Origin of the sequence: Trichococcus sp. (assembly GCF_049684335.1) — a bacterium.
Taxonomy (GTDB): domain Bacteria; phylum Bacillota; class Bacilli; order Lactobacillales; family Aerococcaceae; genus Trichococcus.
Genome location: NZ_JBAVFV010000012.1, coordinates 173,015 through 230,685, shown reverse-complemented (window position 1 = coordinate 230,685; position 57,671 = coordinate 173,015). Strand labels below are relative to the sequence as shown.

General features: G+C 48.6%; 56 protein-coding genes and 1 tRNA gene (2 of these 57 running past the window's edge). 45 read left to right on the top strand and 12 right to left on the bottom strand.

Going from position 1 to position 57,671, the window contains the following annotated elements; translation table 11 throughout:
* From rhaB to metF, 6 genes are all read left to right on the top strand, one after another.
* A protein-coding gene (gene rhaB / locus WBM30_RS03180; protein ID WP_424899334.1) for a rhamnulokinase crosses the window boundary here: on the top strand, positions 1-110 show its end. Its footprint begins 1,339 nt before the window's first position; the window shows 110 of its 1,449 coding nt (coding positions 1,340-1,449); its start codon lies off the left edge, out of view; its stop codon occupies positions 108-110.
* Positions 111-114: 4 nt separating this feature from the next.
* Positions 115-1,371 (top strand): L-rhamnose isomerase, encoded by a 1,257-nt coding sequence (locus WBM30_RS03175; RefSeq protein ID WP_424899333.1) that lies wholly within the window; start codon positions 115-117, stop codon positions 1,369-1,371.
* 10 nt (positions 1,372-1,381) lie between these two features.
* The gene (gene rhaD / locus WBM30_RS03170) at positions 1,382-2,206 is read left to right on the top strand and encodes a rhamnulose-1-phosphate aldolase (protein ID WP_424899420.1); all 825 of its coding nucleotides are present in this window, start codon (positions 1,382-1,384) and stop codon (positions 2,204-2,206) included.
* A gap of 25 nt (positions 2,207-2,231) precedes the next feature.
* Positions 2,232-3,389 (top strand): iron-containing alcohol dehydrogenase, encoded by a 1,158-nt coding sequence (locus WBM30_RS03165; protein WP_424899332.1) that lies wholly within the window; start codon positions 2,232-2,234, stop codon positions 3,387-3,389.
* A 539-nt stretch (positions 3,390-3,928) separates the two neighbouring features.
* Entirely contained in the window at positions 3,929-6,208 is a 2,280-nt protein-coding gene (gene metE / locus WBM30_RS03160; RefSeq protein ID WP_424899331.1) for a 5-methyltetrahydropteroyltriglutamate--homocysteine S-methyltransferase, read from the top strand.
* 18 nt (positions 6,209-6,226) lie between these two features.
* Positions 6,227-7,087, top strand: a complete 861-nt coding sequence (gene metF, locus WBM30_RS03155) for a methylenetetrahydrofolate reductase [NAD(P)H] (protein ID WP_424899330.1) — start codon at positions 6,227-6,229, stop codon at positions 7,085-7,087.
* Between the two features lie 338 nt (positions 7,088-7,425).
* Here metF and WBM30_RS03150 read toward each other — a convergent pair whose 3' ends face one another.
* The gene (locus WBM30_RS03150) at positions 7,426-8,709 is read right to left on the bottom strand and encodes a DEAD/DEAH box helicase (RefSeq protein ID WP_319996269.1); all 1,284 of its coding nucleotides are present in this window, start codon (positions 8,707-8,709) and stop codon (positions 7,426-7,428) included.
* Positions 8,710-9,113: 404 nt separating this feature from the next.
* Positions 9,114-9,971, bottom strand: coding sequence for a MurR/RpiR family transcriptional regulator (locus WBM30_RS03145; protein WP_424899329.1), 858 nt, complete (start codon positions 9,969-9,971; stop codon positions 9,114-9,116).
* 272 nt (positions 9,972-10,243) lie between these two features.
* Between WBM30_RS03145 and WBM30_RS03140 the strand changes: the two genes are divergently transcribed.
* From WBM30_RS03140 to WBM30_RS03125, 4 genes are all read left to right on the top strand, one after another.
* Positions 10,244-11,260, top strand: coding sequence for a Gfo/Idh/MocA family oxidoreductase (locus WBM30_RS03140; RefSeq protein WP_424899328.1), 1,017 nt, complete (start codon positions 10,244-10,246; stop codon positions 11,258-11,260).
* Between the two features lie 19 nt (positions 11,261-11,279).
* The gene (locus WBM30_RS03135; RefSeq protein WP_424899327.1) at positions 11,280-12,602 is read left to right on the top strand and encodes a PTS sugar transporter subunit IIC; all 1,323 of its coding nucleotides are present in this window, start codon (positions 11,280-11,282) and stop codon (positions 12,600-12,602) included.
* Positions 12,603-12,657: 55 nt separating this feature from the next.
* Positions 12,658-13,635 carry a Gfo/Idh/MocA family protein gene (locus tag WBM30_RS03130; protein WP_424899326.1) on the top strand — a complete coding sequence of 326 codons (978 nt, stop codon included), beginning with the start codon at positions 12,658-12,660 and terminating at the stop codon, positions 13,633-13,635.
* A gap of 68 nt (positions 13,636-13,703) precedes the next feature.
* Positions 13,704-14,150 carry a heme-binding protein gene (locus WBM30_RS03125; RefSeq protein ID WP_424899325.1) on the top strand — a complete coding sequence of 149 codons (447 nt, stop codon included), beginning with the start codon at positions 13,704-13,706 and terminating at the stop codon, positions 14,148-14,150.
* Between the two features lie 123 nt (positions 14,151-14,273).
* Here WBM30_RS03125 and WBM30_RS03120 read toward each other — a convergent pair whose 3' ends face one another.
* The gene (locus tag WBM30_RS03120) at positions 14,274-14,750 is read right to left on the bottom strand and encodes an RpiB/LacA/LacB family sugar-phosphate isomerase (RefSeq protein ID WP_107994698.1); all 477 of its coding nucleotides are present in this window, start codon (positions 14,748-14,750) and stop codon (positions 14,274-14,276) included.
* A 210-nt stretch (positions 14,751-14,960) separates the two neighbouring features.
* On the opposite strand from WBM30_RS03120, the gene WBM30_RS03115 reads away from it, so the two are divergent.
* The 12 genes from WBM30_RS03115 (at position 14,961) to WBM30_RS03060 (ending at position 25,742) form a co-directional block, all read left to right on the top strand.
* On the top strand, positions 14,961-15,221 hold the full coding sequence (locus tag WBM30_RS03115; RefSeq protein ID WP_424899324.1) for a hypothetical protein: 261 nt from the start codon (positions 14,961-14,963) through the stop codon (positions 15,219-15,221).
* Complete coding sequence (locus WBM30_RS03110) at positions 15,200-15,571, top strand: NAD(P)-dependent oxidoreductase (protein WP_424899323.1); 372 nt, start codon at positions 15,200-15,202, stop codon at positions 15,569-15,571. The genes WBM30_RS03115 and WBM30_RS03110 overlap by 22 nt, the downstream gene beginning before the upstream one ends.
* A 147-nt stretch (positions 15,572-15,718) precedes the next feature.
* Positions 15,719-16,459, top strand: coding sequence for a hypothetical protein (locus WBM30_RS03105; protein ID WP_424899322.1), 741 nt, complete (start codon positions 15,719-15,721; stop codon positions 16,457-16,459).
* 83 nt (positions 16,460-16,542) lie between these two features.
* Positions 16,543-17,355 carry a DeoR/GlpR family DNA-binding transcription regulator gene (locus tag WBM30_RS03100; protein ID WP_424899321.1) on the top strand — a complete coding sequence of 271 codons (813 nt, stop codon included), beginning with the start codon at positions 16,543-16,545 and terminating at the stop codon, positions 17,353-17,355.
* A gap of 321 nt (positions 17,356-17,676) precedes the next feature.
* Positions 17,677-18,741: an L-ascorbate 6-phosphate lactonase gene (gene ulaG / locus WBM30_RS03095; RefSeq protein ID WP_086628866.1), complete on the top strand. Its 1,065-nt coding sequence runs from the start codon at positions 17,677-17,679 to the stop codon at positions 18,739-18,741.
* Positions 18,742-18,768: 27 nt separating this feature from the next.
* On the top strand, positions 18,769-19,236 hold the full coding sequence (locus tag WBM30_RS03090; RefSeq protein ID WP_086987101.1) for a PTS sugar transporter subunit IIA: 468 nt from the start codon (positions 18,769-18,771) through the stop codon (positions 19,234-19,236).
* Positions 19,217-20,704, top strand: coding sequence for a PTS ascorbate transporter subunit IIC (locus WBM30_RS03085; protein WP_424899419.1), 1,488 nt, complete (start codon positions 19,217-19,219; stop codon positions 20,702-20,704). The genes WBM30_RS03090 and WBM30_RS03085 overlap by 20 nt, the downstream gene beginning before the upstream one ends.
* Positions 20,705-20,740: 36 nt before the next feature.
* Positions 20,741-21,028, top strand: coding sequence for a PTS sugar transporter subunit IIB (locus WBM30_RS03080; RefSeq protein ID WP_424899320.1), 288 nt, complete (start codon positions 20,741-20,743; stop codon positions 21,026-21,028).
* Positions 21,029-21,039: 11 nt separating this feature from the next.
* Entirely contained in the window at positions 21,040-21,768 is a 729-nt protein-coding gene (locus tag WBM30_RS03075; protein WP_424899319.1) for an L-ribulose-5-phosphate 4-epimerase, read from the top strand.
* Positions 21,743-22,585, top strand: a complete 843-nt coding sequence (locus WBM30_RS03070; RefSeq protein WP_424899318.1) for an L-ribulose-5-phosphate 3-epimerase — start codon at positions 21,743-21,745, stop codon at positions 22,583-22,585. The genes WBM30_RS03075 and WBM30_RS03070 overlap by 26 nt, the downstream gene beginning before the upstream one ends.
* A gap of 64 nt (positions 22,586-22,649) precedes the next feature.
* On the top strand, positions 22,650-24,662 hold the full coding sequence (gene tkt / locus WBM30_RS03065; RefSeq protein ID WP_424899317.1) for a transketolase: 2,013 nt from the start codon (positions 22,650-22,652) through the stop codon (positions 24,660-24,662).
* 48 nt (positions 24,663-24,710) lie between these two features.
* Positions 24,711-25,742, top strand: coding sequence for a hypothetical protein (locus WBM30_RS03060; RefSeq protein ID WP_424899316.1), 1,032 nt, complete (start codon positions 24,711-24,713; stop codon positions 25,740-25,742).
* Between the two features lie 284 nt (positions 25,743-26,026).
* Here the strand turns inward: WBM30_RS03060 and WBM30_RS03055 are convergent, their stop codons facing one another.
* Together WBM30_RS03055 and WBM30_RS03050 are read right to left on the bottom strand one after the other, a co-directional pair.
* Positions 26,027-26,440 carry a cupin domain-containing protein gene (locus WBM30_RS03055; RefSeq protein ID WP_424899315.1) on the bottom strand — a complete coding sequence of 138 codons (414 nt, stop codon included), beginning with the start codon at positions 26,438-26,440 and terminating at the stop codon, positions 26,027-26,029.
* A gap of 18 nt (positions 26,441-26,458) precedes the next feature.
* Positions 26,459-26,776 (bottom strand): carboxymuconolactone decarboxylase family protein, encoded by a 318-nt coding sequence (locus WBM30_RS03050; RefSeq protein ID WP_424899314.1) that lies wholly within the window; start codon positions 26,774-26,776, stop codon positions 26,459-26,461.
* Positions 26,777-27,079: 303 nt separating this feature from the next.
* Here WBM30_RS03050 and WBM30_RS03045 point away from each other — a divergent pair, with 303 nt between their 5' ends.
* From WBM30_RS03045 to WBM30_RS02985, 13 genes are all read left to right on the top strand, one after another.
* Positions 27,080-27,955: a DUF1295 domain-containing protein gene (locus WBM30_RS03045; protein ID WP_424899313.1), complete on the top strand. Its 876-nt coding sequence runs from the start codon at positions 27,080-27,082 to the stop codon at positions 27,953-27,955.
* A gap of 35 nt (positions 27,956-27,990) precedes the next feature.
* Positions 27,991-28,404, top strand: coding sequence for a MerR family transcriptional regulator (locus tag WBM30_RS03040; protein WP_424899312.1), 414 nt, complete (start codon positions 27,991-27,993; stop codon positions 28,402-28,404).
* 91 nt (positions 28,405-28,495) lie between these two features.
* Positions 28,496-29,359, top strand: a complete 864-nt coding sequence (locus tag WBM30_RS03035; RefSeq protein WP_424899311.1) for a DUF3737 family protein — start codon at positions 28,496-28,498, stop codon at positions 29,357-29,359.
* Entirely contained in the window at positions 29,343-30,518 is a 1,176-nt protein-coding gene (locus WBM30_RS03030; protein WP_424899310.1) for a MalY/PatB family protein, read from the top strand. Before WBM30_RS03035 ends, WBM30_RS03030 begins: the two co-directional genes overlap by 17 nt.
* 149 nt (positions 30,519-30,667) lie before the next feature.
* Positions 30,668-31,549 (top strand): LysR family transcriptional regulator, encoded by an 882-nt coding sequence (locus tag WBM30_RS03025; RefSeq protein ID WP_424899309.1) that lies wholly within the window; start codon positions 30,668-30,670, stop codon positions 31,547-31,549.
* Positions 31,550-31,659: 110 nt separating this feature from the next.
* Positions 31,660-32,463 carry an MBL fold metallo-hydrolase gene (locus WBM30_RS03020; RefSeq protein ID WP_424899308.1) on the top strand — a complete coding sequence of 268 codons (804 nt, stop codon included), beginning with the start codon at positions 31,660-31,662 and terminating at the stop codon, positions 32,461-32,463.
* 19 nt (positions 32,464-32,482) lie between these two features.
* Positions 32,483-33,463 (top strand): aldo/keto reductase, encoded by a 981-nt coding sequence (locus tag WBM30_RS03015; protein WP_424899307.1) that lies wholly within the window; start codon positions 32,483-32,485, stop codon positions 33,461-33,463.
* Between the two features lie 153 nt (positions 33,464-33,616).
* The gene (locus tag WBM30_RS03010; protein WP_424899306.1) at positions 33,617-33,898 is read left to right on the top strand and encodes a DUF1232 domain-containing protein; all 282 of its coding nucleotides are present in this window, start codon (positions 33,617-33,619) and stop codon (positions 33,896-33,898) included.
* A gap of 209 nt (positions 33,899-34,107) precedes the next feature.
* Positions 34,108-34,857, top strand: a complete 750-nt coding sequence (gene nfsA / locus WBM30_RS03005; RefSeq protein WP_424899305.1) for an oxygen-insensitive NADPH nitroreductase — start codon at positions 34,108-34,110, stop codon at positions 34,855-34,857.
* 402 nt (positions 34,858-35,259) lie between these two features.
* On the top strand, positions 35,260-35,391 hold the full coding sequence (locus tag WBM30_RS03000; RefSeq protein ID WP_255356057.1) for a hypothetical protein: 132 nt from the start codon (positions 35,260-35,262) through the stop codon (positions 35,389-35,391).
* 260 nt (positions 35,392-35,651) lie between these two features.
* On the top strand, positions 35,652-36,869 hold the full coding sequence (locus tag WBM30_RS02995) for a voltage-gated chloride channel family protein (protein ID WP_424899304.1): 1,218 nt from the start codon (positions 35,652-35,654) through the stop codon (positions 36,867-36,869).
* 412 nt (positions 36,870-37,281) lie between these two features.
* Complete coding sequence (locus WBM30_RS02990) at positions 37,282-37,653, top strand: VOC family protein (RefSeq protein WP_086628848.1); 372 nt, start codon at positions 37,282-37,284, stop codon at positions 37,651-37,653.
* A 90-nt stretch (positions 37,654-37,743) separates the two neighbouring features.
* On the top strand, positions 37,744-38,139 hold the full coding sequence (locus WBM30_RS02985; protein WP_424899303.1) for a VOC family protein: 396 nt from the start codon (positions 37,744-37,746) through the stop codon (positions 38,137-38,139).
* A 252-nt stretch (positions 38,140-38,391) separates the two neighbouring features.
* On the opposite strand, the gene WBM30_RS02980 is transcribed toward WBM30_RS02985, so the two are convergent.
* Both WBM30_RS02980 and WBM30_RS02975 read right to left on the bottom strand, forming a co-directional pair.
* Positions 38,392-38,928, bottom strand: coding sequence for an ECF transporter S component (locus WBM30_RS02980; RefSeq protein WP_424899302.1), 537 nt, complete (start codon positions 38,926-38,928; stop codon positions 38,392-38,394).
* A gap of 11 nt (positions 38,929-38,939) precedes the next feature.
* Entirely contained in the window at positions 38,940-40,091 is a 1,152-nt protein-coding gene (locus WBM30_RS02975; protein WP_424899301.1) for a pyridoxal-phosphate-dependent aminotransferase family protein, read from the bottom strand.
* A 304-nt stretch (positions 40,092-40,395) separates the two neighbouring features.
* Between WBM30_RS02975 and WBM30_RS02970 the strand changes: the two genes are divergently transcribed.
* Positions 40,396-41,109: a TraX family protein gene (locus tag WBM30_RS02970; RefSeq protein ID WP_424899300.1), complete on the top strand. Its 714-nt coding sequence runs from the start codon at positions 40,396-40,398 to the stop codon at positions 41,107-41,109.
* A gap of 17 nt (positions 41,110-41,126) precedes the next feature.
* Complete coding sequence (locus tag WBM30_RS02965) at positions 41,127-42,305, top strand: hypothetical protein (protein WP_424899299.1); 1,179 nt, start codon at positions 41,127-41,129, stop codon at positions 42,303-42,305.
* Between the two features lie 94 nt (positions 42,306-42,399).
* On the opposite strand, the gene WBM30_RS02960 is transcribed toward WBM30_RS02965, so the two are convergent.
* Positions 42,400-42,471, bottom strand: a tRNA-Val gene (locus WBM30_RS02960).
* Between the two features lie 164 nt (positions 42,472-42,635).
* Here WBM30_RS02960 and WBM30_RS02955 point away from each other — a divergent pair.
* Entirely contained in the window at positions 42,636-43,160 is a 525-nt protein-coding gene (locus WBM30_RS02955; RefSeq protein ID WP_424899298.1) for a DUF1456 family protein, read from the top strand.
* A 133-nt stretch (positions 43,161-43,293) separates the two neighbouring features.
* On the opposite strand, the gene WBM30_RS02950 is transcribed toward WBM30_RS02955, so the two are convergent.
* Entirely contained in the window at positions 43,294-44,253 is a 960-nt protein-coding gene (locus WBM30_RS02950; protein WP_424899297.1) for an RluA family pseudouridine synthase, read from the bottom strand.
* Positions 44,254-44,411: 158 nt separating this feature from the next.
* On the opposite strand from WBM30_RS02950, the gene WBM30_RS02945 reads away from it, so the two are divergent.
* Positions 44,412-46,865 carry an ATP-binding cassette domain-containing protein gene (locus tag WBM30_RS02945; RefSeq protein WP_424899296.1) on the top strand — a complete coding sequence of 818 codons (2,454 nt, stop codon included), beginning with the start codon at positions 44,412-44,414 and terminating at the stop codon, positions 46,863-46,865.
* Between the two features lie 340 nt (positions 46,866-47,205).
* Complete coding sequence (locus WBM30_RS02940) at positions 47,206-48,138, top strand: LysR family transcriptional regulator (protein ID WP_424899295.1); 933 nt, start codon at positions 47,206-47,208, stop codon at positions 48,136-48,138.
* A gap of 100 nt (positions 48,139-48,238) precedes the next feature.
* Here the strand turns inward: WBM30_RS02940 and WBM30_RS02935 are convergent, their stop codons facing one another.
* The 3 genes from WBM30_RS02935 to WBM30_RS02925 all read right to left on the bottom strand — a co-directional run bounded on the left by WBM30_RS02935 (position 48,239) and on the right by WBM30_RS02925 (position 52,509).
* Positions 48,239-49,345 carry a YncE family protein gene (locus WBM30_RS02935; RefSeq protein WP_424899294.1) on the bottom strand — a complete coding sequence of 369 codons (1,107 nt, stop codon included), beginning with the start codon at positions 49,343-49,345 and terminating at the stop codon, positions 48,239-48,241.
* A 101-nt stretch (positions 49,346-49,446) separates the two neighbouring features.
* The gene (locus WBM30_RS02930) at positions 49,447-51,795 is read right to left on the bottom strand and encodes an FtsX-like permease family protein (RefSeq protein WP_424899293.1); all 2,349 of its coding nucleotides are present in this window, start codon (positions 51,793-51,795) and stop codon (positions 49,447-49,449) included.
* A 15-nt stretch (positions 51,796-51,810) separates the two neighbouring features.
* Complete coding sequence (locus WBM30_RS02925; protein WP_424899292.1) at positions 51,811-52,509, bottom strand: ABC transporter ATP-binding protein; 699 nt, start codon at positions 52,507-52,509, stop codon at positions 51,811-51,813.
* A 249-nt stretch (positions 52,510-52,758) separates the two neighbouring features.
* On the opposite strand from WBM30_RS02925, the gene WBM30_RS02920 reads away from it, so the two are divergent.
* The 5 genes from WBM30_RS02920 to WBM30_RS02900 all read left to right on the top strand — a co-directional run.
* Positions 52,759-54,840 carry an HlyD family efflux transporter periplasmic adaptor subunit gene (locus tag WBM30_RS02920; protein WP_424899291.1) on the top strand — a complete coding sequence of 694 codons (2,082 nt, stop codon included), beginning with the start codon at positions 52,759-52,761 and terminating at the stop codon, positions 54,838-54,840.
* A 199-nt stretch (positions 54,841-55,039) separates the two neighbouring features.
* A complete protein-coding gene (locus WBM30_RS02915) occupies positions 55,040-55,540 on the top strand; it encodes a hypothetical protein (RefSeq protein ID WP_424899290.1) in 501 nt (166 codons plus the stop codon).
* 101 nt (positions 55,541-55,641) lie between these two features.
* On the top strand, positions 55,642-56,142 hold the full coding sequence (locus WBM30_RS02910; RefSeq protein WP_272161196.1) for a GNAT family N-acetyltransferase: 501 nt from the start codon (positions 55,642-55,644) through the stop codon (positions 56,140-56,142).
* A 106-nt stretch (positions 56,143-56,248) separates the two neighbouring features.
* Complete coding sequence (locus tag WBM30_RS02905; RefSeq protein ID WP_424899289.1) at positions 56,249-56,782, top strand: N-acetyltransferase family protein; 534 nt, start codon at positions 56,249-56,251, stop codon at positions 56,780-56,782.
* Positions 56,783-56,822: 40 nt separating this feature from the next.
* Positions 56,823-57,671: the 5' portion of a YibE/F family protein gene (locus WBM30_RS02900; RefSeq protein WP_424899288.1), read on the top strand. 273 nt of this gene lie beyond the right edge of the window; 849 of the gene's 1,122 nt are visible here — the first part of the coding sequence; it begins with the start codon at positions 56,823-56,825; its stop codon lies beyond the right edge, outside the window.

Sequence of the window (57,671 nt, the reverse complement as noted above, 5' to 3'; positions counted from 1 at the left end):
CGGAAGCCAGAAAATGGCTGAGAAGTCAGATCCATGTAGAAGAATACCCACCAAACCCGATTGCAGACCGGGAGCACTTAAAAAAATACGAAGAAAAGATTGGAGTATAGACAAATGACAAAACCTATTGAAGAAGCATACGCTTTAGCTAAACAGAAATATGCCGCCATCGGTGTGGATACAGATGCAGTACTTAAAAAATTAAGCCAAATCAAGGTTTCCTTGCAATGCTGGCAAGGGGACGACGTATTGGGATTCATGTTCCCTGATCAAGCCTTGACCGGCGGAATTTCCGTCAGCGGCAACTACCCGGGCAAAGCAACGACGCCAGCGCAACTGCGTGCCGATTTGGACAAAGCCTTGAGCTTGATCCCTGGTAATCATAAAGTGAATCTGCATGCCATCTACGTGGATACAGACGAAAAAATCGACTTGGATCAGATCGAACCGAAGCACTACGAAAAATGGGTGCAATGGGCAAAAGAAAAAGGTCTTGGACTGGACTTCAACCCTACTTGCTTCTCCCATCCGAAATCGACAGACGGCACGTTGTCCAGCAGCGACCCAGAAACACAAGCATTCTGGATCGAGCACGTGAAACGTAGCCGTAAAGTGGCCGCTTACTTTGGTGAAGAACTGAACCAACCTTGCGTGAACAACATCTGGATCCCGGACGGCTACAAAGACAACCCGATCGACAAAATGTCGCCGCGTGTACGCCTGCGCGATGCGTTAGATCAATGTTTGGAAGAAAAATTCGATGATGCGCACATGTTGGATGCAGTCGAAGGCAAACTATTCGGCATCGGTGCAGAAAGCTTCACGACCGGTTCCAACGATTTCTACCTGTCCTACGCTTTGACAAGGGATATCCTGTGGACAATCGACGCTGGACATTTCCATCCGACCGAGGATGTTTCCGATAAATTTACGGCTTTCCTGCCTTTCGGTAAAGGCTTGATGCTGCACGTGAGCCGTCCGATCCGTTGGGATTCCGATCACGTGGTCATCTTGGATGAAGCGACTACCCGCATCGGCGAAACATTGGTGCGCAACGACTTGTTGGACAAAACTTTCATCGGCATGGACTTCTTCGATGCAACAATCAACCGTGTCGCAGCCATGGTCATCGGCGCGCGCAGCACGTTGAAATCCTTGTTGTTAGGCATGTTGAGCCCAATCGATACATTGAAGGATGCCGAAAGCACGGGCGACTTCACAACCCGTTTGGCTGTCACGGAAGAAATGAAATCTTATCCATTCGGTGCTGTCTGGGAATTCTATTGCCAACAACAAAATGTTCCGGCTGGTACGGAATGGCTGACTGAAGTGAAAAACTACGAACAAAAAATTCTGACGGAACGCAAATAAGGGGGAAACCATCAAAATGAAAAACATTTTAGAAGCACCATTCATCAAAGAAGTCATGCTGTTGACGGACGTCATGTACAAATTCGGCTGGCACGAAAGAAACAGCGGCAACTTGTCCTACTTGCTGAAAGAAGAGGAACTTACGGAATATCTGGATCTGAACGAAGTGAAACGCAACATTCCGATCGCTTTCGACGGAAAAGCTTTGGCCGGGAAATATTTCCTGGTCACCGGAACAGGTAAATTCTTCAAAAACGTCATCCATGACCCGGCGGATGTCTTGGGAATCCTGAAAGTAACTGCGGAAGGCAACAGCGTAGACCTGTTATGGGGATACGAAAATGGAGCGGCTCCTACAAGCGAATTGCCTGCTCATTTTATGTCGCACATTTCGCGCTTGTCGGTCGATCCTGAAAACCGTGTCGTTTACCACTGTCACGCAACCAACTTGTTGGCGATGTCCTTCTCTTGCGAGTTGGACGAAAGAAGCTTCACGCGCATCCTTTGGAAAATGTGTACTGAGTCATTGGTCGTGTTCCCTGAAGGCGTGGGCATCCTGCCTTGGTTGATGCCTGGAACGAACGAAATCGGCGAAGCGACTGCTGAGAAGATGAAGGAATACCGTTTGATCGTATGGCCGCACCACGGTTTGTACGCAGCCGGAAAAGACTTGGAAGAGTGCTTCGGTTTGGTTGAAACGGCTGAAAAATCAGCGACTGTCTATACACTTGTACAATCGCAAGGCGGCATCAGACAGGAAATCACTGATGAGCAATTAAGCAATTTGGGCAAACGTTTCTCTGTAACGCCAAGAGCGGGCTACTTGAACATCTAATCTTATCAAAAGGGGATAATGCAAAATGGCAACTTTTTATGTACCAGCAACAAACCTTATCGGAATAGGCTGCATCAAGGAATTAGGCAGCAATGTGAAGGAACTCGGCTACAAGAAAGCCTTGTTCGTTACGGATAACTTCTTGGCCAAAAGCGAAATTATCGCCGTTGTCTTGGCGGAATTGGACAACGCGGCTATCGACTATGTGATCTATGCGGATGTCGATCCGAACCCGACTTGCAAAAACGTCAACGAAGGTGTGGCTATGGCCCAGGCTGAAAACTGCGACTTCATCATTTCCTTCGGCGGCGGCTCTCCCCAGGATGCAGCGAGTGCCATCAGCATCATCCTGACGAACGGCGGCAAACCGCAGGATTACGAAGGCGTGCACAAATCCGCTAAAGCCGGCTTGCCGGTTGTGGCGATCAACACGACTGCCGGAACATCCGCTGAAATCACAATCAACTACGTCATCACCGATGAAGACCGCAAAGTGAAAATGGTTATGGTCGACAAAAACAGCTTGGCGAAGATCTCCGTGAACGATCCTGAATTGATGCTGACGATGCCTAAATCATTGACTGCGGCGACCGGGATGGATGCTTTGACACATGCAATCGAATCGATGGTAACACCTGGCGCTTACCCTGTGACCGAAGTCTTGGCTGCCGGCGCAATCGAATTGATCCGTGAATACTTGCCGAAAGCTGTCGAAAACGGCACGGATCTAGATGCGCGCGATAAAATGGTCAATGCCATCTTCTTGGGCGGAATGGCATTCAACAATGCCGGTCTGGGCTATGTGCATTCGATGGCTCACCAATTGGGTGCCGTCTACCACTTGCCGCACGGCGTCTGCTGCGCGATGCTGTTGCCGATCGTGGAAGCCGAAAATGCCAAATTCGCGCCTGAACGTTTCCGCAAAGTAGCGAAAGCTTTAGGCTTGGCAGTAACGGCTGACGTATCCGATCAAGCCTGCGCGGATTACACGGTCGAAGAAATCAAACGCTTGTCCAAAGTCGTCGGCATTCCAACCTCATTGAATGAGCTGGGCATCAAGGAAGAAGCATTCGATTATGATTACCTGTCCAAAAATGCCATGATCGATGCCTGCGCACCAGGAAATCCGTTCACTCCGACATTGGAAGAAACGATTGCCATGTACAAAAAATTGTTCCAATAATCCAAACTTGAGCTAAAAACAACTTTTTCAAAAAAATTAGATAATCCGAATTTGTCCAAAACAAGATTGTCGACAATAAAGAAGAGCCGCCTCGATTTTTGAGGTGGCTCTTCTTTGCTGTGCCAAAAGCCGGTTATAGAGCTGGATGTCGGCTGTTGAGGATGCCATGAATATCGAACAGCCGACAGAAAATCGAACTCTCGGCTGTTCGTACCACGAAGCGCTCGGAAAAGCCGAAAAAATCCGAATTTCTCGACAGTTCGCGATGTGAAACGCTCGAAACAGCCGAAAAAACCTGGCTCAATTTCGACCAAACTGAATTGGCCCGCCTTCTATTATAGCTTAAGTCTATAGCTGTGTATATTTATTAAGTGTTATCCTATATCCGGTTTCCGTGGCATACTGGAGCAACCTTCTGATAGAAGCTGATCAGCAACTATCGGGACAGTTGCAAGACATCATGTTCGCAGTTTTCCCTGATGTCTGGGGAAGGGACTTGAAATAGCAGGAACCAAAAAAATGAAATGGAGGAATTCAAAATGAACAGTTCACTAATCGGTTTTCCAAGAGTAGGCAAAGGGCGCGAGTTAAAATTCGCATCCGAAAAATATTTCAGAAAAGAAATTTCAGTAGAAGAGTTGGAGAAAGTCGCAAAGGGTCTTAAGATAATGCACTGGAATCTGCAGCAAGCAGCCGGAATCAGCCATATCCCTTCGAATGATTTTTCATATTACGACAACTTGCTGGATGTGACTGTCTTGTTGAATGCTCTGCCCAACAGCTACAGACAGCTAGGCTTGAATGAACGCGACACTTATTTCGCGGCTGCTCGCGGCTATCAAGGCGAAGCCGGCGACGTCAAAGCGTTAGCGATGAAAAAATGGTTCAACACCAATTATCATTATTTGGTTCCTGAGCTGTCTGACGACACCGAAATCAAATTGGCGGGTGACAAGCCTTTCGCCGAGTATGAAGAAGCAAAAGAAATCGGCGTGCTGACCAAACCGGTCATCATCGGCGGATTCACTTTCCTGAAACTGGCCAAATATAAAGGCTCTAAAACAATAAATGATTTTGCCGACCAAGTGGCAGATGCCTATATCGCAATACTCGATCGGTTCAATGAGCAAGGCGTGGCGTGGGTGCAGTTCGATGAACCGAGTTTGGTCACTGATCTGTCCGATGAAGATTTGGCGTTATTTGCTTCCCTGTACGAAAAGGTGTTGGCGCATAAGGGCAACGTAAAAGTATTGCTGCAGACATACTTCGGGGATATCCGGGACAGCTACGAAGAAGTGATTGGACTCGATTTCGATGGCATAGGCCTTGACTTCCTTGAAGGCAAGCAGACCGTGGAACTTTTGGAAAGACATGGCTTTCCAGCTGATAAAACGTTGTTTGCCGGTGTCCTGAACGGAAAAAACATCTGGAAGAGCGACTACAAAAAGGTCATCGCGTTGGTCAAAGGGTTGGAAAAATACAGCAATGACATCGTCATCAGCACTTCCTGTTCGTTGCTGCATGTTCCCTACACGTTGGAAAATGAGACGAACTTGCCGGAGGAAGTTTCCCAGTATTTCGCTTTCGCGAAGGAAAGACTGCAGGAAATCAAAGAATTGACGGAATTGATCGGCACATCCGGACACTATGAAGAAAACGAAAACTATCTTGCGAATCAACAAGTCTTTTCAGCGGACCGGGTCTACGAAGACAAGCATGTGCAAGCGTCCGTGGCAAGCCTGACAGAAAGAGATTTTGTCAGAAATGTTCCAAGAAAAAAACGGAGAGCGATCCAAAAGGAAAAGCTTCAACTGGGTCTGTTGCCGACGACGACGATCGGTTCGTTCCCGCAGACGAGAGAAGTGAAGCAGAACCGCAGCAAATACCGCAAAGGCGACATCAGCAGAACCGAATACGATGAAAACATCAAAGGCTTCATCAAAGAATGCATCGATCTGCAGGAGGAACTGGGTTTGGATGTGCTGGTCCACGGCGAATCCGAGCGCAACGACATGGTTGAATTCTTCGGCGAAAACCTAGCTGGGTACGTATTTACCGAAAAAGCCTGGGTGCAGTCCTACGGAACAAGATGCGTCAAGCCGCCAATAATCTTCGGTGATATCCGACGCGAAAACCCAATCACCGTGTTCTATTCGGAATATGCACAGAGTCTTTCCAACAAACCGGTCAAAGGGATGCTCACGGGTCCAGTGACGATCTTGAATTGGTCGTTCCCGCGTGAAGACATTTCGCTGAGGGAGATGGCTTTCCAGATCGGTCTGGCGATCCGCGAAGAGGTTCAGGACTTGGAAGCGGCGGGCATCAAGATCATCCAGATCGATGAAGCGGCTTTGAAAGAGAAGTTACCGATCCGCAGGGAAGAATGGGCCAGCGAGTACCTTGATTGGGCCATTCCGGCATTCCGTCTTTGCCACAGCGGCGTGCGGCCGGAGACGCAGGTGCATACGCATATGTGCTACAGCGAATTCGAGGAAATCGTAAAGGATATCGACAACATGGACGCGGACGTCATTTCATTCGAAGCTTCCCGTTCCAAACTGACGATCATCGATGCCTTGAAGGCGAACCAATTCGAAACGGAAGTCGGACCTGGTGTTTATGACATCCACTCGCCGCGCGTGCCGAGTGTTGAAGAGATGGTGGCGGTATTGAAGAACGCGCTGACGAAGATAGACGAAGAAAACTTATGGATCAATCCGGATTGCGGACTGAAAACCAGAGGCATCAAAGAAACGAGAGAAAGCCTGGCCAATCTGGTTGCGGCGGCGCAAATCATCAAAGACGCAGTCTCGGTCTAAAAAAAGAGGTGAAAGCTGATGAAAATAGAATCCAAATTCCAAAAGAAAAAACCGGTGCTTTCCTTCGAAATCTTTCCGCCGAAGCGCGATAAAGCAATCCAGAACATCGATGAGACACTGGCGATCCTGAGCGAACTGAACCCTGATTTCATCAGCGTAACCTTTGGCGCCGGCGGAAGCCACACGAATAATCAGACTGTGGAATTGGCCAAACGGATCAAGCATCAATACGGGATCGATCCGTTGGTGCATCTAACTTGTCTGAATCATTCGAAATTCGAGATCTGCGAATTGTTGGAGGAACTGAAAGATGCCGACATCGATAGCATCCTTGCATTGCGCGGAGACGCAAACCCGGCAGTGGAAGCAAAAAAAGATTTCCGGTATGCCAGCGACCTTGTCAAATTCATCAGGCAGTACGGTGATTTTTCCATCAGCGGCGCCTGTTATCCGGAATGCCACACGGAATCCAAGAACAAAGTCGAGGATATCGCCCATCTGAAAAAGAAGGTGGACAGCGGGGTGCAGCATCTGATCTCCCAGCTCTTTTTCGACAATAATGCCTTCTATTCCTTCCAAGAGCATATCCAGATTGCGGGCATGCACGTACCGGTTGAGGCGGGCATCATGCCGGTCATCAACAAAGCTCAAATCGAAAGGATGGTGACGCTCTGCGGGGCCTCCTTGCCGGAAAAATTTTCCAGAGTGATGCACAAATACGAAGACAACAAAGAGGCTCTTTTCGATGCCGGTATGGCCTATGCGATCAATCAGATCGTCGATCTGCTGGCGCATGACGTGGACGGCATCCATATCTACACGATGAACAATCCAATCGTAGCAAAAAGGATCTGTGACGGCATCAAGAATCTGATTTGAATGAGAACTCTTTTGGGAGTTGCTCATCGGATTAGGGCAGCGGTAGCATGTGCGCTCCTCCGGCGAAGCCAACCTTGATCGGAGATGGTGATTTCCTCCGGTGAGCGCTCCTCTCAACGGAGTTGCGGTTCCCGGTAATAGCTTTCCTCCTGCGAGTGAATGTTGGCCGGAGCTGAGTGCGCGATTGCAGGATGTCCTCCGTCGAACGATAGCTCGTCGGAGGTGAGGGTTTTGCGCTTGCTTCAGCTCCGCCGAGGCATTTCATCCCGCCGCATTCATCAGATTTTTCAGAAAAAAAAGAGAGCTTCCGCCATTTCCGGCGGGAGCTCTTTTGTCGATCAATTACTTTGAGTATTTTTCTTAGTTTGTACACGCGGTCTTTGTGCGGCTTTTTGGCCGCCTCTTGGACCTTGCTGGTTTTTGACGCGAGTTCCGTTATTGCGGGCGGCAACCGGTTTTTTCGGCTGTGGTGCAGCTGCCTTAGTGCCTTCTTTCAACAGGAAAGGCTGATCTGTTACGACCGGAACTTTTCTCTGGATAAGTTTTTCGATGTCTCGCAACAAGGATGCTTCTGTTTCATCACAGAATGAGATAGCTTTTCCGCCGCGTCCTGCGCGTCCCGTCCGTCCGATACGGTGAACATAGGTTTCCGGAACTTCAGGCAGATCAAACAAGATGACATGCGAAAGCTCAGGCACATCGATACCACGGGCTGCGATATCTGTCGCTACAAGAACGCTGGTTTTTTTGGTCTTGAAGTTTTCCAAAGCACGCTGACGCGCAGTCTGGGATTTGTTGCCGTGGATCGCTTCAGCTGAAAGTCCAGCCTGCAAAAGCTTTTTGACGATTTTGTTGGCGCCGTGCTTCGTTCTTGAGAAGACAAGCGAGCGTTCCACTGTATCTTCCTTCAACAGGTGGATAAGCAAGTCAGTTTTGTCGGTCTTGGCTACAGGATAAACGCTTTGGTGGATGATTTCCACAGTCGACGAAACCGGAGTGACTTCCACTTTCACCGGATTTGACAAAATGGTCCCCGCAAGTTTTTCGATCTCAGTCGGCATAGTCGCTGAAAAGAACATGCTTTGACGTTTCTTAGGCAATTCGCGGATGATGCGGCGTACATCATGCAGCATCCCCATATCCAACATCATATCGGCTTCGTCCAAAACAAAGAAATCTACCTGGTTCAGTTTGATGTATCCTTGTCCGATAAGATCCAACAGTCTGCCTGGCGTCGCCACAAGGATATCTGTTCCGCGTTTCAGCGCGGTTGTCTGAGGATTCTGGGAAACACCGCCAAAAATGACTTGGATCTTCAATGGAAGGTATTTTGCGTAAATTTGGAAGCTTTCACCGATCTGTAGGGCAAGTTCACGGGTAGGGGCAAGGATCAGGGCTTTGATGTTACCTTTTCCAGCTGTTCCTGCTTCTGTTAGGTTCTGCAGAATCGGTAGGGCAAAAGCAGCGGTCTTACCGGTACCAGTTTGGGCGCAACCCAACAAATCCTTGTTGTTCATCAGATGCGGAATGGCATCTTCTTGGATGGGCGTAGCTTTCGTGTAGCCTGCCTCTTTCAGTGCGCGCAGCAGGTTTTGATTCAATTCTAGTTCTTTAAATAACAAATGGTTCTCCTTCAGCATGTTCTACATGCATTTGATTTTAGTGGGTTTGTTTCGGGTCAGGTCAGTTTGGGAAAGAGAGTGGGACTCCCGTTTGCCAAATTCCTCTCCGCGAAACGTTATATAGGTTCTCAGAGCAACAGCGTGACTGGCCTACTATATCACAAATGAAAGCAAAAGTCATAGCATTCCGCTTTTGGGTGGAATAATAAGGGAGCAAATAGGGCGCGAAAGAGTAGGTAAATCCGAAACAACCCGCCAAAATCAATTTGGCGGGCTGGCATCCAAAATATTCGTCAGAACTCCCCGCCAAACGCTCTTTGGAAGGTAATCCTAGGGTTGGATCGATCCGAAAGACCCGCCAACGAGCATTTGGCCGCGTAAATGCTGCTAGTCTGACAGGAGTCCTATAGCAGTTCCCATTTCTTCGCCGCTTCTGTTTTGCGCTTGAGGCTATTGAGATTTTTTGTGTATTCGCGCGCGTAGAGGATCGAAAACAACGTATTCAGTATGTACTCAAAGGATATCTGCGATGAGAAGGTACCGACTTTGAAGAAGTCGAACTCATCATAAGGCACCTCGATCACTAGGTCGTACAGCTTGCTCGTTGGTTGATCCGTATTTGCCGTCAGCAGGATGCAGGGGATCTTCATGGAATTCAGGTATCTTATGATTTTTCTGTGGGTTGCTGAATTGCCACCGTAGCTGATGAACATAGCACAATCGGCTTTGCCCATGCTCATGGCATTCCAGGCGGACTCCCCATATTCGTCGGCAATCACCAGATGTTTGTTGATTTTGATGAGTTTGTTCTGGTAGCTGCGGGCGCGGATCTGGGAATCGCCCGTCCCGAAAAGAAAGATCTTATCCGCCTTTTGCAGCAGATCAGCCGCTTTGTTCAGTTTGTCCTTTTCCAGTTTCACCAAGGTTTTTCTGATTGTTTCGATTGTCAGGTCGGCCATTTTTTTGGCGATGTCCATCGAACCGTCCATCGGCAGGAAAGGGAAGTTGGGATCGACGTTTGTCGGCGTATGTTTGCTGCTTTGGATTTCATGGATCAGCGCCACCTTGAAGCTCCGATAGCCTGAAAAGCCCAGTTTCTGGCTCAGCCGGATGATTGCTGAATGGGAAGTGAACGTATTTTCTGCAAGCTGCTGGATCACCATATCGGGCACATCATCCAAGTTTGTCAAAATATAATCAGCGATTCTATGCTCAGTGTCCGTAAAACTTTCTTTCAATTTCAATTTTTTCAGCAAACTCATCCTATTCCCTCCATATATAACGTATCCAGCAACGATTCGACCCACTTGTCCGATCCGGCATTTCCTTCAATATAAGCAATAAACCTGGAAAAGGCAACTGCGAACAGTGAATTTTAAAGGATATTCGCATGTGCGCTGAACATTATGTTCAGTGTTTTACAAGCAAAGCGAAGTTGCGTTGAACAGCAGGTCCCGTCTGACGTAAAAGCGTTTTCGTGGAGGTTGGTATTCCCTATAATGAGGCCATGCAAGAGAAATGGAGGAATTATTTTATGTTAACTATCGCTTATATCGGCGGCGGGAAAAGCGCCCACCGTTATCACATGCCATTTTCCCTGAAAAACGAAAACATCCGCATCAAGACGATTTTTTCTCCGGTACAAGACAATGCTTGGGAAAAAGTACCCGGTGTCCTTTACACAGAGAACATTGAGGATATCTGGAACGATGATGCAATCCAGTTGGTCGTAGTCTGCACACCATCGGCCTTCCACTATCAGTACGGCAAAATGGCCTTGGAAAAAGGCAAGAACGCGCTGGTTGAAAAACCGTTCACGAACACATCCGCAGAAGCCAAAGAACTGTTCGCCTTGGCGAAAGAAAAGAATCTCTTTATCCAATGCTACCAAAACCGCAGATTCGACTCGGATTTCCTGACGGTCCAAAAAGTGATCGAGAGTGGCGTTCTGGGGGATATTCTGGAAGTCGAAATGCACTACGACTACTTCAGACCGGAAATTCCGGAGTCGATCACAAGCTTTTCGAAGGTCAACAGCTACTTGTACGGTCACGGCTGCCATACAATCGACCAGGTCCTTTCCTACTTCGGCAATCCGGAACGGATCACGTACGATGTGAGACAGCTTTTGGGCAAAGGCCGCTTCAATGATTACTTCGATTTGGACCTCTTCTATCCGACCAAAAAAGTATCCGTCAAATCCAGCTACTTCCGCCTGAAGGAACGTCCTAGCTTCATTGTCACCGGCAAAAAGGGCTCATTCGTCAAGCAGACCAAAGACCGTCAAGAGGAGCATTTGAAAGTATTCCATATGCCGATAAATGCTGATTTCGGGATTGATTTGCCGGAACATTACGGTGTCCTCACTTATATGGATGACGCGGGCCGTTACCACGAAGAAAAAGTCGTTTCCGAAGTTGGGGACTATGGCCGGATCTATGCCGGCGTCTATGAGTCGATCGTGAACGGGAAAGAAAAAATCGTCAAAGATGAAGAGACCATCCGCCAAATTGAAATTCTTGAAGAAGGCATCAACACAATGCAGGAATAATTACAGGAGGTATTAAAAAATGGAAAACTTATTAAATGTCCTTGAGGAAAAATTGACTCCGATAGCAGTGAAACTGGAACAAAACCGCTACTTGAGCGCGGTGAAGAACAGCTTTATGGCAGCAATGCCGCTTTTGATCATCGGTTCCTTCTTTATCTTATTGGCATATCTACCGATTACAGCTTATACCGATTTCATGCTGAGTACGTTCGGGGATGATTGGCAACGGATGTTCACGATCCCGAATAACATTTCCATGGCCATGATGACCCTCTATGTTGTGATCGGGATAGGGAATGAATTAGCTAAATCTTACGGTTTGGACACTATGGCCGGCACCTTTGCGGCATTGGCATCCTTTTTCGTCGTCACACCGATGCACGCTTTCGCTGAGGAAGGCCTGGGAATCGGGATTCCGTTGGGGAACCTGGGTGCTGCCGGATTGTTCGTCGGAATTTTGATCTCGATCATCGCAATCGAAATCATGCGTTTTACCGAAAAAATGGGCTGGCAAATCAAAATGCCCGATTCGGTTCCGCAAAACGTATCGAAGTCCTTTTCATCCTTGATTCCGGTTGCGTTGGTCATCATTTTCTTCAACTTCGTGCGCATCGGCTTTGAGCAGACTAGCTATGGCGACGTACAGACGTTCATATTCAATAACCTGCAGACACCATTGACAGCTTTAGGCAGCACGTTACCTGCGACCATTGTAGTGCTTATCATTGAAGGTGTCCTCTGGTCATTCGGTTTGCATGGTTCAAATATCATCGGCAGCGTAATGCAACCGATCTGGTTGACGCTGACTGCCGAAAATGCTGCAGCAGTGGCAGCAGGACAGACCATCCCAAATATCGTAAACTATCAATTCTACAGCAATTTCGTCAAAGTCGGCGGCTCGGGTGCCACATTCGGTCTCTGCTTGTTGCTCTTATTCGCGGCCAAATCAAAGCAATTCAGAGCCTTGGGTAAATTGTCGATCGGACCGGAAATCTTTACGATCAATGAATCAATCATTTTCGGCATGCCGATCGTCCTGAACCCAATCATGATCGTGCCATTCCTATTGACGCCGCTCGTCTTGAGTACCGTTGCTTATTTCTCCATGAGTACGGGGCTCGTACCTTATACAAATGGTGTGAATATCCCATGGACCACTCCACCGGTCATTTCAGGCTTCCTGGTTTCGGGTTGGAGAGGTGCAGTGCTGAATATCGCGCAGATCGCTCTTTCGGCTGCAATCTACTTCCCATTCTTCAAAATTGCGGACAATTTGGCGGTCAAACAGGAACTGGAAAATGAGGAAGAGCAACAGCATCAAATGGAAGCTGTCGAGGCATAGAAATTCAATAAAAAATTAATTGGAATACAAAGAATCGAAAAAGGGGTCATACATTATGAAGCTTGCAATACTAGGATCAGGACAAATCGTCATGGATTTTCTGACGATGGCGAAGGACTTGCCGGATACGGAATTGGTCAGCATGTTCGGCATCGAAGCGGAACGCGCGAAAATGGAGGGCCTGGCAAACACATACGGCATCGGGAAAGTATATACGGACTACCAAGAAGTCCTGAACGATCCGGAGTGCGACACCATCTATGTGGGACTACCTAATCATCTGCACTACACATTCACGAAGCAAGCATTGGAGAACGGAAAACATGTGATCTGCGAAAAACCATTCACGATCAAGTCAGCTGAATTGATCGAACTGAAGGAACTGGCCGAAAGCAAAAAGCTGATCCTGGTCGAAGCGATCACGACAAGATACTTGTCCAACTATCTGGCGATCAAGGAGCAGATCCCTCAATTGGGGGATCTGAAGATAATCGAATGCAACTATTCCCAGTATTCTTCTCGATACGATGCCTTCAAAAACGGAGAAGTTTTGCCCGCCTTCAGTCCGAAAGCAGGCGGCGGCGCCTTGATGGACATCAATATCTACAATATCCATTTTGTCGTCGGGATTCTGGGGAAACCCGACTCGGTTAAATACCTTGCGAATGTCGAGCGAGGAATCGACACTTCCGGAATTCTGCTGTTGGATTACCCAGGTTGCAAAGTCGTCTGCATCGGCGCGAAGGATTCAGCAGCTCCGATAAGATCCATGATTCAGGGCGATAAAGGCTCCGTTGTACTGAATGGCCCGCCAAATCTCTGCGATTCTTTTGTGGTGAACCTAAACGGCCAGGAGAGCCAAGCAGTGGACAAAAAGGTACATCCGCACCGGATGTACGAAGAATTCTGCGAATTTGCGCGCATGATCAAAGCAAAAGATTTTGCGAAAGCCAAGGATATGCTTGAGCAAAGCCAAGTCGTGATGGAAATTGCCGAAGAAGCTCTGGCAGGAGCCGGAATCGTTCTGGGTTGATAGAATAAATAAAAGGATGGGGCTGTCTCGAAATGAGGCGGCCCCATTAATGGAAAGGTACATGCCTAATGGATAAAGTCGAGCTATTGAAACAGGAACAGACGCTGCAATTTGGGGCATTTACGCATGATATGGGCTTGGAAATCGCGCAGCGCATCATCAAAAAAGTCAAGGGACTAGCCGGAAAGCCTGTCGGCATACGGGTCGTTCACAACGATTTATTGATCCTGCATTATTTGATGGACGGCAGAAAAGAGAGCCCTTGGCTGAACCGGAAGGAAAAAACCGTGTTGGACAGCGGGCACAGTTCGCTCTATACCTACCTGTTTATGGATGAGGTGCCGGAATACAAGGAGTGGGAGAGCAGCGAAGAATACGCCATCTGCGGCGGAGGTTTCCCAATCATCGAAGGTGGACAGGTCACAGGTGTCATCTGCGTTTCCGGCTTGGAACATCTGGAGGACCACAGATTGATCGCCGAATCGATGGAGGAAGTGTTGACGGCGCACCAGTAAGACCATTGCTGACGGATTATATAATAAACAAGAAGACCGCACCAAATTGGAATCCATTTTGGCGCGGTCTATTTTTAATTAAACATTTTTTCTTTGAATAGCGGGAATTCAACTCGTCAATGACTAGTCTTGGATTTCATCCAATCTTTTCAGATGCTTTTCGGCAATCTTTTTCACTTTGTCGACGCGGTTGGTGTATCTTTCGATATCGCTGAGGTAATCGGTCGTCATCCAAGCCGTCACGATTTCAAGCGCCAATGCCGAACCAATGATTTTTCCGCCAAGGCAGAGGACATTCGTGTCGGAGTGGGAACGCGCCAGTTTCGCGCAGAAAGGATCCTGGCAGACCGCTGCATAGACGCCGTAGATTTTGTTGGCGATCATGGCACTGCCGTAACCGACGCCATCCACAAAGATACCGCGGTCGGCTTTTCCTTCCGCCACAGCCAGTGAGGCAGGGTAAACATAATCGGACAGGTCACAAGGTTCTTCGTTGTAAGGTCCGAAGTCGAGCACTTCATGGCCTTCCTTTTCAAGTAAAGCTTTGACTTCTTCTTTCAATGCGAAGCCGGCATGGTCGCTGGAAACGGCAATTTTCATTTAAATCCCTCCATTATCTGTCATTAATCAAAAGTATAAGCCAAATGGCGAGAGTAGTACAGACTGAGTTTACAGATCAAGGCACTGCGATAATTTGGGTAAAAGAACAATCTGCATTTAGAGCATTTTTTCATATGATTTTGATGTAGTTTTATAGATTGATTTTGATTATAGTGAGCGTATACTTATGAAGAACAGCAGGACCTGTCATTGAATCAGCTGTCAAAATTATTTTATACTGGAATAACTGCAGAGATGGTCGTTGAGGCCTACTGTTTATTGAAAAAAATGTCCGCAGCACGAGATGTTCGGGGAACCTTGCTGAAAGAAACGCCGCTTGAAGCTGAAATGAAAACCATGACGGCTGAACAGGTAACCGCTAAATTCCAAAATCAAGCGGCAATGGCCGGAAAACTGCTTGATTTTCATTTATCTGATGAGGATTTTTTGTGGACCATCAAATATTCATGAACCGGCATGCCCGCTATTTTGCCATGCCCACCCATTCGCATGAATTCCAGGAGCTGAATTACCTTCTGCAAGGGCAATGCACCCAGTGGATCGGCCATTCCATCATTGACAAGATCGGCGAGCTGGCCTTAACCAAGGCGTTGAAATCAGGCAAAATCTATGCGGCTGGCTTGGATGTCCTCTCGGAAGAACCGGCCACAAAAAATATCGAATTTTTCCAGTTGGATAATGTCAGAATCACGCAGCATATCGCATGGGGTTCGCAAGAAACAAACTTGCGCGCCATCGCGATCGCCTTGGATAATCTGGTCAATTACCTTCAGGATCAGCCGACTAGCGTCATCAGCTGAGTCCCAATGATGAATACTGAAAAAAGATCGAGTGCAGAAGCTCGGTCTTTTTTTGCTGTGGCGCCGTCTGCTGATATAATGGAACTGTAGAGAAATTCTTTACTGACGCGCCGGAATTTTTGTTCTGAACGGATGGGGGAATGTGACATGCAAGTCGATTGGGCCACTATGAGCGGCAACTATGCGAATTTTGCCGGGATACTTGCCGGGTTTGTGTTCAGCGGCATTTTCTTGCTGCTGGAGGACGAGAAAAGGGACGCATCCGAGGTCATCAGCATTCTTTTTGTCGGATTTTTTGGACTGGTGCTCACAGCCTTTTTATTTTCGAACATCAGTGGTATGGAAGCGGAGGCGCTTGATCAAAACCGAATACGGTTAGTGTCTTTTCATCTAGTGATAGCTAGCATCATCTTCTCGATTGCGATCATGCAAATGTTCCTCAGCCTTGTTTTCATCTTCATCCTATATCAACTGCCGACGCAGGTCATCAGCCTGGGCAAAACGATCTATTACGGATCGGCCCTTATCGCAACGATGTTCGTGATCAGAACAATCCCGGCTCTGTATACTGACGAGGCCATCTTGTCCGCGTTGCCCCGAAATCTGTATCTTGCGGTAGTTGTTACGGTGGTATTTACGTTTATCCTCAGCAAACTTTTCAGGAGAAAATTGGATGTCTTGTTTGAACGCTACTTCATCATGATCATAACCGCCACTTTCCTGTTCATGCTGCTGCTCGTTGTTCTTTACAACACACAGCTCCACCTGAAAGATATTCCCGTAATCGTCGATCAAGTTATTATGGGGATGTTCACGGTTAATATGATGATCAATAACTTCAGCATCAACCATGAATACCGTATGATGCAGTTGCAAGACAAGAAATGAACGTTTTATGTCCGTTTGATGATTTTTGTTTTGATTTTCCGATTGTTTCAAGTACAATATAAGAAAAGGATCGGGGTGAATACATGAAGTCAAGTCAAGGAATTGTATATAAGAGAAGACAGCATATCTTAAAGGCCCTTCAAGAAAAGAAAGTAGTGTTAGTGGAAGATTTGGCGAAGGAGCTGGACGTTTCAGAAATCACTGTCAGACGGGATCTACAGAGTTTTGACGACCAGCACCTCATCGAGCGTTTTTATGGAGGCGCCCGTCTGCTGGAGGGATCTTTTCAAAAAGAAGAGTATCCGGCAGTCAGGCCGCATCGTTCGAAAAAACAGGAAATTGCGAAGTTGGCTGCCACTCTGGTCAATGATCATGACATGATCTTCATCAATTCGGGATCGACTGCATTCCTCTTGCTCAACTACTTGTCGGATCGGAATGTCACCATCATAACGAACAACGGACGGGCAATCTTTCGGAATCCGTCCTCGAAAGCGGAAATTGTGCTGTCGGGCGGGGAAATATACGAAAAGAAAAAATCGCTCGTTGGGGATTTCGCCTTGTACACATTCTCGAAGGTGACCGCGAATATCTGTTTTCTGGGCGTGGGCGGTATCAACGAAAAAGGCATCACGACCTATGCCTTGCCGGAAACGGCAATCAACAGGCTAATCCTTGAGCGGACGAATGGGCCGCGCATCGTAGTGGCGGAAGGCAGCAAAGTGGGCCGGGAACAAAATTTCTCCACCGCCGACATCAGCCTCATCACGCATCTGGTCACTGATCGCTCTGCGGATAAAGAGGAAATAAAGAAGATTGAAGCTAAGGGCGTCAAGGTACTGTACGTTACCGAAGTCAACGTCAATGGCGAGAATGAAATCAGAATCGAAGAGTGAATATAATAGAATACAAATACGGCGACAAAACGCGACGGGAGGCTTCCGGCAGTGTTTTGTCGCTTTTTTTTATTGGAATCAGCATGCACGCCCTCATCGAAGCGATCATAAAGAAGGATCCGGCGTTTGAATCGTTCATAACCAATGAAACGATCATAAAAATAAGCTAAAGATTGTTTGTTTAGGACCTATTGCGGCTGAAAGCGTTTTATTGTATGATTACTTCATCGAAAGAAATGTTCATTATATGAACGTTTTAAGATCGGTGTACAAATAATAAGAAGAAGTGATCATAACGATTACGCAGAAGGAGAATGACGAATGGCTAATGTTAATGAGATTACAAAAGAATCTTGGGTATTGAGTACCTTTCCTGAATGGGGCACTTGGCTGAATGAAGAAATCGAAGACACAGTGGTTGCTGAAAATACATTCGCGATGTGGTGGCTAGGCTGTACAGGCATTTGGTTGAAATCACATGAATCGACAAACATCCTTTGTGACTTATGGTGCGGCACAGGTAAACAATCCCACGGCAGCGGCAAGATGAAGGACGGCCACCAAATGCAACGCATGAGCGGCGTTCAAAATATGCAGCCTAACCTGAGAGCTCAGCCTTTTGTCATTGATCCTTTCGCAGTGAAAAACGTGGATGCATTGGTCGTTACGCATATCCATTCCGATCATTTGGACATCAACACAGCAGCGGCTGTTCTGAAAAACTCGAGCGACGCGGTTAAATTCGTAGGACCGCAAGCGGTTGTGGATACTTGGATCGGCTGGGGAGTTCCTGAAGAGAAATGCGTAGTCGTGAAACCGGGAGACAGCGTCAAAATCAAAGACATCGAGATTGTCGCGCTTGAAGCATTCGACCGCACAGCATTGGTTACGGCTTCTGAAGGAGAAGTTTTAAGAGGGAAGATGCCACAGGACATGGATTTGATTGCAGTGAACTACTTGTTCAAAACTTCAGGAGGAAACTTGTATCATGCAGGCGATTCCCATTACTGCAACTATTTCGCAAAACACGGAAACGATCACCAAGTGGATGTCTGCTTAGGGGCATTCGGTGAAAACCCACGCGGAATCACCGACAAGGTCACTTCAGTGGACATGCTGAGAATGGCGGAATCTTTGAACGCGAAAGTAGTCATCCCGGTCCACTATGATATCTGGTCGAACTTCCAGGCGGATCCTAAAGAACTGATCGAGTTGTGGAAATTCAAAAAAGATCGTCTTCAATACGGATTCAAGCCATATATCTGGCAAGTCGGCGGCAAATTCGTCTATCCGAATGACAAAGACAAAATGGAGTTCAATTTCAACCGCGGATTTGACGATGTGTTCAGCGTCGAAAATGATTTGCCTTTCACTTCATTCCTATAAGAAAAAGCACCTAAGAGGAGAGATCATATGTTAGATGAAGTCATCAAAAATCAAAGGTATTCTTTCCACGAGGGATTCGATAGTTGGCAAGACAGCATCCGTGCTGCTTGTCAACCACTTATCGAAGAAGGCGCCATCGAGAGCGCTTATCCCGAGTATATCATCGAAAACGTCAACGAATTCGGACCTTACATCGTCATCGCGCCGGATATCTGTATCCCGCATGCGCAAGAAGGCAAGGGTGTAAATGAAACCGCTATCTGCTTTATGCGTACGAAAGTGCCGGTGAACTTCGGGCCGGCAGCCGAGTATGAGGCGCGCATCTTCTTCGTCCTGGCATCGACGGACAACGAGAAACACCTGGCGAACCTATCTACACTAGTGACATTGCTGTCTGATGAAAGTGTCGTGGATGCCTTTATACAAGCTAACTCAGTCGCGGATTTAGAAAAAATTATGGAAATCGAGGGTGAATATCTTGGAACTACTAATTAGTGTATGGACATTCTTTCAAGTTAATATCTTAACGCAACCTGCTTTTTTCCTTGGTATTATCGTATTCGTAGGCTATCTATTGCTGGGCAGACCCGTATATGATGCTCTTGCTGGATTCATCAAGGCAACTGTCGGTTATCTAGTACTGAATGTGGCCGCAGGTGGTTTGGTCGGAAATTTCCGCCCAATCCTGGCAGGCTTGAAAGAAAGATTCAACTTATCGGCAGTCGTAATCGATCCATATTTTGGACAAACAGCTGCACAACAAGCGATTGAAGGAGCCGGACGTTCGTTCAGCCTTATGGTTATCGTGTTACTTATCGCTTTCATGGTGAATATTGTTTTAGTCATTTTCCGTAAATATACTAAAGTCCGGACCGTGTTCATCACCGGCCATATCATGGTGCAACAATCCTCTACTGCTTTATGGCTAGTCTTGTTCGCTTTTCCTGAATTGCAGGATGCGGGCGTCATCATCATGTTGGGCCTTTTGTTGGGAACGTATTGGTCAGTATTCTCTAATCTGACCGTAGAAGCAACGCAAGATTTGACTGAAGGCGGCGGCTTTGCCATCGGGCATCAGCAAATGTTCGGTGTCTGGTTGACCGATAAATTTGCAGGGAAATTTAGCAAAAACAGCAAAAAATTAGAAGATGTCACGCTGCCTGGGTTCCTTTCCATCTTCAAAGAAAGCGTCGTTTCGACAAGCATTCTGATGTTCCTGTTCTTCGGCATCATCATGGGTATCCTCGGGAAAGATCTGATGATGACCATCGATGCTACTTATACAGGCGAACGTAACTACATATTCTACATCTTGGAAAAATCACTTTACTTCGCAGTTTATCTGCAAATTTTACAACTGGGTGTCCGTATGTTCGTATCAGAATTGACGGAATCCTTCCAAGGTATCTCCAACAAACTGTTGCCTGGTTCCATGCCGGCCATCGACTGCGCGGCAACTTATGGTTTTGGACCAGGAAATGCCGTCACTTTCGGATTCTTGTTCGGAGCTTTGGGACAATTCTTGGCGATCATCGGTTTGGTGGTATTCAAGAGCCCGGTTCTGGTCATCACTGGATTCGTACCTGTATTCTTTGATAATGCAACGTTTGCTGTATACGCAAACCACAAAGGCGGCATGAAAGCCGCAATGATCATCCCGTTCATTTCGGGTGTCATTCAAGTTCTCGGTGGCGGCTTGGCTGCCTACATCTTCCAGCTTTCCCAATTCGGCGGCTGGCACGGTAACTTTGACTGGGATACGTTATGGTTGGGTTACGGAGTCATCATGAAATACGGCGGTTATGCCGGTGTCGCTGCACTTGTCATCGGGATGCTGTTGATACCGCAATTGCAATACCGCAAAAACAAAAAACACTACTTCATGATCGCAGAAGATTATGAGCAATACAAAGAAGAAATCGAAGCTGAAAACAAAGCTGAATTCAGCGTTGAAGCAGCCTAACCGAAAAAGCAGGATATATAATAGGAGGAATTGATTATGAAAGTACTAGCTGCATGTGGAAGTGGAATGGGTTCAAGCCAAATCATCAAAATGAAAATTACGAATGTCTTCAAAAAATTAAACATTCCTTTGGAAATCCATCACTGTGCGGTATCCGAGGCAAAAACTTTGGCACCTAGCTACGATGTGGTTGTTTGTTCGAACGCGCTCTTGGACGTATTCAAAAATGTGGACCAAAGCAAAACGAAAATCATCGGTTTGAAAAATCTCTTGTCCGAAAAAGAGATCGAAGAAAAAGTCCGCGAAATCGTCTTGGGCGAATAGGCGGTGCTCCCATGACATACACTGAATTGAAAAAAAGAGTGCTGGAAGCCAACCTGCAGTTGCCTGAATACGGGCTGGTGAAATTTACCTGGGGCAATGTTTCCGAAATAGACCGCGAAAAACAAATCATCGCAATCAAACCATCCGGTGTTGAATATGCTGATATGACTGTTGATGACATTGTTGTCGTCGATATGGACGGGAATGTCGTCGAAGGCAACCTGAAACCATCTTCAGATTTGGATACGCATCTTGAACTATACAGAAACTTCAAGGATATCGGCGGTGTGGTCCATACGCATTCGCCATGGGCAACCACTTTGGCGCAAGGGGGAGCAGCGATTCCGGCCTACGGGACGACGCAAGGGGATTACTTCTACGGAACGATCCCTTGCACCCGCCGGATGACGAGTGAAGAAATCGCGGGATCATATGAACTGGAAACCGGAAAAGTAATCGTGGAAACGTTTGGGGCCATCGATGAAAATCAAGTTCCTGGAGTGCTGGTTCACAGCCATGGCCCCTTCGCTTGGGGGAAGGATGCCTTTGAGGCGGTCCACAATATGGTCGTCATGGAAGAAGTTGCCATGATGTCTTGGCGCAACCGCGTCATGAATCCAGGGATCGAAAGTATGCAGCAGGAACTATTGGACAAACATTTTCTTCGAAAACACGGTCCGGGAGCCTACTACGGACAGGTTAAGGAGGAGCAACATGACGTACACGTTAGGAATCTATGAAAAATCGATGCCGGGCAATCTGAGCTGGACGGAAAAGCTAACGGTTGCGAAAAATGCCGGCTATGATTTTTTGGAAATGAGTGTCGATGAAACAGACGAGAAGCTGGCACGCATCGAATGGAGCAAACAAGAGCGCAAAGAGCTTCTGGACGCCATGTATGAAGTCGGGTTGCCGATCCGCTCCATGTGCCTCAGCGGCCATCGGAAATATCCGCTAGGTTCGCATGATCCGCTCATCCGTGAAAAAAGCTTGGAGATCATGGAAAAAGCCATCGATCTGGCGGATGATTTAGGAATCCGCATCATCCAATTGGCAGGCTACGATGTCTATTATGAAGATGGTGATCAGCAGACAAAAGAATACTTCATCGAAAATCTGCAGAAAGCTGTCGATATGGCAAGCAAAAAAGGAATACTGTTGGGGTTCGAGACGATGGAAACGCCGTTCATGAACACCGTGGAGAAGGCGATGGAATATGTGGATATCATCCAATCGCCGTATCTGCAAGTCTATCCGGACACAGGGAACTTGAAGAATGCTTCCTTGTCCTGCATGAACTCTGTCTATGAAGATATCCAAACGGGCAGGGGGCATATGGTTGCAGCGCATCTGAAGGAAACAATCCCGGGTCATTTCCGTGAAATCCCCTTCGGTACGGGACATGTTTCTTTCGAGGAAACGATCAAAACGATGTGGAAAGAAGGCGTCCGCCGCTTTGTTGCCGAATTCTGGTATACCGGGCAAGAAAATTGGCTGGAAGATATCCAGTTCGCCCACACTTTCTTAAGAGGGAAATTTCAACAAGTTGGCCATTAATTAAGTTTGGTTGAAGGTCAAATGACCTTCAACCATTTTTTAGGAAGAGAGGATAAATGGAAATATGCAAAATACATTTGATCAAATCGACGAGTTAGCGGTAAATACCGTACGCACACTCAGCATTGAAGCTGTACAGAAAGCAAATTCAGGGCATCCCGGGTTACCGATGGGAGCCGCGCCAATGGCCTATGCTTTATGGACAAAGCATTTGAAAGTCAATCCTAAAAACAGTAAATGGGTAGACCGTGATCGTTTCGTCCTATCTGCTGGTCACGGGTCATCATTGTTGTACAGCTTGTTGCACTTATCCGGCTTCGCTGTGAGCATGGATGACGTGAAGAACTTCCGTCAATTCGGCAGCAAGACACCTGGACACCCGGAAGTGCACGACACGGACGGCGTGGAAGCGACGACCGGTCCTTTGGGCCAAGGGATCGCCAATGCGGTCGGTTTCGCGATGGCGGAAGCGCATTTGGCCGCTACTTACAACAAAGAGAATTTTCCGGTTGTGGATCACTATACCTACTTCCTGAACGGCGACGGCGATCTGATGGAAGGCATCTCCCATGAAGCAGCCAGCTTGGCAGGCCATCTGAAATTGGGCAAACTGATCGGTCTGTATGATTCCAATGATATCTCCTTGGATGGTCCGACTTCAAAATCCTTCACGGAAGACGTTGCTGCCCGTTTTGAAGCGTACGGCTGGCAACATATCTTAGTAAAAGACGGTAATGATCTGGAAGCCATCTCCAAAGCCATCGAAGAAGCAAAAGCAGAAACCGAAAAACCGACTTTGATCGAAATCAAAACGATCATCGGTTTTGGTGCTCCTGATGCAGGAACGCATAAAGTCCATGGTGCTCCGTTGGGAGCGGAAGGCGTCGCCTTCGCGAAAGCGGCTTATGGCTGTGCGGACGAAGCTTTCTGTGTGCCTGCTGAAGTGGCAGCCCGTTTCGATGAAACAACGGTTGCAGAAGGCCAAAAAGCGGAAGCGGCTTGGACAGCGATGTTCAACGACTACAAAGCGGCTTATCCGGAGCTGGCTCACACATTCGAAACGGCGATGGCAGGGGAATTACCTGAAGGCTGGCAAGACAAACTGCCGACTTATGAAGTGGGCAGCGCAGCCAAAGCAAGCCGGGTGACCAGTGCGGAATCGATCCAAGCATTGAGTGAAGTTGTACCTTACTTCTGGGGCGGGTCTGCGGACTTATCTTCTTCAAACAACACAATGATCAAAGGCGCATCCGATTTTGAGCCGGGCAACTATGCAGGAAGAAATATCTGGTACGGTGTGCGCGAATTCGCGATGGCCGCTATCATGAACGGCATCGTTCTGCATGGCGGAACGAGAACGTATGCAGGGACATTCTTCGTCTTCACGGACTATCTGCGCCCAGCGATGCGTTTGGCAGCCATTTCGCACTTGCCTGCCACTTACGTGATGACGCATGACTCAATCGCAGTCGGCGAAGACGGCCCGACGCATGAGCCAGTGGAACACTTGTCCAGCTACCGCGGCATGCCGAACTTGACAGTTCTGCGTCCGGCTGACGGCAATGAAGTCAGTGCAGCATGGGAAATCGCTGTGTCTTCAGCAGACAAACCAACGATGTTGGTGCTGACGCGCCAAAACTTGCCTGTTTTGGAAGGCACAAAAGAAATGGCCCGCGAAGGCGTGAAGAAGGGCGCTTACGTGCTTTCGCCGCAACAAGGTGAAACGCCTACCGGCATCCTGATCGCAACCGGTTCGGAAGTGAACATGGCAGTGGAAGCGCAAAAACGATTGCGTGAAGCGGGAGTGGACGTGTCGGTTGTCTCCATGCCGAGTTTCGATCTGTTCGAAGCCCAAGATGCGGCCTATAAAGAAACTGTCCTACCTGGCGCAGTCCGCAACCGCATGTCCATCGAAATGGGCGCGACCTTCGGCTGGGAACGCTATGTTGGCTTGGACGGATTGGCTTACGGCATCGATACTTACGGCGCAAGCGGAAACGGGAACACGGTGATGGCTGAGTTCGGCTTTACGACCGAAAAAGTGGTTACGGCCTATCAAGCGAAGTTCGTAAATTAAACGGAATCCTGCTGCAACTTTGCGGGGCTAATGATGAAGGGAGCAAAAATGATGAAGATAACCAAGAAAAAATTGGATGATATGTATAGAAGCTATTGCGCCAGCTACATCACGATCGGGGGCGAAACTTGCGCGTTGATCGCGAGCGAAGAGGAAGGCTACCCTTGCTACATGTATTCAGGCAGAGACTTCGAAAAAAGGGAAACCGTTTGGGAAAAGGGCGGTGGCTGCATGTCCATCATCCCTATCCCGAACAAAAACAATGAATTTTTGGCCATCGTCGATTTTTACCTGAAGGTCAGCCCAAGCAAAGCGAAAGTTGTCTGGGGTAAGTATGATTCCGAAACTGGCTGGGAAATCAAGGACGTGCTGTATCTGCCGTATCTGCACCGTTTCGACATCTATGCTGTGGATGGCGTGAACTACTTTGTCGGCGCCACGATAGCGGATGACAAGGATTTCAAAGACGATTGGTCGAGATCGGGCAGCATTTATTATGGTGTTCTGCCGGAAGATCCTACCGAGGGCGTCGAGCTGAAGGTTTTAGGGAAAGGCTATTTCCGCAACCATGGTTACTACAAAGATTATGAAGGCGACAAACCGGTCGGCTACTTCACCAGCGATCAAGGGATCATCAAAGTGACGCCTTTTGCCGATAAAGAATGGGAAATCGAGCAGATTTTAGACACTCCAATAGGCGAAGTTGCCCTTTTCGACATCGACTCGGATGGCGCGAAAGAAATGATCACGATTGAACCTTTCCATGGCGACAGCATCAAAATCTACAAGAACACGGAGAATGGCTACGAAGCGGTCTATGAATATCCGCATAAAATCGATTTCGCCCATACATTGGTGGGCACGACGCTTAGAGGCGTCCCAAGTTTTGTTGGCGGCATCCGACGCGAAAACTGCGACCTGTTCTACATTCAATATGTGGATGGCGAGTTTAAAACCGAAATAGTCGACAAAGGCTGCGGCCCATCCAATATCATGGTTGTGAATGAGGCGGATCGGGACATCATCGTAGCCGCCAACCATACCGGCAACGAAGCAGCGATCTACATAGTGGAAGATTGATTTGACGGGAATCTGACTGTAGCGTTCTCCTACGGTGAACGGAGGCTTCGCCGAAGTTCGGCCAACATTATTGGTTGTGATCTCCGGCGAGGTCCGCTTCGCAGGAGGTGTGGTTAGTTCTGATCGGTGTCCTCCGGCGGGTAGCCGCCTCTCCGGAGCTGGAGGTCCGGCAACCTAAATTTCCTCCGACGAGCGGCCACCGCAAATCTTTTTCACTAATACAATACAATCAAAAAAAGAATGTCCGGCCCCAATTCCAAGGCCGGAAATTCTTTTTTTTGCAATTATTGGTGAAGTCCCTCATACAACTCTTCGGAAACAGCTTCCAGCCATTCAGGTTTTCCGGCAGTGATGGCGATGTGCTCGAACCAGCTGTCCTTGGCGGCACCGTGCCAGTGTTTCACACCGTCATGCGTAACGATGACATCGCCAGGCTTCAATGATTGGGCAGGCTTGCCGTCTTCCTGATACCAGCCCTCTCCGCCGGTGACCAACAGGATTTGATAGCCGTCGTGATGGATATGCCAGTTGTTGCGGCAACCTGGTTCAAAGGTCACATTGCCGACGCCGACAGCCACTTCGGGATCGGCAACCAGTGCATTATAATAGCTTTGGCCGACAAAGTACTGCGCGTAAGCTGTATTTTCATCTCCGATCGGGAAGATGACGCCTTTTTTTACTTCTTCGTTTTTGGACATATTTTTTCCTCCTGTGAATTAATCTTTGTATATTTCTTTTGCGATATTGAATGCGGACCAGGCTTTCGGCCAGCCGACATAGAACGCAAGCTGGGTGATGATTTCCACAATCTCCTCTTTTGTAATGCCGTTTTCTTTCGCTTTGTTCAAGTGGAACGGAAGCTGCTCGAAGTTTCCGCCTGTGATCAATGCTGTGACGGTGACGATGGAACGATCGCGCTGCGCGAATTCCTTTTCCCGCGACCAGACTTGCCCGAATAGGACATCGTCATTCAATTCAGCAAATTTTGGCGCAAAATCGCCTAATAAATCTCTTCCTGCAGTTACTTTTGCCATAAAATCATCTCCTTAGGAATATTACATTCAGCATACTCCCTAGAGTGCACTTTAAGTCAAGGGCCAGCTCAACATTTTTGTGCTGTTCTACCTTTAGAGAATTTGGGGGAAGCGCATGGTCTATTCAATTTGAGCATTCTCTGAAAAGGATAATAAATTCAGGCTTCATTAAAAGCTTTGATTCGATTGCTTATTATATATTAGTGTATAATGAGAGTGTTATATCTTATTGATAGAACTAGCTAAATTTTTTTACTTTTTTTGGGTATGTTGAGATGGATGGAAAATTGAAAGAGGTGGAATATGGATAAGAAAAGAATTGTAATTTATACGTTATTATTTATAGCGACGTTAGCAATAGCGACACAAGGATTCACGAATTTTGGTTTGGACGGACTAATTATTCCATTAATTTTTACCTTTGTTTACTTTACGATCATCTTTATTATCGCAACAGTAATTAAAAACAATTCAATTGTCGATATTGGTTGGGGGATAGGGTTTGTTGTGGGGAGCTGGCTTACACTGCTTGTGACTGAAGATCCCACAGTTTTATCGTATGCTATTGTTGGATTTATTAGTGTTTGGGGCCTTAGGTTATCATTCCGTTTATTAAAAAGAAATTATGGGAAACCCGAAGATTTCAGATACGCACAGTGGCGTAAAGAGTGGGGTGAAAAAGTAGTCGTCACCGCCTTTTTTAGAGTGTTTGTGGTTCAAGGTATCATTAACTTTATCGTTGGATCTGCAAGCTATGTGGTAATCAAATACAACGAATTTAGTTTTGATTCAGCTCACAGCTATTTCGTTTATGCTGCATTATTCATTGCGCTGGTAGGACTGTTCTTTGAAGTGGTCGGTGATGAACAACTAAGACGACACATCAATAAAAAAACACGCACACTTCTGCAATCAGGATTATGGTCAGTCACACGTCATCCAAACTATTTTGGCGAGATTTTAATTTGGATCGGATTGTATGCGAGTGGCATTACGTTATTCTTTACGGATTCCATCAACCCTTATTATTATCTGTTATTAATCATCTCGCCTATTTTAATGAGTACCGTATTAATCAAAGTATCAACGCCATTACTGGAGAAAAATATGGAGAAATACGATGGATGGAAAGAATACACCAAAAGAGTTCCAATGCTTTTTCCTTTCACTAAAAAATAGTGCTATAGTATGCGTAATAAATGGAGGTGGTAAGCATGTCCTATTCAATCGGAGAGTTTTCGAAAATGATTGGGCTCCCTGTGTCGACGCTGCGCTACTATGAAAATGAAGGTCTGCTGAAACCGGATCGCGATGAGAATAACCTGCGCGTCTATACCGATCAGGATTTGAAATGGGTGACTTTTCTCTTGCATCTGAAAGGCACCGGTATGTCGATGGCGGAACTGAAGCAGTACACCATTTGGCGTTCCGAAGGGGATGCGACGATGCTGGAACGTATGCAACTCTTGGAGAAGCGACGGCGTTTGTTGGGAAAAGACATCCAAGCCTTGATGCACAATCTTGAAGTGATCGAAAACAAAATCGATTTCTATGAAAATCGCCTTCAAGGGGAAGCAGGGGACTCCAGCTCCCAACCGGAAGCCGAGAAGGAAAAAAGCATGAAATAAGCCCGCTGCTTGGTGGGCTTATTTTTATTGCTTGACTTAACGTCAAGGTTAAGGTGTACGCTCTGATTGTATCAGAGAGGGGTCAAGAAATATGGAACATCTAAATCAACAGCTATTTACCGGGGAGCGAGCCCTATTCAAAGCGAAAGACCTGCAGATCAGCCATTCAGTCTTTGCGGACGGGGAGTCCCCTTTGAAGGAAAGCAACAACATCGCACTCGACAACACGATCTTCCGCTGGAAATATCCATTGTGGTATGCGCGGAATATCCAGGCAAATGACATCACTTTAGTGGAGACTGCGCGTTCCGGCATTTGGTATACCAATGGCATCACCATCACCGACAGCATGATCCAGGCCCCCAAGACGTTCAGGAGAGCCACCGATATCACTCTGGAACGTGTCGAGCTGCCAAATGCCCAAGAGACGTTGTGGAACTGCAGCGATATAACGCTGAAACACGTAAATGCAGCAGGCGATTATTTTGCGATGAACAGCGAAAATATCCGTATCGAGCACTTTACGTTGTCGGGCAACTATGCCTTTGATGGTGCCAAGAATATCGAAATTTCGCATGCCAAATTGATTTCAAAAGACGCTTTCTGGAACTGCGAGAACGTGGTCGTAAGGGATTCGACGATCATCGGCGAATATCTGGGCTGGAATTCGAAAAACATCACCTTTATCGACTGCGTCATCGAGAGCAATCAGGGCATGTGCTATATGGAGAACGTGAAGATGGAGAATTGCACGCTCATCAACACCGATCTGGCGTTCGAATATTCAACGGTAGACATTCAAGTGAACAGCCGTATCGACAGCATCAAAAATCCGATCAGCGGCACGATAACCGCTACGGAAATCGGCGAACTGGTCCTTGATGATCCGGAAATCGCCGTTGAGAACACCAAATACCAGCTTGCGGAGGACCGGGAATATGCCATTCGATTTTGATCAAATCATCGACAGACGGAACACCAACGCTTATAAGTGGGACGTCAAAGCGGATGAATTGCCGATGTGGGTGGCGGACATGGACTTTGGGACGGCGCCGGCTGTTGTCGACGCCATCGAAAAACGCCTGAAGCAAGGCGCTTTCGGCTATAACATCGTCCCGGATAGTTTCCGGGAAAGCATTATCAGGTGGTGGCAGAGGCGGCATAAGTTCACGATGAAAAAGGAGTGGATCCTCTATTGCACAGGCGTCGTCCCGGCCATCTCTTCTATCGTTCGGAAAATGACGGAAATAGGCGATGACATCGTTGTGCTTTCGCCGGTCTACAACATTTTCTACAATTCCATCCTGAACAACGGGCGGAAAGTTTTGGCAAGCGAACTGCACTATGAAGATGGAAGCTATGCCATCGATTTCGCGGATCTGGAGGAAAAACTGGCCCGGAGCACGACTTCTCTGTTCATTTTCTGCAATCCGCACAATCCAATCGGCAAAGTTTGGGATTGGCAGACTTTGGAATGGATCGCTGAACTGTGCATCAAGCATGATGTGCTGGTTGTGAGCGACGAAATCCATTGTGATCTGATGCATATCGACCATGCGTACATCCCTTTTGCCTCAGTTTCCGAGGGAATTTCTGATCGGACAATCACCTGCGTTGCTCCGACGAAAGCGTTTAATATCGCGGGACTGCAGACAGCGGCGATTGTCATCCCGAATCCTGAAATCCGAAAACTGGTGGACAGGGGGATCAACACGGATGAAGTGGCGGAGCCCAATACCTTCGCGATCCAAGCGGCTGAAGCGGCTTTTGACGAAGGGGAAGAATGGCTCGAGGAACTGCGATACTATCTGGAACAGAACCGAATATTCCTGATCGGTTCATTGAAGCAACTTGTACCCGAAGTTCATGTGGTCGAGGCTGAGGCAACCTATCTGGCTTGGGTCGATTGCGCGGCGATTACGGAGGACACGAAAGAGCTGTGCGCATTTATCCGAGAGAAAACCGGATTGTACCTTTCCGAAGGGGATATCTTTGGCGGGAATGGTTCGCGTTTTGTCCGCTGGAATTATGCCTGCCCGAAGGCGCTTCTGGAGGATGGGATTCAGCGATTCGTCGAAGGCGTGGAATTGTACAAAAAAGAATATTCAGGATAATGGGAAACGCTGCAGAATCGCGCTATGGATGCGATTCTGCAGCGTTTTTCTGTTAGGTGTTCCTGCTTGTCGGATTGGGGTACTTGTGTCATCATGGAAGTGTGAACGCCTTCACTGGCGAAATAATCAGTAAATGGAGCACGGTAATTATGGAATTAAGGGTCATGCATTATTTTTTGACGGTTGTTTATGAGGAGAACATCACCAGCGCTGCCGAGAAACTGCACATCACGCAGCCGACGTTGTCCCGGCAGATGATGCAACTGGAGGAGGAATTGGGCGTCCAGTTATTCCGACGCGGAAAAAGGAAAATCGCTTTGACGAGCGAAGGCCTGCTCCTGAAGCGCAGGGCGGAAGAGATCCTGGATTTGACCAATCGGACCGAGAAGGAGCTGAAGCAACAAAAGCCGCTCATGAACGGTGAAATTGCGATTGGTGGTGGCGAAACGCAATTTATGCGGCTGCTGGCCGAGCATATCAAGCGATTCAGTCTGGATTATCCGCAGGTCACCTACAAGTTTTATAGTGCGGATGCCGACGAAATCAAGGACCGTGCCAATAAAGGGCTGCTGGACATCTGTCTGTTGACGGAACCGGTGGACGTCGAAAAGTTCGACTTCCTTAGGATTCCGCAAAAAGAAAAATGGGGCGTTCTCATGAGAAAAGGCAGTCCGCTTGCGCAAAAAGCGGAAATCAATCCGGATGATCTTTTGCCTTATCCGATTTTGGTCGCGGGCAGATCGATTGTCCGCAATGAATTGGTGAACTGGTTCGGGGACGCATTCGATCGAATGAACATCATCGGCAGCTATAATCTGATCTATAACGCAGCCATCATGGTGGAGGCGGACCTGGGGTATGCGCTTTGTCTGGAAAAGCTTATTCCGGACAGCGAGGACGGTCCGCTTTGCTTCAGATTGTTGGATCCCGTATTGGAAACGGGTGTCGTAATCGCCTGGAAAAAATACCAGACTTTCCCTCCGGTCGTTGCGAAGTTCATCGAGGAGCTAAAGAATGCCTTCAAGGCATGATTAAGGATACGAAAAAACTATTGGTATTGGCGCCCAAACAGCGTTAAGATAAGCACTATAAGATAGTCTGCAGTTGTCCGGATGAACCGGATCAGAAGGAGGAAATTAAAATGGCAACACGCAAACAAGCCGTTCCACCACCTACCGTATTATTTGGAGAAGAAGCCTTCCAACCGATTAATCACACGGAAGTCCGATGGCTGGGCAGTGGTGGGATGTTCGTGAACACCCGCGGCACCTGCATCATGATGGATCCGATGCTGAAGGACTTCGATATGCCGCTTTTGATCGACATGCCGATCGCGCCTGAAAACATCCCGCATCTGGATGCGGTCTTGATTACGCACTGCGACAATGACCATTACAGCGTGCCATCGCTGCACGCGATGGAGCATGTCTCCAAGGCATTCCACGGGCCGCATTATGTGGCCGAACTGATGCAGGCGGAAGGGTTTCCGGCAAACGGTCATGATATCGGCGACAGCTTCGAAGTCGGTCCTGCAAAAATAACGCTTACGCCGGCGGACCATGCCTGGCAGAATGAAAAAGCCAAATATAACTACCGGGTATTCCGGTTGGAGGATTACTGCGGCTTTTGGATCGAGACGCCGGATGGGATCATCTGGGCACCGGGTGATTCCCGGTTGATGAAGGAGCACCTGGAGATGCCTCAGCCGGATGCGATCCTCTTTGACTTTTCCGACAACGAGTGGCATATCGGATTGGAAGGGGCCATCCAAATGGCGAACACCTATCCAGAAGCGCATCTGATTCTTTGCCATTGGGGAACGGTTGATGCGCCTGATCTGAACGTGTTCAACGCTGATCCGCAATCCTTGTACGACCGGGTGGTTAATCCGGAAAGGATCCATGCTTATGCTCCAGGGCAGCCATTCAGTCTGAGAAAAGGGTAATCAAAGGAGGAGCATAGTTATGGAATATGTAAAATTCGGCAACACAGGGATGGATGTATCCCGGATCTGTTTGGGCTGCATGAGTTTCGGGGATCCGGATACGTGGCTGCACAAATGGGCGCTGAAGGAAGAGGAAAGCAGACCGATCATAAAACGCGCCTTGGAGTTGGGCATCAATTTCTTTGACACTGCCAATGTCTATTCCTTGGGTAGAAGCGAGGAGATCCTCGGACGTGCCATCAAGGACTTTGCGAAGCGTGACGAAGTGGTCATCGCGACGAAAGTCCACGGCAAGATGCACGAGGGCCCGAACGGTTCCGGGCTGTCCCGCAAGTCCATCCTGAGCGAAATCGACCATAGCCTGAAGCGCCTGGATATGGATTATGTGGACCTCTACATCATCCACCGCTGGGACTACAATACACCAATCGAGGAAACGATGGAAGCCCTGCATGATGTGGTGAAATCAGGGAAAGCCCGTTACATCGGGGCTTCCGCGATGTATGCGTGGCAGTTCCAAAAAGCCCTGCACGTTGCGGAAAAGAATGGCTGGACGCGCTTCGTGTCGATGCAGGACCATCTGAACCTGCTTTACCGTGAAGAGGAACGGGAAATGCTGCCGCTTTGCCGGGACGAAAAAATCGCTGTGACCCCGTACAGTCCGATGGCATCCGGCCGTCTGACGCGCGACTGGTCGGAGACGTCCAAACGGATGGAAATGGATAGTGTGGCGCGTTCGAAGTACGAGGCCACTGCCGATAAGGACCGGATCATCGTCGAACGGTTGGCTCAGATAGCAGCCGATAGAGGTGTTTCGCGCGTCGAGATCGCCTTGGCTTGGCTTCTGCAGAAGGAACCGGTCGTAGCGCCCATCATAGGGGCCACCAAGCTTGAGCATCTGGACAGACCGGTGGATGCTGTGGCGGTCAGGCTGACCGATGACGAAGTCGCTTTTTTGGAAAAACCGTATGTCCCGCATTTGATAATCGGACACAGCTGAGGCGTGCCGGCAGACTTGAAAAATCATCCTTGAGACTGATTCATATACTTTAAATAAGCAGTATACTTTGTCCACGATAACCAAACATAATAAGGATACAAGGTATTATGCTAAGCGTGGTTGTCCAAATCAATCAGCAAAGGAAAATGCAAAATGAAAGTAAAAAAGAAAATCAGTCTGACACCTTTTAGCAAAGTTAAGTCTCTTGTTCTTTCTCTGTTCGATTCCAAAGTCGACGGCAAGAAAAAATGGCTGGTGTTGGGGATCATTCTTTATATCATCAGTCCGATCGACATCATCCCGGATTTTATCCCGATGGCAGGTTATGCGGATGATGTGCTGTTGCCGATCCTGTTTTTGGTCGCTGAAAAATTATTGAGCGACGGAGCGATTGAAGAAAACGAACGCCCTATCAAAGAAGCAAAAAAAATATAATCTCCAGCAAAACCATTCAGCCAATTGGATTTCAACTTCAATGCTTTGAATGATACAGTCCCACTCCCAGCTTATGCGGCGAAGGAGCGGGACTTTTTTTATGCTCTGAATACAGAGGCGCTGATCCGTATGGATGGACGCGGATTTTGGAATCCTTTAGAATGGGTATATGGATACAATGTAAGCTATTATGAAGGTGAGGAAAACAGATGAATGAAACAATCGAGCGCATCCTGGCGCACCGCACGGTAAGGGATTTTGAAGACAGGCCTTTGAGCCCTGAACAAATAGAAACGATCGTCCGCAGCGCCCAAGCTGCTTCCACATCGAGTTTTGTGCAGGCTTACTCCATCATCGGAGTGACCGACCCCGACAAAAAACGCGAATTGGCAAAAATCGCGCGCAACCAGCATTTCGTTGCCGAGAATGGTCATTTTTTTGTGTTTTGCGCTGATCTGCATCGCCACGATGTGATTGGTAAGATGGAAGGGAAGGACGTTGCAGCCTCGCTTGAAAGCACTGAAAAATTCATGGTCAGCGTAGTTGATGCGGCCCTTGCTGCCCAGAATGCAGCTTTGGCGGCCGAAGCGATGGGTCTCGGAATCTGTTATGTCGGCGGCTTACGGAATGACCTTGAAAAAGTCAGCGAACTCCTGAAGATTCCCGATAAAGTGCTGCCGCTCTTCGGCCTGGCGGTTGGTTATCCGGCCAGCGTCAATGACCAGAAGCCGCGTTTGCCTTTCGAGCATATTTATCATGAAAATGAGTATCAACAGGATAATGCAGCCTATAAAGAACAACTGAAGCAGTACAATGGAGAGATCCAAGAGTACTATCGAGAGCGGACTGAAGGCGAACGCTGCGACACATGGACCGGACAGATGGCAGAGATGCTCTCCCATCCGCAACGCATGTACATGCATGACTTCGTCGAAAAGCAAGGGATGAACAAGAACTGATTCAATAAAACTTTCCACTTGCATCGAACGGATATTCGTGTTATAGTTACCTTTCAACGTCCAAGAACATATGCAACTGATATGTATGGAACCATGGCTTTTCTCTATTCTGCAGCGGATGCTGCAGGCAAACAGAACCAAAAATAAGCGAAGTTAAATTTATTATGTAGCGCCACACTGTGGTGCCCGCAACATGAATTTCCAAGATTTAGATTTGATAGTGAAAAAGCCGCGATTCCTGTACAGGAATACCTTTTTCTTTCTTATTATAATAAGTAGAGACGGAAAGGTACTCGATTGAGTGCCTTTTTGATTTCTCTAAATACAGAAAAAAAGGATATGAGGAGGTTGAAAGATAGTAGCGTACGCATATGGTTACGCTAAAGAAGGAGCAAGAAATATATGAAGAACATCGTCTATACGAATTCGCAGAACGTGACTATTGAAATATCATGGGAAGCGTATTACAAAGAGATCGACATGCGCAAACAAGAGCGTTTGAAGAAAAAACAAGCGCAGACAAGCGGCAAATAAGGTCTAAACGGTTCCCCATGAACGGGGAGCCGCAAATCAAAAAGCTCGGAATCCCTGACTCACAATTGATGAGGAAGCGGCTTCCGAGCTTTTTTTGACCTGGTTTCGTTTCATGAAATATTTGGCTTCCTATATCCAAATGTTGCGTTCAATTCAGACAATAACTTCCAGATATTCCTATCGGTTTCGTGGTATCATCATTGGAAGAAGCCCCTTAAGAGGCTAAGTGAAAAATGTCAGATTAAAGAAGGAATATAACAATGGATCAAAAGAAAGCAGCGGTTTATCAAGAAATACTCTTTTACGGAATTTCGGCAATTCTGATGGGCATACTGGTGGGGGCTTTGGATGCCTTGTTTGGCGAAGGCCTCATTCTGATTACGCAATTCCGCCAGCAGCACATCGCATTATTATTGCCATTCCTCGCAATCGCCGGTTTGGCAATCGTCTATGTCTACCAAAAATTCGGTAAAAACAGCAGCAAGGGGATGGGATTGATTTTTTCAGCGGGGAACAGGCAGGATGAAGAGATACCGAAACGTCTCGTTCCACTTGTCATCGGCGGCACGTGGCTGACCCACCTTTTCGGCGGCAGCGCCGGCCGTGAGGGCGTGGCCGTGCAGATCGGCGCGACAGTCGGCCATACGTTCGGCAAGAAGCTCCCTTTCCAAGATTCGAAAAAAATCCTGTTGGTTGCCGGGATGGCGGCCGGTTTCGCGGGCTTGTTCCAGACACCGATTGCGGCGACCTTTTTCGCCTTGGAAGTGCTGATGGTCGGCATGATCGAATACCGCGCGCTTTTCCCGGCAGCGCTAAGTGCTTTTGTGGCATCCTATACCTCACATTTCCTCGGTTTGGAAAAATTTTCGGTGGACTTGAATGTGGCTGTCCCGATCGATTTGCTTTTTGCTGGCAAGGTTGTCCTCTTGGGCATCGTCTTCGGAGCTGTGGGCGGCTTGTTCGCCAAGCTGTTGAAGAACACGAAAGGCTGGATGGCGCAAAAGATAGCTGATCCTTATCGAAGGATTTTCGTGGTGGGCGTTCTGCTGACCATCGCGATGTTCGCGTTGCATATGGGGCGCTATTCGGGCTTGGGCACCAATCTGATCAGCGCCAGTTTCGATGAGGGCACGATCTACGGTTACGACTGGGCCTTGAAGCTGGTGTTGACGATCGTGACTCTGGCAGCGGGATTCCAAGGCGGGGAAGTCACGCCGTTGTTCTCAATCGGAGCAAGCTTGGGCTATTGGCTGGCACCGGTGTTCGGCTTGCCGCCGGAATTTGTGGCTGCCTTGGGATACGCAAGTGTTTTCGCATCCGCGACGAACACCTTCATCGCGCCAGTGTTTATTGGCGTCGAAGTCTTCGGCTATGACACCTTGCCGTATTTTTTTGCAATCGTGTCGGTCGCCTACGTGTTCAACAGCGGGTATTCCATCTATGCGCAGGAAAAAGCCAAGAGCGATTATTTACAATAGTTATTCTGAGTTAATAAGGGTAACGTATACTTTCGAATCGGGCTGTCTCTAACTGAGGCAGCCTTTTCTGTGTTGGCTACGAATGGGTTTGCCGGTATGGTAATCCTGGCATCCGGCGAATGTGGAGGGCAAAATTGACCATATACAAAATCATTCGACAATTTGGGCCTAGCGAAAGGAAAAATTGACGAATACAGGTACTATATTCGTCAATACGGGCATCTGGCCGGCGCAGCCTACAATCAAATATAATCGGTCATTTCGCGCACGCAATGTCGATTCTGAAAAATTCGGGTGATCCGCTAAAATTAGCTTTTCGCATACGACGAAATTATAATGGTTTATGAAGAGATGTTCTTCAGTATCATCCGGATCAGAAGCGACAAAATTCCAAATAGAACGGAGAATAAGCATGGGCATCGGAGCATTTTCCCTCAGTTTGACGGTAAAGGACATACATGCATCAAAGGCATTTTACGAAAAGTTGGGCTTCAGCACATTCGGCGGGGACATCGACCAGAATTGGCTGATCATGAAGAACGAGGACTGCATCATCGGGCTGTTCCAGGGCATGTTCGAGAAAAATATGCTGACGTTCAATCCCGGTTGGAACAGCGACGCGGAAGAAGTGAATCCGTTCAAGGATGTCCGCCAGCTACAGGAAGAATTGCGGGAAAAGGGCATCACTTTTGTTTCGGAAGCCGATCCGGATACTAAAGGGCCAGGAAGCTTCGTCATTGAGGATCCTGACGGCAATCCGATCCTCGTCGACCAGCACAGATAATTTTCCTTTCGAACGAACGATTTTGCCAATTGCACGCTACAAGAGCTATCCGCAGCAACTGATTTGCGAAAAATAGGAGGTCATCGCGTTATGGGAAGAGTCATTCATTTTGAGATTCACGTTGACAATATGGAAAGGGCAAAGCTTTTCTATGGTGATGTTTTCGGATGGACGTTCGAAGATTGGACCGCTTATGTAGGTGCGCCTTATTTCGGGGCGATCACAGGGGATGCTAGCGAACCGGGCATCAACGGCGCTTTGATGCAACGCCAAAGTGCTACGCCTGAAACAAATCAAGCTCAGAACGCCTTTGTGTGCACGATGGGAACCGAAGATTACGATGCAACAGAAGCGCTGATCCTAGAGAATGGCGGCAAAGTCGCGATGCCGAAGAATGCGCTGACCGGGATGGCCTGGCAAGGGTACTACTTCGATACGGAAGGGAATCTGTTCGGAATCCATCAGCCGGACCTGAACGCAAAGTAGCAGCCTCATAATAGGCCGATGATTATCAAATAGCATAACAAAAAACGGAAGGCTGTCTCTTTATGGACAGTCTTTTCGTGTTGCAGGCACAGGCATATCAAACGATGTCCGATAATGCGGAAGAATCGGACAAGCAGAGCACGTCGCGGTGATCCGATGTCCGATAACCAGAAAGAATCGGACATCCCGAGGACTATTACAAAAAAGGAAGGCTCTGTCTCGGGATGAGATAGAGCCTTCCTTTTCAATTCATTATCTTGCAGTGATGTTCATCTTTTTCAGGATTGCCGACAGCGGCAAGGAAATGGCGATTCCGACCGCGTTCTGGACGAGGTTGCCGGGAATCGAAGCTAACGGTGTGATGGCATTGCCGTACAGGATCCATTCGCACAGATAATAACCGACCAGCATGATGGGAACCGAAAGCAGCGTGGCCAAAAGATTCACAGCAAAGCTGTCCCCTTGGCGGCCTTTCGACCAGGCCAATTTACCGACCAGATAGCCTTGCAAGCCGCGGGTAACCAACGTGAAGGGAGCCCACAGAACCCAGCCAGCCATGAGATCGAAGATAGCCATGCCGACCGCTCCGGCGATGGCGCCTTTTTTCGGCCCGAAAAGGATGGAAGCGAGGAAGAGCATCGCAGTGCCGAGGTGGATCAAGCCGCCGTTTGCCGTGATAGGCAATTTGATGTTCAGGAAGACCGTCGCAACAAATACGAGGGCAATCAGGATTGCCGTCAAAACCAAATCATAAGTGCGTGTGTTTGAATAACCTTGTGCTTTTTGCATAGTGAAACCTCCTAATTGTTTTCTTTATAGCTTTCGATGAATAGCTGAGCCAAATCGCCTTTTCCTGCAAACCCTAGATCTTGCAGACCATTGTCGATGATGGCCAAAACATAGACAAGTTTGTCGATGAAGGCATTTTCGCCCATATGGCCGATGCGCAGGATCACATCTGCATATTGCGCCAACGAAGTAGCGACAAGCAGATCGTAGTTTTCGCTGAGGTGGTCCTGGAGACGCAGGGCGCCAATCTCATCCGGTATCCGGATGGCAGTGACGGTGTTGGAACGGTCGGAATCCAGGAACAAATCCAATCCGTACGCTTGGGCTGCTCCGCGCACTGCGGAAGCGATCCGGTCATGGCGTGCGTAGACTGCCTCGATGCCTTCCTCGAGGATGTTGTCCAAAGCGGCATCGAGCGCTGCGACATCGCCCGCAGAAGTCGTGTAAGGCAAGTATTCTTTTTCCGCGTAGCCTTTGAAGACCTGCAGATTGGCATAGAAGGAAGCGATAGGCGTTTTGCGATTGTCCATCGCTTTTTGGGCGTCTTCACTGACGGAAACGATGGCCAGTCCTACCGGCGCAGAAATGGCTTTTTGGGTCCCGCCGCAGCAAATGTCGATTCGGTTTGCATCAACGTTGATCGGCTCGCCGACCATTCCTGCGACGGAATCGACCACCGTCAGAATGCCATATTCCTTCAACAACGGACAAAGCTCGGCTACGTTGTTCAGTACCGATGTCGGCGTGTCGCAATGGACCAGGGTGGCATATTTGAAGTCGGAATCCTTCTCCAGATAAGCGCGGACCGCTTCTGCAGGGATACCGCCGCGGTGATCGAAACTCAGGACGACCGGTACGCCGCCGTAGATGCTGACGAAATCCTTGAATCCTTCGCCATAGATGCCGTTGTCCAGCACGAGCACGCGGTCGCCGGGCTCCGTCAAGCTCGCACAAGCGGCCTCGAGAGCCAGGATCCCTTCACCGACAAGCAGCAGGACCTCATTCGTGGTGCCCATGACTTGCCCCATTTTTTGGCTGACCTCACGGTAATAGCGGACGAACGTTTTGTCAAAGTCGCTGTTGTTGGTTCTTTTTGCACGGGCCAATCGCACGTTTTCGCGCACATCTGTCGGACCCGGGGCGTAATTCGGTTTGTATCTCATCAGGAAATCCTCCTTGTCGTTTCGTATATTGCTGATAATTTTAGCAAATGAAAACGACTATGAAACCGTCCAATCCGACATAAAATGAGGGGTCCAATTTGGTCCGGAATGGCTTCTCACATGCGTTTTGCTAATGTGAACGCATCCAATTTTGGATTACGTAAGTTTTCCCGCAAATATCTTCCTTTTTTTCGGGGATTGGCGGACTCCCGGAAGCCTATACTGTGGGAAAGGACAGGCACACAGGCCTGTCGATCAGCTTACAGCAAACGCTGCGAAACCAAGTACAGTTAGGAGCACTCCGATGCAAGGCATTAGCGAGATTCAAAAAGACCTATCATCCTATACGTTGAAGAACCTTGCCATATTCGCAATGTTTTTCGATCATATCTTTGCCGTATTTGTGCCGCAGGACAGCTTCGAAGGTGTGGTGCTGCGGATAGCGGGGCGGATTGCTGCCCCAATCATGTGCTATATGATTGCGGAAGGGTATCATTACACATCCAATCTGAAAAAATATATCGTGCGGTTAGTAATGTTTGCCGCAGTTTCGCATTTTCCGTATGTCTGGTATTTCGGACTCCCGTGGTGGCAAGCCACGAGCGTCATATGGGGATTGGCGCTGGGGTTGGTGGCATTGGCAGCGGCAAAACGGGAGGACTGGTCCCTTCCGCTTAAAGCAATAATTGTTTTGCTGTGCTGTCTGTTGGCGGTCCCGGCTGATTGGAATTATGTAGCGGTCTTATGGATCCTGTTTTTCGGATTATTCAGGGGGCAAACCGAAAAACAACTGATGAGCTTTGCAGTGATAGGAATTTTATTGCACATTATCCCTTCCATCAGCAACATCGGGTGGACGCAATCTTACCAAATCGGTATTTTTCTGGCGGTGCCGCTGTTGCTGTTCTACAAAGGCCGTCAAGGGAAGAAATCCAACGTTATGAAATGGGGTTTCTATGCTTTCTATCCGTTCCATCTGTTGCTGTTGGAACTCGTGAAAATGATCGTATCTGCGTAATGGAGGAAGGAAGATAAATGAGAATCAACAGAAATTGGCGCTACACTGTCATCGGCATCCTGATCGCAGTGGTGCTGTCAGCTTGCTCCGGCTCGGATGAACAGACGGAAACGGAGGAGTCGGAGAGAGCTTCGGCGAATTCGGCTATCGAAGCGGTGACTTCAGAAGACGCAGCGGTGGTTCAGCCGGAAGAGCCGGAGCCGTTGGTGTATGAAGGGGACCTGGAACTTCCCGTCAACGGGGCGACTGGCTATGCCTCGGTACTGATGGACCTGAAGGTGAGTGCTGATACCGAGTCCGAGACGATTTCGGCCTTGGAAGCGGGAACCGCTTTTGAGGTGGTGGAGGAAGTGGGCGATTGGTGGTATATCCAGACCGCGGCTGAATCAGGATGGGTGCAACATCTTTATTGTTTCATCAATATTCCGGACGTGATCCCTTCCATCATTTATGATAATACCAACACGTACGCATCCAAGTTCATTTCTTCCGGAAAAACGATCCCTGGCATAACAGGAGTGGCGCTTTATGACGGGAAAGCATACAATATGCGTCTGGGTAAGGTATCCGATATCGTGCCGGTGCTTTACAGCATGTCAAAGAAAATCAATTTAGCGCAACAAGTCGCCTTAGCGGAGGGAAACACATTGGTCATCTATGAGGGGTATCGTCCTTATTCCGTCCAACAGATGACGGTGGCTGCTTTGACGAATCTAGCTGCAGAAGATCCTGAAGTGATGGCTGGAATCAATACCCATCCTTGGGACACCAACTGGTTCATTGCGACAAACGTTTCGAATCATCAGATGGGTTATGCTATCGATGTCACTCTGGCGAAAATAACGGAACAGCAGGAAATCGTCATCGGCGATTATGCCGCGACCGCCGTAACGGGCTACACGGAATATACGATGCCGACAGCCATCCATGAATTGAGCATGGCCTCGGCTACGTTCACCGGACCGGTCAAATCCAGCTCGCCGACCGCTTGGCTCCAAGCCACCTTGGCTGATACGATGAATGAGGCAGCCATCCTCCTGCAGCGCTATAGCACGGATGCCGGCCTTACTCCGTTGGCTTCGGAATGGTGGCATTTCAATGATCTCGATGCGCGTTTCGCCACCGAGGGGAACAGCAGTAAAGGCGAATACGTTTTGGATGCAACGATGAGCGAGGCACCGGAAGCGGCCGAATGATGAATAGGCAATGACAGAAATGAACATAAAAAGAGGCACAATCGAATTTTTTTCGATTGTGCCTCTTTACTTACTATAATGTGCTGAATCTTGATGGTCCCTACTGGGATTGAACCAGCGACCCCTACCATGTCAAGGTAGTGCTCTCCCGCTGAGCTAAGGAACCGATAGACAGATGAATCACCTGCTCGTGTATTTGATTATAACATATTTGCGTGATAAGTGAAGAGGGAAATTAAAAAAAATGAGGAACGAATAAGGCATGCATTCCATCAGACAACAAGGTATACTGGAAAAGGATAATTGAAAAGGGAAATTTGGAGGCTAATTATGGACAACAATGATATATTGATCCGCTTGCGCTATGCGCTGGACATCAAAGATGCGGATATGGTGGAAGTGTTCCGCTTAGGCGGGCTCGAATTGACGAAGGAAGCAGTACAAAAGATGTTGCTGAAATCGAAAAAAGATGAAGCAACGGAGGTTAGTGAGGCAGGAGCAGCTTCAGGCGATGAGCAACTGTTATGCGACAATGCGACACTGGAATCGTTCTTGAACGGACTCATAACTTCCCAACGTGGTAAACCGCAAGCGAAGCCTGGCGAAACGGAAACAAAGCCGAAATTTGTATTGAATAACGGGAACGTCAACAATTTGATGCTGAAGAAAGTCAAAATAGCGCTGAATTTTACGACCGAAGACATGCTTGAAATCCTCGAATCGGCAGGCGTCACCTTGTCAAAGAGCGAATTGAGCGCTGTTTTCCGCAAAGAAGGGCACCGCAATTACAAGCCTTGCGGCGACCGCTACGCACGGAATTTCCTGAAAGGGTTGGCGCTTCGCTACCGCGGATAAGCTTGACTTGAGCATAAAATCCGTCTGACGCGTTCGGCGGCGTTGGCGGGTTATTCCCGTGGGTCCCCATAGCCATTCGCACTCAACACCAAGCAAAAAGAGCTTCCCTGTGGATAGCTCTTTTTGCTTGGTGTCATTTCGAATACAACAGGAAAGCTTTCGGCACCGGTGCGCTGAAGCGGACGAGTTCGCCGGTTGCAGGATGGATGAATGCGAGTGTGGTAGCGTGCAGTCCTAAGCGTTTCATGGGATTGGTGTGGGCACCGTATTTCTTGTCTCCGGCAACCGAATGGCCCAAGGATTCCATGTGGACGCGGATCTGGTTCTTCCGGCCGGTCTCCAATTGCACCTCCAAGAGCGAATATTCTTTGTTTGCTCGGATCTTGCGGTAATGGGTCACGGCATGTTGGCCGCCGTTGTCTTTCGGACTGGAATGGACCTTCATGGCTTTGCTCTCGGTCAGCCATGAGGAGATGGTGCCGGCCTCATTCTTGATCTCGCCCTCGACAAGAGCGGTATAGATGCGTTCTTTGACGAGCTCCTTCCAACCATTTTGCAGCTTCTCTTTCAGCTCTTCGGATTTTGCGAACAGCATGACGCCGGAGGTATCCCGGTCCAGACGGTGCACGACAAATATCCGGTTCGCTTTGTTGTCTTCTTTGACGTAGTGGCTCAATTGGCGATAAGCGGTCGGTTCTTTTGGATCGTCGGTTGCCATCGATAACAGGCCGGCATCCTTATTGATCACGATGATCGATTCATCCTCAAACAGGATTTTGAGGCCTGATAGGGATGTTTTTTTGATGGCTTCCTTGTTTGCCAAAATTCCGACAGTCTGTCCGGGCTCCAAAGGGTGGTTGTGTTTGGTGGTGGCCTTGCCGTCGACCGTCACTTGTCCGCGGGTAAGGATCGATTTGACCGAATTTCGGCTTTGTTTGCTGAGGATCTGCAGCAAAAAGGGCAACAATTCGCTCGGTTCGGTCACGGGGTATTGCGTAACCCCTTTTGTGGACGGGGTTTTTTGGGGTTCTGCAGCCTTGTCCTGACGATTGCGTTTATTATTGATGGGTCTTTGCTGGTTTGTTTTTTTCATATCGTTCGCTCCTGACTCTGTTCGCCGCCTGAGTATCGCGGTCGTCTCTTCTGAAGTATAACAGAAAACAGAGCATCCATCCCGCATAATCAGGACAAAAACGCAGCAAGTGGCATATAATTGGGACAGAAGAAGCAAAAGGAAGCGAGGGAGCAATCATGGACCATATCAGCATCATCGGCGCCAAGGAAGGGAATCTGAAGAATATAACCGTGGATTTGCCCCGGAACAAATGGATCGTCCTCACAGGGGTATCCGGTTCAGGGAAAACGACGCTGGCGATGGATGTGCTCTATCAGGAATGCCAGCGCCAATATCTGGAGGCGATCGGCTACCAAGGGATCCGCAAACCGAACATCGATGCGATCCGCAATGTGTCTCCCGCTATCCAAATCCAGCAGCAAGCCTACAATAAAAATCCGCGTTCGACTGTGGGAACGGTCACGGACATCTATACCGATCTGCGGATGCTGTTCGAGAAGTTGAGCACGAGGGACTGCCCGGCTTGCGGGAAGGAATTCAGTTCGGCAGAGTGCCGCGAGGAAACCGAAAAGACCGCCGATGACTTCAAGGTGTTCCAGTATTGTCCCCATTGCGATCAGCGGATGGAGAAGCTGACCCGCACCCATTTTTCCTACAACACCCGAGAAGGCGCCTGCGCAAATTGCCAGGGTATGGGGGAAGTGCTGACGATCGATGAGAAGCGGGTGCTCCATGAAGAGCTGGCGCTAGATGAGGGCGCGGTCTTTTTTTGGGGAAAACGCTACCGGGATTACCAGCTAGAGTCGCTGGTTGCCGCTAGTGAGCATTACGGGATTCCGCTGAAAACAAATGTGCCCGTGAAGGACTTTACGCCGGCACAGCGCGTGCTGTTGCTGCAGGGGGCCGAAAGTGAAGCGGTGCGCCGGCTATACCCGGCTGTACCTGTGGCCCGTACGGTAGCGGAAGGCCGCTTTGAAGGGGTGTTGCCGAACCTTTGGCGCAGAATGGCGGATCAAAAAGGGGCCTCCAAACTCAGGGAAGCCTACTTTGAATCGGTTATCTGCCCGGAATGCCATGGGGAAAGACTGAATAAACTGAGCAGGAGTGTGACGGTTAACGGGACCCGCTTGCCTGAATTGTCTACGTCATCATTGATCAACCTCACGGATTGGATCAGCGGACTTGATGCAAACCTGAAACAATCGGAGCAACTAATGGTGGGCGTCTATGTGGCGGATCTGAAGACCAAACTGAAACGGATCCTGAAGTTGGGATTAGGCTATCTGTCGCTCGACAGGCAGGCGATGACACTGTCAGGAGGGGAAGCGCAGCGTCTGCGGTTGGCGGCTGTCCTCGATTCGGATCTCACGGGTGTCATCTACATCCTGGATGAACCGACAATCAGCCTGCACCCGAAAGATACCGAAGGGCTGCTGACTGTGCTGCGGTCGCTGAGGGATAAAGGCAATACGGTGCTCGTCATCGAACATGACACAGCCGTCATGGAGGCTGCGGACTACCTGATCGATATCGGTCCTGGAGCGGGAAAATACGGGGGCGAAGTTATCGCGTCGGGAACGCTACAGCAAATCAAAGATCAAGCGACATCCGTCACCGGTGCCTACCTGAACAGCAAGCCGGAACCGCGCGAACTTTTCCGCAAAGGAACAGGGGATGCCATCGAGGTGATCCAAGCTGACAAGCATAACCTCCGGAATCTGACAGTCCGTTTCCCCGTCGGCTGCCTCATTTGTGTCACCGGTGTATCGGGTTCCGGAAAATCGACGCTCGTGTTCGATGTGCTGGCGAAAGGGGACAAGGACCAATCGCAGGAACCAAATCAAGTGAGCGGAACCGGCTCATTCGACCGGATCGTCATTGTGGAACAGGCACCCCTCACCCGTATGAAGCGTTCGAATGTCGCGACCTATTCGGATGCCTATACGGAAATCCGGAAAATCTTCGGCCGGCAGCAGACTGCCATCGAAAAGGGAATGACCGCCAATCACTTTTCCTTCAATGTGAAAGGGGGGCGCTGCGATCATTGCGAAGGGTTGGGAGTCGTCACAAACAACCTGTTGTTTTTTGAAGATCAGGAAGTTCCTTGCCCTGTCTGTTCGGGCAAACGCTTCAAGGATGAGGTCCTGTCCGTGACCTACCGTGGCTATTCGATCACCGCAGTGCTGGGATTTTCGGTTGAGGAAGGCGCGGAACTGTTTGCGGATTCGCCCAAAATCAGTGCCATCCTGAATCTCCTACAGGAGGTCGGTCTCGGCTACCTCGAGCTTGGCCAGACGACAACGACTTTATCCGGCGGCGAAGCGCAACGGCTCAAGTTGGCAGTGGAACTCCTCGCAAATCAGGGGAAAAAGAATCTGTATCTGATCGATGAGCCGACTACCGGCCTGCATCCGCTAGATGTGGAAAAGTTCCTGAAATTATTGGATCGGATGGTCGATTCCGGCAGCACGGTGGTCGTTGTGGAACACAATCAACAGATCATCGGAGCGGCTGATTGGATCATCGACCTTGGTCCGGGAGGCGGGGATGCCGGAGGTAGGATCATTGCGGAAGGAACGCCATCCGACATCCGGAAAAACCCAAATTCGGTGACGGGAAAATTCATTTGAATCTGCAAAAGTGAAAATGATTGACATACGCCGGGAAAATCGCTATCTTATTAGAAAGCGATGAGGAAATGAAGGGGAGGCAGAACCATGCAGAAGATGATGTGTTGTATGTGCGGATGTAAGAAACATGCAGGAATATTCTTATCATCTTTTGATCTCCACAACCGGGCGTTTTTACCGGTTCTGTAAAGGGGATTATGGGGCAGATTGTGCATCCGCATCCAAGTGAAGCGCTGAAATGATGATGAATACTCGTGCATGTGTGTTTTGTTGACGCGCATGCACTTTTTTTGTGGAATTGATGGGAACCCATCGGAAAATAGAGCGAGGTGGCAATAATATGAATCTGCAACAATTGCGATATGTCATAACAGTGGCGAAATACGGCACTTTTCGGGAGGCCGCAAGGCAATTATATATGGCGCAATCCAGTCTGTCGTCAAGCATCAAAGACTTAGAGGAAGAATACGGCATCCAGATTTTCGAACGTTCCAAAAAAGGGATCGAAATAACCAAAGAAGGGGCTATGCTCTTGGAGTTTGCCGATCAGATTGTGGCCCAAGCGGACCAATTGGATTACCGTTATTTGTTTGCAACCGAAAACAGACGACTGTTTTCCGTTTCGAGCCAGCATTATGATTTTGCTTCGGAAGGATTTGCTCGACTGGTTTCGGAAAAGAAAGACGAATCATTGAATTTCCGTTTCCTGGAGACGAGCACCTCTAAAGTGATGGAAGACGTACGGGATGCCGTCAGCGAAGTCGGCTTCATCTATCTGAACGACTTCAATGGGAAAGTCATCAGGCAGCATCTCGACGCGTTTGATCTGAAATTCGATCCGCTGATCGCGTTCCAACCGCATGTATTCCTCAGCGAGTTCCATCCGTTGGCGAAGAAGAAGAAAATAAGGCAGGAGGAACTCCATCCGTACCCCGTCATTTCCTTCGATCAAAGTAAAAACAGCACGCTGCAGTTGATGGAGGAATCGATTCAGGTCGATCAGAATGCTCAGCGGATCAGTGCAAGCGACCGCGCGACTGTATTGAATCTGTTGTCCGTGACGAATGGGTACTTGGTTGGTTCCGGTCTCCTGAAATCGAACACGCAGGATCATATCGTCGTTGTGCCCATGGATGTCGATCAAAAAAACACCATCGGCTTCATTTATTCAAAAGAGCGGCCGCTCAGCACAATCTCCAAACGCTACATGGAAATCGTGAGGGAACTGTTGAAAGGGGATCAACGCATCGAGTTGACTTCTTCTGAAGACTGAGTCAAATAGACAAAAAGGCCATCCACAATAGGCGAGTTCTCCCGTTGTGAATGGCCTTTTTGTATAGGAAACAGGTTAATTGTAAACGAAAAATAGGGAGTCATTCTGCAAAAAGATTATCGATATTCATCCGCAGCACGCGATCGATGCTCGGATTGCCGTGGTCGCGATAAGGATACGCCCCGGATTCAAAGAGGATGTAGAGATGCTTTCCATCCACGACAATCTGCTCCATATAGGAAGGCATCGTGATTTCGGTATTCGCATTTTTGTCCGTGAAATCTTCATTTTCCTTAAGACGATCAAAGGAAAGCAGGGTTGAGTCTTTTTCCCGGCCAGCAGAGCGGGACAGCATCAGCTTTTCCTGATAAAAAGCCAGTCCTTGGATCTCTTTGCCGATTTTGTCGACGTCGTCAGGAGAGGCTTCTTCCGTGCTTTTTCCTATATCGAGCGTATGGACTTCCTTTCCGTCCTCATTTTCTTTTGTGGAGATCAGGTAGCGGTGCATGACGCTTATATCCTCCTCATCGAAATGAGCCACGTACAGGTCATCGCCATGGACTGTGATGGTCGAAGCGCGTTTGATTTCAGGCAAGTCGATGTTGTCTGTGTAAGCGATCGGTTCCGGTGAGGCTGCGAAATCATAGGCTTCGATGTCCGCCAACGACAGCGTGATGACTTGCGCAGTGTCGTCTTTTTCTGAAGTGACCCAGAGCAGATCGTGGTTCGTGTCGAAGGCGATTCCGCCCGCATGCGGGATGCCGTACAACACGATTTCCTTGATGAAGGAACCGCTCTTCTTGTCCAACATATAGATGACGGAATTGTGTTCTTTGGTCTGGCAATAGGCCGAAATGAACAGATAATCTTTGTTGACGGCCAAACCTTGCGGCGTCATCGTTGTGCAGATTTCTTCCTCTTCGTGTTCATGATGGAGCGTCAAAGTGGCATCCATTCCCGGGATGATGAAAATGTTCTCTCCAAGTTCGACGTCTTCCTCTTCAAAAGCCGCTTGGTAAAGTTCAGGATAGTCGGACAGTCCCTCCATTAGTTCATCCAATGAGCCGAGGCTGGCTTCTGTGTTCGTTTCTTCAGCAAAAGCCACCCGTTCGATCTTGCCGTTCTTTGTGAGGAGGCCGAGCGTGACCACGCCCGTCGTGATGAAGCCGATCAGTGCGAGGCTGATGACTCTCTTTTTCTTTTCCACAGTATCACTTCCCGAGTTGAATATTTAAATGAGCCGTTCAGCTTTTCTAATATATTACTACAGGAGTGGATAAGCGACTAACGAAAAGCTTCCGGCCACGCTTATTCCTGATAGGATTTGAGTACTTCCTGAAGCGGGATTTTGGCGATTTTCCGCCTGCTTATGTAGGTGCCGGCGAAGAAAATGAGAATCAAAATCAACAATGTCTCCAGCAGGAAAATAGGTCTGTACTGCAGCGGCAGGATGACGCCGTATTCCTCCGTGAAGAACCGCATCATCAGGTTAAGTATACCCAAAGCAATGGGAATACTGATCAGATAGGAAATCAAAGCATAAAAGAAATAGCTGTTCAAAATCATCGCATTGACTTCCCGGCGTGTATAGCCCATCACTTTGAGCAACGAAATCACATAGTAATTTTTTTCGACGGTGAAGGAAGTGAGTACGAACAGGATGCTCGCTGCGATGATTGCGGATCCTCCGATCATGACGTTCGAGATGAACTGGGTGTAGTTGGACATCGCCTTCGATTGTTCGATGAGCCCGGACTTGCTGATGATCGTGCTGTAGTAGACATCGGACGGCTTTCGGCTGGCATAGATGCCGCTGTAAAGGCGCGAAGTGCTGTTTTCCGACAACATATTGCTGAGCTTTTCGATGTTCAGGTACACCTTGTCGGAAATGTATTCATCGGTCACGCCTTTGACAAGGAAGGGGAAAGTGTCGTCGTTCACTTCCAGGCGGATGGTATCGCCTTCTTCAACACCGAGCTTGATGCTGAGCCGTTTCGTGATCACGGCACCGTTCTGGATGTTTACGGTGATGTCATTGCCTTCCTCATCATACAGGCTGTAAAGTTTGTTTCGTGAAGACAGTCCTTGCAGCGATACAACGTTGTCGTCCAGCGAGGCGAAGGGATAGATGAGGAATTTTTCGTCGCCGGGCCGGGTTTCGGGCAGTCTTTCTGTGACGTCGAGATAGGCCTCATACTCGTAGTCGACCTTATTCAGATAGTCGACAGTCATCCGATCGACCATGCCGCCCATCATGAAGGAAAAGCTCATCAGGATCGTCGAGAACATGATGCCCAGAAAGAAAATGAAGAAGCTGCCGGTGCTCTTGATGGCATGCAGATATTTGAATTTTGTGCTCCCTTTAGCATTGGAAAGGACCCGGCTGAGGTACCGGCCGATCCGGTTGATCGACTTGCCCTCATGCGGCTTCAGCAGTTCCAAGGCATTCTCGCTGAGGATCCGGTAGATGATGATCCAGGAAACAAAGGAGAAGAACAGGAGCGGCACCAGGATCGCAGTAGCGAAGACGGTGAAACTCTGGGCGATCTTGACTTGGGGTAGGAGATAGAAATCCAGATACAATTTCTTCAACGGCTCGGAATAGAACGATCCGATGAAGTAACCCAGGATCAGCATAAGGGCGGCGAAGACCATCATCGCGACGAAGTAGGGCCGGGCTATTTCCGAACGGCGGTAGCCGAGCGCCTTGTGGATGCCAATCTGGCCTCTTTCGGCATGGAGCAGGTTGTAGATCAGAATCGATACGATGATGACGGCGATGGCCGCGATGAAGATACTGAGTCCCAGGGCCATGACTTTTCCTTGGGTGAGTTCATCATAGATGGCGCCGCTCCTCATGCTGGTCTGCGTATCCGCAATCTGGCTGACGAAAGGCAGCGCATCTTTGTCGTAGGTCGTGTCTATGCTTTCCCCGGTCAAGTTCATGCCGGCCAAACGGAAACTCTCTTTGTCGTCGAAGTTTTCATATTCTTTATCGGACATGAGCAACAGTGTCTGCAGCCCGGTATCCAAGTTGAAGGTTTCATCGAACATGGGAAGGGTGTAATCCGGGAAAAGCACAAAGCCCGTCACGCGGTAGCTTTTATTTTTGATGATAAGTGCATCCCCGATGGAGAGGCCGTTCTTGTCGGCATAGACTTTTGTCAAGGCGACTTCGTTGTCGGCCGAGGGTTTGCGGCCTTCCTCGATATAGGATAGATTGATTGTTTCGCCATCCTTCACGAGCAGCGCTTTATGCGACTGCCCTTGGTAAGTGTAGGACGTTTTTTTGTATTCCCTCAGTTCGAGGCTGACATCGCGATAGCGCGCTTCAAAGTCAGCGATCCTGTTTTCCATGAGCTTGTAGAAAGTGGCAGGCTCGACTTTTTTGATGTCGCTGAGCGAGTAGAAGCCTCTGGCCAACAGCGTGGCCGCTATGGGGTAAGCCGCCTCTTCCAGCGTGACCCGGTTCAACATCTCAACGGCAAAATCCTCCTGGTTGTAATCCGCCAAGTACGCTTCCGTCGGTTCTTCGATGCCGCTCAGGCCGTAGAACATCATGGTGTAGGTGGCGGAACTGAGGATGATGATGAAGCCGATGGCAACCAGCTGCATCCATTTTTTCCGCAAGGTTTTGATGACATTTTTCAGCAGCATGATCCGCACCTCCCCCTATCCCCAAGAGATGTCCTGGGCATTCTTTTTGACTTCGTTGAGGCTGACTTCCGTGATTTGACCGGAGTTCATCTTGATGACCTTATCCGCCATTTCGGCAATGCCCAGATTATGGGTGATGACGATGACGGTTTTGTTGTAGTCCTCGTTCAGCTCCTGCAGCAACTGCAGAATCTTTTTCGAATTTTCTTCATCCAGCGAGCCGGTGGGTTCGTCGCAGAAGATGATATCGGGATTCTTGGCAAGGCTCCTGACGATCGAAACCCGTTGCTGCTCCCCGCCAGAGAGTTGGCTGGGATATTTGTTGCGGGCTTTTTCCAGGCCGACCTTTTCAAGCAGATCCCCTATGTCGAGCGGAGAAGTACCGATATCCGATCCGATCTGGATGTTTTCGTAGACGTTCAGGTTCTGTAATAGGTTGTATTGCTGGAAGATGAAGCCTAGATGTTTCCTTCTGAAGGCTGTCATCTCCTCTTCATTCAAATTTGTCAGCGTTTCGCCCCTGAAGGTGATCTCACCCGAAGTGACGGTGTCCAAGCCGCTGATGACGTTCAGGAGCGTGCTCTTGCCGCTGCCGCTGGGGCCGAGGATGACGACAAACTCCCCTTCTTCGATTGTGAGATTGACGTCTTTCAGGGCATACGTTTCCACATCACCGCTTTTGTAAGTCTTCGTCACGTTGATCATCGTAATCATCACAAACACTCCTTTGAAACCGCTTCAATCAATTCAAGTATATTTGTGTCGGGAAATTTTGTCAAAAAATTGAGGATACTGCTGTTTCTGCAAAACTGCTGGAATCTGCCCAAGGAAAGGACATCCGAAAATCAATATGTATGCGCTAACAATATCTTAACAGAAGTATCATCCGATATGGTAAAATTGAGATACCGAAATAACGGAAGCAACTGGAGTATCCGAAAATTGCGCGAGGGGGTCTTCTTTATGGGGAAGTTAAAAGCTATCATATTCAAATCAAAAAAATCGATCATTGTCACTGCGGTTATTCTGTTGACTGTGCTGGCTGGAGGAGGGGGTGCCTACTGGTGGTATCAGAATGCCCAAGTCCAGGAAGTAGCGTTGCAAACGGCCTGGAAAGGCCAGTTGGCGAAGTATGTGCCGATAACCGGAGATATCGAAGCGAGCAGCAGGAGCAGCCTTTATCCCTCACCTGTGGCCAAGATTGTCGAAGTGTTGGCGGTGGAGGGGCAGTCTGTCAAGAAAGGCGAAGTGTTGGCGAGGATCGATTCGACCGAATATCGTACCCAATTGGATAAGCAGACCATCAATCTTGCGAATGCAGAGGCAACGCTGGCTTATCTTTCCGGGAGCAGCGCAGAAATGGACAAGACTTCATCACAGAATGCGGTGAGTCAAGCGGGGATTGCGCTGGAAACAGCCCAATCCAACTACAGTGCGGCGCAAGGGAATCTGGATGACATCAATACGCTCAATGCAAATGCAGTCAACCAGGCGAAGATAGCCCTGGAGAACGCCCAGTCTAATTATGCCGCGGCAAACTCCAATCTATCGGCGCGGGGAACGCTCTACGACAATGCTGTGAGCCAAGCTCGAATAGTCTTGGAGAGTGCCCAATCGAACGTTGCCGCATTAGCGGATAAACTGCATAACGTCGAAATAGCCAACGCGAACGCGGTAGGCCAAGCCGAACTGACTTTGGAAAATGCAAAGGCGCATTACTGGATCGCAAAAAAGAATTTGGATGATCTGGAAAATGTCCTGAAGGAAGCCCAATGTGCATTGGAGACTGAGAAAACAACCTATGAGAGTGCAAAACTGAATCTGGACATCGTCAAAGCTTTGTATGACGCTGATCCGATTCTGTATGCCGTGGACTATCAGTTGGCGCAGCAGGCTGTTGTCGCTGCCGAAACGGCTGTATGGAATGCCGAACTGGCTTTGGACAGCGCTGAAATGAGCTATCAAGCCGGCCATGATACGGCGAAATTGGCGGTGATCGATGCTGAAACGGCTGTCCGCAGCGCAGAAATCGCGTTATCGAATGCCAAAAATGCAGCGGATGCCGAATATGCTGCAGCCGCAAAGGCAGTTTCGGACAGCGAGGCAGCCGTGAGCAACGCGGAAATTGCCCTTTCGAACGCCGAAAACGCGGGTTCCCTTGAATATGCAGCAGCTGAAAAGGCCGTCAGCGACAGTGCAGCCGCTGTCCGCAACGCGGAAATCATCCTCTCGAATGCCAGAAGCGGCGCGGCCGTAAAGTATGAGGCGGCAGTCAAGGCGATCAGTGATGGCGAAAAAGCCGTCCGGAGCGCGGGCATCGCGCTTTCGAATCTGAACACCACGGCAACCTTTTCAACCGCAACTGCGGAAGAACGGATTTCCAATCAGGCGGACCAAATCGCTCTCCTGAAGACGGATATCGCCTACTTGAACAAAAAAATCGAGGAGTGCGATCTGAAAGCCAATGTCGACGGCATCGTGACGAAGATGGATGTCGTGGCGAACGAATACCCTAAGGCTGGCGATGCCATCATCATCGACGGGGCGACTGAATATATAGTCAGTCTAGCAGTCAGCCAGTTTGACAGCGTAAATATGCGCGTAGGCCAGAAGGTCAAAGTTAAGGTGAAAGGGGTCGCTGAAGAATATGAAGGAGTTGTCTCGGAAATCGGCCAATCTGCGGAAAAATCCGCGACCTCCGCAGATCAGGATGCAAAAGTTGCGGTAAAAGTCACAATCACCGATCCTGATGAAAACATCAAGGTAGGCTACGAAGCCGATGCGGAAATCATCACGGTCGAAAGGCTCGGTGCCCTGCGCGTGAACTTTGAGGCCGTCCAAATCGAAGCAGACTCGGGAAAAGCCTATGTGTATGTGGTGGATAGCGGGAACAGAGTCGAAAAAAGGTACATCGAAACCGGGCTGGAGACCGAATATGACATCGAAGTAGTGGATGGTCTGGTTGAAGGGGAACGATATGTTGCTGATCCGAACAAGGATATTTTATCCGGTGTGAAGGTCAAGGACAGTGATATTGCCGATTGACGGACGTTCCGCAAGAAGGACGGGTATTTTGGAGCAGGGGGAGCGGAAATCCGGAGTTCCGCTCTTTTGCGTACTTCGGACAATACCTTTTCACTACAATGCAGATAGCGTATAATGGAAGAACGGAATCAGGCGCAGCGCAATCGGCCTGAGGAATGGATCAACACTAATAAATAATGATCAGAAAGAGGATTTTACCATGTCGAAGTTAGGTTTGCAGCTCAGCCCGGCAAACAGCGAAAGCAAATGTTGGGTGGCGGAAATTACCGGGGCGGACGAAGTGTACATTTTAAAAAGGGACTTCATCCCAGCCGAACCGGAAGGCGGATGGGTCCTCTACGATGGTTGGTACCAACTGAACGGGGCGGTGCCCGGCGTTACGGAATTCAAAAAAGAATATATTCGCATCAAGGACGGAAAAGTCAGAAGAAACCTTCCATTCCGGGAACTCGTCGAAAGCCTGGATGAAATAAAAGCAGGTGAAGGTCCCCGTGTCGAAAGGATGCGCAAGGAAATCATCGCCATTTTGGATGAAATAAAAGAAGCGGCCTACTGTGAGCCGGTAGTAGAAGGCATCGAAAAACAAAAGGAAGACCTGGATATGGCGGATGAGCCGGATCAGATCAAAAATGCGCTTTATATGCTGAAAAAACAAAAACAGTCCTATATCCAGCAATACCGAAAGATGTTTAACTTATAAGAATCGGAATTATTCGGAATGAAAACAATAAAAATGCATGAAAATAATCGTGTTTCCGGTATAATCTTATTTTAATGAAAAGAATGAAAGGCGGTGGAAGCATGATCAGAAAAGCAACGCCAGCGGATCTGCCCGCAATCATGGAAATCATCAATGAGGCGAAAGTCACTCTAAAGGCGTCCGGCATCGATCAATGGCAAAAAGGGTATCCGAACGAAGCAGTCATTCTTCAGGATATCAACGGAGGATACAGCTATGTATACCTGCGGGATGGCGTTCCGGGGGCAACTTTTGCGTTTTTTTACGGTGAGGACCCTACCTATAAAGTCATCACCGAGGGCCAATGGCTGACGGATAATCCTTACAGTGTCATCCATCGCATCACGATCAAAGACGCATTCCGTGGCCAGGGCGTTCTTGGGGAAATCGTCGAATGGGCTGCGGATGAATCTCGTAAAAAAGGCTATTCCAGCATGCGTATCGATACGCACCCTGACAACAAAAGCATGCAGCGTGCCCTGCAGAAATCCGGGTATGCGTACTGCGGTCACATCCTGACGAGCATCAGCGATATGCGTTGGGCATATGAAAAAGTTCTCTAAAATAATTGTGGATATGCGAAAAGGATTGCGCCCGGACCTAGCGGTGCAATCCTTTTCGCATGGAATCAAGCATCTGATTGATAAAACCGAAGGAGCGAAGCAAAGGATGAATCTGCAAATAAAAAACTTACCGTTGAACGAGGAATTGATCCAGACAGTACTCCGTTGGGAAAATGACCCGGCTATTTCACCGTTCATCACCCCGCACTATGATGAAGAAAGCGAATTGCCTTTGGTGACGGAAGAGGGCGTCCGCGAAAGCCTCAGCAATCCGGACAAGCGCAATTATTTCATTTGCGTAGATGACAAGCCGGTCGGAATCGCGTCGATCATCCGCGACTTTCCTGTCCTGCTGAAGAAGGACGGAAAAACAGCTTGGCTGGGCATCTATATCGGAGAACCGGATTGGCGCAGTAAGGGCATCGGCAAAACGGTCATGGCCCTGTATGAAGAAGAATGCCGGAGGCTCGGCTATCAGCGCATCGAACTGGGGGTCTTTTCCCACAATGCGGGCGCAATCAGATTGTACGAAAGATCCGGCTTCACACAGATAGGCGTCATCCCTCACTTCACCTATTCCCAAGGCGAATGGCGCGACGACATCCGGATGGAAAAGATCCTCAGTTCCGTTCAAGGATAACCCCCATGCGGAAATCTTTTGAAGGGAGGAAAAACAACGGATGAAAAAAGGATTGTTGGTTAGAAAAAAAGCGATATTCTTGATCTTGTTTGCGGCGTTGTTGGGGATGCTGACGCTATTCAGCTACCATAACTACGCGTGGTACGAAGAACCGATCGCCAAAATCATTGCAGCGGAAGCTGTTGGAACCGATGAAACGATCGGCGCAGGTCGGGAAAGCTATCCCGTATACAACCAAAAACTGATGGCTGTACTGATGAACGGGGAGTCGAAAGGGATGCAGGTCGTGATAGAAAACAACTATTCCGACTCACTTGCCTATAGCCAGATGTACCGTTCAGGCGATGAAGTTTTCCTTTCACTTAGCGAGAGTGCTTCGGGTGCCATGACAGGTAAAATTTCCGGAGTAAAGCGGGATAAATATGTTGTCCTTTTTGGATCCTTGTTTCTTTTCGTGCTTGTGGCGGTAGCGGGGAAAAAAGGCCTGCTTTCTCTCGTCAGTATTGCAGGGAACATTTTGCTCTTCAGTGTCGCCTTGGACAGCTATGAAATTGCAGATAACGCACAGTTATTATGGATCAGCAGTGCTGCAGTGATTGGATGGACCGTCCTGACGCTCCTCTTGGTCAGCGGCAGAAACAGAAAGACTTACGCAGCCATCCTTTCCACTTTGATAGGAACATTCATGACTTTGATAATCGCCTACGGAGTCATTGCTTGGACGAACGGGCAGGGCCTGCGCTATGAGGAAATGCAGTTTGTGACGCATTACCCGCGGCGCATCTTCCTGTCGAGCATTCTGATCGGCTCGCTGGGTGCTGTGATGGATGTCGCCATCACGATGACCGCAGCCATCCAGGAACTGTATGAAAAAGACCCTGCGATATCC

Bases quoted from the DNA above. Each gene is read 5' to 3' on its own strand.
- WBM30_RS03175 (WP_424899333.1), top strand. From the start codon at position 115: ATGACAAAACCTATTGAAGAAGCATACGCTTTAGCTAAACAGAAATAT.
- WBM30_RS03165 (WP_424899332.1), top strand. From the start codon at position 2,232: ATGGCAACTTTTTATGTACCAGCAACAAACCTTATCGGAATAGGCTGC.
- metE (WP_424899331.1), top strand. From the start codon at position 3,929: ATGAACAGTTCACTAATCGGTTTTCCAAGAGTAGGCAAAGGGCGCGAG.
- metF (WP_424899330.1), top strand. From the start codon at position 6,227: ATGAAAATAGAATCCAAATTCCAAAAGAAAAAACCGGTGCTTTCCTTC.
- WBM30_RS03145 (WP_424899329.1), bottom strand. From the start codon at position 9,971: ATGAGTTTGCTGAAAAAATTGAAATTGAAAGAAAGTTTTACGGACACT.
- WBM30_RS03140 (WP_424899328.1), top strand. From the start codon at position 10,244: ATGTTAACTATCGCTTATATCGGCGGCGGGAAAAGCGCCCACCGTTAT.
- WBM30_RS03135 (WP_424899327.1), top strand. From the start codon at position 11,280: ATGGAAAACTTATTAAATGTCCTTGAGGAAAAATTGACTCCGATAGCA.
- WBM30_RS03130 (WP_424899326.1), top strand. From the start codon at position 12,658: ATGAAGCTTGCAATACTAGGATCAGGACAAATCGTCATGGATTTTCTG.
- WBM30_RS03125 (WP_424899325.1), top strand. From the start codon at position 13,704: ATGGATAAAGTCGAGCTATTGAAACAGGAACAGACGCTGCAATTTGGG.
- WBM30_RS03120 (WP_107994698.1), bottom strand. From the start codon at position 14,750: ATGAAAATTGCCGTTTCCAGCGACCATGCCGGCTTCGCATTGAAAGAA.
- WBM30_RS03105 (WP_424899322.1), top strand. From the start codon at position 15,719: ATGCAAGTCGATTGGGCCACTATGAGCGGCAACTATGCGAATTTTGCC.
- WBM30_RS03100 (WP_424899321.1), top strand. From the start codon at position 16,543: ATGAAGTCAAGTCAAGGAATTGTATATAAGAGAAGACAGCATATCTTA.
- ulaG (WP_086628866.1), top strand. From the start codon at position 17,677: ATGGCTAATGTTAATGAGATTACAAAAGAATCTTGGGTATTGAGTACC.
- WBM30_RS03090 (WP_086987101.1), top strand. From the start codon at position 18,769: ATGTTAGATGAAGTCATCAAAAATCAAAGGTATTCTTTCCACGAGGGA.
- WBM30_RS03080 (WP_424899320.1), top strand. From the start codon at position 20,741: ATGAAAGTACTAGCTGCATGTGGAAGTGGAATGGGTTCAAGCCAAATC.
- WBM30_RS03075 (WP_424899319.1), top strand. From the start codon at position 21,040: ATGACATACACTGAATTGAAAAAAAGAGTGCTGGAAGCCAACCTGCAG.
- WBM30_RS03070 (WP_424899318.1), top strand. From the start codon at position 21,743: ATGACGTACACGTTAGGAATCTATGAAAAATCGATGCCGGGCAATCTG.
- tkt (WP_424899317.1), top strand. From the start codon at position 22,650: ATGCAAAATACATTTGATCAAATCGACGAGTTAGCGGTAAATACCGTA.
- WBM30_RS03060 (WP_424899316.1), top strand. From the start codon at position 24,711: ATGATGAAGATAACCAAGAAAAAATTGGATGATATGTATAGAAGCTAT.
- WBM30_RS03055 (WP_424899315.1), bottom strand. From the start codon at position 26,440: ATGTCCAAAAACGAAGAAGTAAAAAAAGGCGTCATCTTCCCGATCGGA.
- WBM30_RS03050 (WP_424899314.1), bottom strand. From the start codon at position 26,776: ATGGCAAAAGTAACTGCAGGAAGAGATTTATTAGGCGATTTTGCGCCA.
- WBM30_RS03045 (WP_424899313.1), top strand. From the start codon at position 27,080: ATGGATAAGAAAAGAATTGTAATTTATACGTTATTATTTATAGCGACG.
- WBM30_RS03040 (WP_424899312.1), top strand. From the start codon at position 27,991: ATGTCCTATTCAATCGGAGAGTTTTCGAAAATGATTGGGCTCCCTGTG.
- WBM30_RS03035 (WP_424899311.1), top strand. From the start codon at position 28,496: ATGGAACATCTAAATCAACAGCTATTTACCGGGGAGCGAGCCCTATTC.
- WBM30_RS03030 (WP_424899310.1), top strand. From the start codon at position 29,343: ATGCCATTCGATTTTGATCAAATCATCGACAGACGGAACACCAACGCT.
- WBM30_RS03025 (WP_424899309.1), top strand. From the start codon at position 30,668: ATGGAATTAAGGGTCATGCATTATTTTTTGACGGTTGTTTATGAGGAG.
- WBM30_RS03020 (WP_424899308.1), top strand. From the start codon at position 31,660: ATGGCAACACGCAAACAAGCCGTTCCACCACCTACCGTATTATTTGGA.
- WBM30_RS03015 (WP_424899307.1), top strand. From the start codon at position 32,483: ATGGAATATGTAAAATTCGGCAACACAGGGATGGATGTATCCCGGATC.
- WBM30_RS03010 (WP_424899306.1), top strand. From the start codon at position 33,617: ATGAAAGTAAAAAAGAAAATCAGTCTGACACCTTTTAGCAAAGTTAAG.
- nfsA (WP_424899305.1), top strand. From the start codon at position 34,108: ATGAATGAAACAATCGAGCGCATCCTGGCGCACCGCACGGTAAGGGAT.
- WBM30_RS03000 (WP_255356057.1), top strand. From the start codon at position 35,260: ATGAAGAACATCGTCTATACGAATTCGCAGAACGTGACTATTGAAATA.
- WBM30_RS02995 (WP_424899304.1), top strand. From the start codon at position 35,652: ATGGATCAAAAGAAAGCAGCGGTTTATCAAGAAATACTCTTTTACGGA.
- WBM30_RS02990 (WP_086628848.1), top strand. From the start codon at position 37,282: ATGGGCATCGGAGCATTTTCCCTCAGTTTGACGGTAAAGGACATACAT.
- WBM30_RS02985 (WP_424899303.1), top strand. From the start codon at position 37,744: ATGGGAAGAGTCATTCATTTTGAGATTCACGTTGACAATATGGAAAGG.
- WBM30_RS02980 (WP_424899302.1), bottom strand. From the start codon at position 38,928: ATGCAAAAAGCACAAGGTTATTCAAACACACGCACTTATGATTTGGTT.
- WBM30_RS02975 (WP_424899301.1), bottom strand. From the start codon at position 40,091: ATGAGATACAAACCGAATTACGCCCCGGGTCCGACAGATGTGCGCGAA.
- WBM30_RS02970 (WP_424899300.1), top strand. From the start codon at position 40,396: ATGCAAGGCATTAGCGAGATTCAAAAAGACCTATCATCCTATACGTTG.
- WBM30_RS02965 (WP_424899299.1), top strand. From the start codon at position 41,127: ATGAGAATCAACAGAAATTGGCGCTACACTGTCATCGGCATCCTGATC.
- WBM30_RS02955 (WP_424899298.1), top strand. From the start codon at position 42,636: ATGGACAACAATGATATATTGATCCGCTTGCGCTATGCGCTGGACATC.
- WBM30_RS02950 (WP_424899297.1), bottom strand. From the start codon at position 44,253: ATGAAAAAAACAAACCAGCAAAGACCCATCAATAATAAACGCAATCGT.
- WBM30_RS02945 (WP_424899296.1), top strand. From the start codon at position 44,412: ATGGACCATATCAGCATCATCGGCGCCAAGGAAGGGAATCTGAAGAAT.
- WBM30_RS02940 (WP_424899295.1), top strand. From the start codon at position 47,206: ATGAATCTGCAACAATTGCGATATGTCATAACAGTGGCGAAATACGGC.
- WBM30_RS02930 (WP_424899293.1), bottom strand. From the start codon at position 51,795: ATGCTGCTGAAAAATGTCATCAAAACCTTGCGGAAAAAATGGATGCAG.
- WBM30_RS02925 (WP_424899292.1), bottom strand. From the start codon at position 52,509: ATGATTACGATGATCAACGTGACGAAGACTTACAAAAGCGGTGATGTG.
- WBM30_RS02920 (WP_424899291.1), top strand. From the start codon at position 52,759: ATGGGGAAGTTAAAAGCTATCATATTCAAATCAAAAAAATCGATCATT.
- WBM30_RS02915 (WP_424899290.1), top strand. From the start codon at position 55,040: ATGTCGAAGTTAGGTTTGCAGCTCAGCCCGGCAAACAGCGAAAGCAAA.
- WBM30_RS02910 (WP_272161196.1), top strand. From the start codon at position 55,642: ATGATCAGAAAAGCAACGCCAGCGGATCTGCCCGCAATCATGGAAATC.
- WBM30_RS02905 (WP_424899289.1), top strand. From the start codon at position 56,249: ATGAATCTGCAAATAAAAAACTTACCGTTGAACGAGGAATTGATCCAG.